This window comes from Micromonospora sp. WMMC250, from assembly GCF_027460215.1.
In the GTDB taxonomy this organism is placed as follows: domain Bacteria; phylum Actinomycetota; class Actinomycetes; order Mycobacteriales; family Micromonosporaceae; genus Micromonospora; species Micromonospora taraxaci.
Genome location: NZ_JAPZBJ010000002.1, coordinates 7435468 through 7493138, shown reverse-complemented (window position 1 = coordinate 7493138; position 57671 = coordinate 7435468). Strand labels below are relative to the sequence as shown.

The 57671-nt window shown below is 70.1% G+C and carries 21 protein-coding genes (2 of these 21 only partly in view); 16 read left to right on the top strand and 5 right to left on the bottom strand.

What is annotated here, in order from left to right; genetic code table 11:
* From O3438_RS33960 to O3438_RS33910, 11 genes are all read left to right on the top strand, one after another.
* Positions 1 to 514: the 3' end of an acyl-CoA dehydrogenase family protein gene (locus O3438_RS33960; RefSeq protein ID WP_269677938.1), read on the top strand. The gene continues 626 nt to the left of window position 1, outside the view; only the last 514 of its 1140 coding nucleotides appear in the window; the start codon falls outside the window, past its left edge; it ends in the stop codon at positions 512 to 514.
* Positions 511 to 1995 (top strand): amino acid adenylation domain-containing protein, encoded by a 1485-nt coding sequence (locus O3438_RS33955; RefSeq protein ID WP_269677937.1) that lies wholly within the window; start codon positions 511 to 513, stop codon positions 1993 to 1995. Before O3438_RS33960 ends, O3438_RS33955 begins: the two co-directional genes overlap by 4 nt.
* A 211-nt stretch (positions 1996 to 2206) precedes the next feature.
* Positions 2207 to 2491, top strand: a complete 285-nt coding sequence (locus O3438_RS33950) for a hypothetical protein (protein WP_269677936.1) — start codon at positions 2207 to 2209, stop codon at positions 2489 to 2491.
* 8 nt (positions 2492 to 2499) lie between these two features.
* On the top strand, positions 2500 to 3846 hold the full coding sequence (locus O3438_RS33945; RefSeq protein WP_269677935.1) for an NAD(P)/FAD-dependent oxidoreductase: 1347 nt from the start codon (positions 2500 to 2502) through the stop codon (positions 3844 to 3846).
* A gap of 186 nt (positions 3847 to 4032) precedes the next feature.
* The gene (locus O3438_RS33940) at positions 4033 to 19329 is read left to right on the top strand and encodes a type I polyketide synthase (protein ID WP_269683535.1); all 15297 of its coding nucleotides are present in this window, start codon (positions 4033 to 4035) and stop codon (positions 19327 to 19329) included.
* Between the two features lie 2 nt (positions 19330 to 19331).
* Positions 19332 to 35741, top strand: coding sequence for a type I polyketide synthase (locus O3438_RS33935; RefSeq protein ID WP_442929756.1), 16410 nt, complete (start codon positions 19332 to 19334; stop codon positions 35739 to 35741).
* An 18-nt stretch (positions 35742 to 35759) separates the two neighbouring features.
* Complete coding sequence (locus O3438_RS33930) at positions 35760 to 42359, top strand: SDR family NAD(P)-dependent oxidoreductase (protein WP_442929755.1); 6600 nt, start codon at positions 35760 to 35762, stop codon at positions 42357 to 42359.
* Positions 42356 to 45097 carry a type I polyketide synthase gene (locus tag O3438_RS33925; RefSeq protein ID WP_269683532.1) on the top strand — a complete coding sequence of 914 codons (2742 nt, stop codon included), beginning with the start codon at positions 42356 to 42358 and terminating at the stop codon, positions 45095 to 45097. Before O3438_RS33930 ends, O3438_RS33925 begins: the two co-directional genes overlap by 4 nt.
* A gap of 110 nt (positions 45098 to 45207) precedes the next feature.
* On the top strand, positions 45208 to 45444 hold the full coding sequence (locus O3438_RS33920; RefSeq protein ID WP_332367487.1) for a DUF5988 family protein: 237 nt from the start codon (positions 45208 to 45210) through the stop codon (positions 45442 to 45444).
* Between the two features lie 143 nt (positions 45445 to 45587).
* The gene (locus O3438_RS33915) at positions 45588 to 46361 is read left to right on the top strand and encodes a thioesterase II family protein (RefSeq protein ID WP_269683531.1); all 774 of its coding nucleotides are present in this window, start codon (positions 45588 to 45590) and stop codon (positions 46359 to 46361) included.
* Between the two features lie 74 nt (positions 46362 to 46435).
* Positions 46436 to 46861, top strand: coding sequence for an ArsR/SmtB family transcription factor (locus O3438_RS33910; RefSeq protein WP_269683852.1), 426 nt, complete (start codon positions 46436 to 46438; stop codon positions 46859 to 46861).
* 29 nt (positions 46862 to 46890) lie between these two features.
* On the opposite strand, the gene O3438_RS33905 is transcribed toward O3438_RS33910, so the two are convergent.
* Entirely contained in the window at positions 46891 to 48384 is a 1494-nt protein-coding gene (locus O3438_RS33905) for an MFS transporter (protein ID WP_269683530.1), read from the bottom strand.
* A gap of 668 nt (positions 48385 to 49052) precedes the next feature.
* Here O3438_RS33905 and O3438_RS33900 point away from each other — a divergent pair.
* On the top strand, positions 49053 to 50222 hold the full coding sequence (locus O3438_RS33900) for an alpha/beta hydrolase family protein (protein WP_269683529.1): 1170 nt from the start codon (positions 49053 to 49055) through the stop codon (positions 50220 to 50222).
* Positions 50223 to 50313: 91 nt separating this feature from the next.
* On the opposite strand, the gene O3438_RS33895 is transcribed toward O3438_RS33900, so the two are convergent.
* Entirely contained in the window at positions 50314 to 50985 is a 672-nt protein-coding gene (locus tag O3438_RS33895) for a 4'-phosphopantetheinyl transferase family protein (protein ID WP_269683528.1), read from the bottom strand.
* 903 nt (positions 50986 to 51888) lie between these two features.
* Between O3438_RS33895 and O3438_RS33890 the strand changes: the two genes are divergently transcribed.
* The 3 genes from O3438_RS33890 to O3438_RS33880 all read left to right on the top strand — a co-directional run bounded on the left by O3438_RS33890 (position 51889) and on the right by O3438_RS33880 (position 54279).
* Positions 51889 to 52254 carry an ArsR/SmtB family transcription factor gene (locus tag O3438_RS33890; RefSeq protein ID WP_269683527.1) on the top strand — a complete coding sequence of 122 codons (366 nt, stop codon included), beginning with the start codon at positions 51889 to 51891 and terminating at the stop codon, positions 52252 to 52254.
* The gene (locus O3438_RS33885; RefSeq protein ID WP_269683526.1) at positions 52254 to 52907 is read left to right on the top strand and encodes a cation diffusion facilitator family transporter; all 654 of its coding nucleotides are present in this window, start codon (positions 52254 to 52256) and stop codon (positions 52905 to 52907) included. Before O3438_RS33890 ends, O3438_RS33885 begins: the two co-directional genes overlap by 1 nt.
* A gap of 373 nt (positions 52908 to 53280) precedes the next feature.
* Positions 53281 to 54279 carry an IS481 family transposase gene (locus O3438_RS33880; protein ID WP_269683525.1) on the top strand — a complete coding sequence of 333 codons (999 nt, stop codon included), beginning with the start codon at positions 53281 to 53283 and terminating at the stop codon, positions 54277 to 54279.
* Positions 54280 to 54555: 276 nt separating this feature from the next.
* Here O3438_RS33880 and O3438_RS33875 read toward each other — a convergent pair whose 3' ends face one another.
* Positions 54556 to 55005 (bottom strand): helix-turn-helix domain-containing protein, encoded by a 450-nt coding sequence (locus O3438_RS33875; protein ID WP_269683524.1) that lies wholly within the window; start codon positions 55003 to 55005, stop codon positions 54556 to 54558.
* Between O3438_RS33875 and O3438_RS33870 the strand changes: the two genes are divergently transcribed.
* Positions 55004 to 55774, top strand: coding sequence for a methyltransferase domain-containing protein (locus tag O3438_RS33870; RefSeq protein WP_269683523.1), 771 nt, complete (start codon positions 55004 to 55006; stop codon positions 55772 to 55774). The genes O3438_RS33875 and O3438_RS33870 overlap by 2 nt on opposite strands.
* A 661-nt stretch (positions 55775 to 56435) precedes the next feature.
* Here O3438_RS33870 and O3438_RS33865 read toward each other — a convergent pair.
* Together O3438_RS33865 and O3438_RS33860 are read right to left on the bottom strand one after the other, a co-directional pair.
* The gene (locus O3438_RS33865) at positions 56436 to 57323 is read right to left on the bottom strand and encodes a sulfite exporter TauE/SafE family protein (RefSeq protein ID WP_269683522.1); all 888 of its coding nucleotides are present in this window, start codon (positions 57321 to 57323) and stop codon (positions 56436 to 56438) included.
* Positions 57320 to 57671 carry the 3' portion of a rhodanese-like domain-containing protein gene (locus tag O3438_RS33860; RefSeq protein WP_269683521.1) on the bottom strand. 248 nt of this gene lie beyond the right edge of the window, so only the last 352 of its 600 coding nucleotides appear in the window; the start codon falls outside the window, past its right edge — the gene reads right to left on this strand; it ends in the stop codon at positions 57320 to 57322. Before O3438_RS33860 ends, O3438_RS33865 begins: the two co-directional genes overlap by 4 nt.

Sequence of the window (57671 nt, the reverse complement as noted above, 5' to 3'; positions counted from 1 at the left end):
CTCACGGGTCGCGTTTCGTGAATGCCGGGTGCCGGTGGCGTATCGGCTCGGCAGCGAAGGACAAGGCAGCGTCATCTTCCAGCACTCGATGGCGTGGGAACGTGGGTGCCTGTTCGCCGCATATCTGGGGCTAATGGAGCGGCAACTGCAGCAATGCACCGAGCACGCCCGCAGGCGGCGTCAGTTTGGACGGGCGATCGGCGACTTCCAGGCGATCTCGCATCGCATCATCGGCATGCGGCAACGCCTGGAGAGCAGCCGACTGTTGCTGTACCGGGCCTGCTGGCTGCTGGACGGTGGCCGTGATCACACCACGGCCGTGGCCTTGGCCAAGATAGCGGTCTCCGAGGCTGCCGTCGCCAACAGCATCGACGCAGTGCAAATTTTCGGTGGAGCCGGCTATCTCACCGCCACTGGGGTCGAGCAGCAACTACGCGACAGCATCCCCGCCACCATCTTTTCCGGCACCAACGAGATCCAGCGCGAGATCATCGCCCGAGAGGCGCGGCTGTGAACCTACACCAGCTCGTCATCGACATGGCCGCTGCGGAACCCGACAACCTCGCCGTCACCGACGCCGGGCATGCCGTCACTTACCGCGAACTCGACCAGCACGCCAACACTCTCGCCGCCGTGCTGCGGCACAACGGTGTCGGCCACGGCGACCGGGTGGTGCTATGGGCGGAGAAATCAGTCACCACGGTCGCAGCCATGCAAGCCGTCCTGCGGCTTGGCGCAGCTTATGTTCCCGCTGAGACCAACACACCGATCGCGCGGGTAGCGGCTATGGCTCGAGACTGCGCCGCTTCCGCAGTCCTGACTACGCCGGACTTGTCCGGTCGGATCCGCACCGAACTCGAGCCCAGCACCGTCTGCCTAGATTTTACCGATACAGACTCTCGGGCACGGTCGTTCCATGAACCTGTCGCAGCCGACGACTTGGCGTACATCCTCTACACCTCAGGATCGACCGGCAGGCCCAAAGGCGTGTGCGTCAGCCACCGCAATGCCCGCGCCTTCGTCGATTGGGCGGCCAGTGAACTGCAGCCCCTGCCCGCGGACCGGTTCGCCAACCACGCCCCCTTGACCTTCGACCTTTCCGTGCTCGACCTGTACGCGGCATTCTCCGGCGGCGCGTGCGTATGCCTGATCCCGAGCCACCTGGCTTACGCACCCGCACAACTGGTTCAGCTCTTGCATGACCAACACATCAGCATCTGGTACTCGGTGCCGTCAGCGCTGGCCCTGATGATCCGTGAAGGTGGGCTACTCGACCGGCCCGCGCCGGCGACTTTGCGGGCGGTGTTGTTCGCCGGTGAGCCGTTTGCCATCACCCACGTGCGTCAACTGGCCGGCTGGACCTCGGCCCGGCTACTGAACCTGTACGGGCCGACCGAAACAAACGTGTGCACCTATCACGAACTTGCGGCCGCAGACCTGGACCGCGACCGGCCGGTTCCCATCGGCACCGCCGCCTGCGGAGACCGGGTATGGGCGCAAAACGAGAACGGCAGCGTCGCCGGGCCCGGCGACGAGGGCGAATTACTCGTCGAAGGACCCACCGTGATGCTCGGATACTGGGGCCGGCCACGCCATCAAGGGCCGTACTGCACCGGCGACCTGGTACGTGTGCTGCCTGACGGGGGATTCGACTTCGTGGGCCGGCGCGATCACATGGTGAAGGTACGCGGTCACCGCGTCGAGCTCGGTGACATCGAAGCGGCCCTAACCACCCACCCGGACGTCGCTGAAGCCGTCGCCGTCGTAACTGGAACCGGCGTGGACGCCCGGCTGACAGCATTCGTGCTGCCACACCCCGATCGGCAGCCGGGGACTCTGGCCCTCAGACAGCACTGCGCACAACAGTTGCCGCGCTACATGCTCGTCGACCATGTCCGAACCGTCACGGAACTGCCGCGCACCCGCAACGGCAAGATCGACCGATCGGCGCTGCTGGCCATCGCAGCCCCGTCCCACACAGCCCAGGGCACCTGATGCCGGTTGCGACGGCGCAGACATCCCGGTCCGGCCGTGACCCTCCGCCACCGGCAACATGACGCGCACCGGACGCCTTCCCTGCCACCGCGACCGTCGCGTCCAGGCCGCACCTTCGACCACACGCGGCGGCCGTAGCCACCGCTGGGGACCAAGACCCCGATCATCCGGGCGAATCGCACAACATCGACCTCCTGGGAGGACCCAGCACATGACGCATGACGACATCTCGGCCCAACTCATGGCCTTCATCCGAGAACGGTTCCTGGACGGAGACCAGAAAGGCGAACTGCAGCAGAACACACCACTGCTGGAGTGGGGCGTGCTGAACTCGATGAACACCGCCGTCCTGCTGACGTTCATCCGTGAGGAATTGGGCGCCTCCGTACCCGCCAAGTACGTCAACGCAGAGCACTTCAAAGACGTACGCAGCATCACCGCAATGGTGGTTGACCTTGCGGCCACCCAACAGATGACCAACGTGGGAACGGAGTGAGTGAGCGCATGGAGCCCGAGTTTGACGTCGTGATCATCGGAGGTGGGCCGGCGGGATCCACCGCCGCCGCCTACCTGGCCAAAGCCGGCCTGTCGGTCGCTGTGTTCGAAGGTGAAACCTTTCCCCGCGAGCACGTCGGAGAGTCACTGGTGCCGGCAACGACACGGGTGATGCTGGAGACCGGTGCGATGGCGAAGGTCGACCAGGCGGGTTTCCCGCGCAAGTACGGGGCGGCCTGGACCTCCGCCGACACCCGCACCATCGTCGCCAACGACTTCACCAAGCTCGCGCACGATTTCGGCGCAGCGGAAATTCTGTTCAGCGAGCGTGACCAGCCCGGCGTCGACCGCGACTACACCTACCACGTCGACCGCGGCCGGTTCGACCAGATCCTGCTCGAGCACGCGGAAAGCCTGGGCGCCACAGTGCGGCAAGGCACCCGGGTACTCAACGCCGACTTCGACGACCCGGACGGTGTCACCGTCACTTGCCGCAACGGATCGGACGAGTTCACCACCACCGCGCGGATGCTGGTCGACGCGTCCGGCCGGCAGACCATGCTCGGCCGGCAGATGCGGTTGAAGGTCCCCGACCCGGTGTTCAACCAATACGCGATCCACAGCTGGTTCGAGAACCTGGACCGCAAAGCGCTCACCAGCAACCCCGAAAAGATCGACTACATTTACATCCACTTCCTGCCCATCAAGGACACCTGGGTGTGGCAGATCCCGATCACCGACACGATCACCAGCGTCGGTGTGGTGACGCAGAAGCACCGGTTCGCCTCCGCGAACACCGACCGGGACAAGTTCTTCTGGGACTTCGTATCTAGTCGACCGGAACTCGCCGACGCCCTCAAACAGTCCACCCAGGTGCGCCCGCTGAAGGTCGAAGGCGACTACAGCTACGCGATGCGGCAGATCTGCGGTGACCGGTTCGTGCTCATCGGTGACGCCGCCCGCTTCGTCGACCCGATCTTCTCCAGCGGCGTCAGTGTCGCACTCACCAGCGCCCGATTCGCCAGCCGGGACATCATCGCCGCGTTCGAGGCCGGACAATTTACCCGGGACCGTTTCACGGCCTACGAACAGAAACTGCGCAACGGTGTGCGCAACTGGTACGAGTTCATTTCCGTTTACTACCGGCTCAACATCCTGTTCACCTCGTTCGTCCAGGACCCGCGCTACCGCCTTGACGTCGTCCGACTGTTGCAGGGCGACCTGTACGACGAGTCGGAGCCCGAAGTGCTGCGTGTCATGCGCGAGACCGTGACCGCGGTAGAGAACGACCCCACCCATCTGTGGCACCCCTACCTCGGCACCCTGCGCGCACCCACCGCAGCGCCGGCGTTCTGACCCACCGCCCCGTTCTTCCGGTTCTCGGGCCTGGTGTCGGTCGGCACCGCCCCGCCGTGCACCAGGCCCGAGCCTCCACCCAAGGACACCACGAACCGTCCCGTCACCACCCCGGACCGATGGCGTGGGCCAACGACGTGAGGCGCACCCACCCCGACCGTGCCGACCCGCATCCGGAGGCATCACATGGCCGCCACCTCATCCGCGTTCACCGCCGAGCCCATCGCCGTGGTCGGTGTGGGATGCCGCTACCCGGGCGGTGTGCGCGATCTCGACGCCTTCGGAGCGCAGCTGGCCGCCGGCGCCATCACCGGCCCGGTGCCGCCGCAGCGCTGGGGCCCTGAATTCTGGGACCCCGCCCGCACCCGTGCCGGCACCACCGCCAGCCACGTCGGCGCGTTCATCGACGACATCGACCGGTTCGACCCCGCACACTTCGGGATCGCCCCCCGCGAGGCCGGTTCGCTGGACCCCCAGCAGCGGCTGGTACTGGAGGTCGCCTGGGAGGCTATGTGTGACAGCGGACGGACCCGCGAGCAGTGGGCGGCCACCCGCACGGGCGTGTTCGTCGGCATCCTGGCCAACGACTACGCCCTTCTGCACAGCAAGACACTCGGTATCGCCGGCATCGGCCCCGGATACGCCCCGGGCACCGAGTTCAGCTTCGCAGCCGGCCGGCTAGCACACGCCTTCGATCTGCGCGGCCCGGCCGCCGCAGTGGACACCGCCTGCTCCTCGTCGCTGTTCGCCGTCCACCTGGCCTGCCAAAACCTGCGTGCCGGGGAATGCGACACCGCACTGGCCGGTGGGGTCAACCTGATGCTGGCACCGGAGCTGAGCGTGTTCATGAGCCGGGTGGGGGCGATCTCCCCCACCGGGCGCTGCCGCCCGTTCCACGCCGACGCCGACGGGGTCATCCGCGGTGACGGCTGCGGATTCGTCATCCTCAAACGGTTGAGCGACGCGGTCGCAAACCAGGACCACGTCTACGGTGTCATCCGCGGCTGGGCGGTCAACCAGGACGGGCGCAGCCTCGGCGTGACCGCCCCCAATGCCATGGCCCAGGTCGACCTGCACCAGGCCGCGCTGGCGCACGCGGGGCTGACCGCCGACGACGTCGACTTCGTCGAGGCGCACGGGACCGGCACCCCACTGGGTGACCAGATGGAATTGCTCGCCCTGGGCGAGGCCTACCAGCCGCGCTCAGCGGACACCCGGCCGCTACTGATCGGCTCCAGCAAGGCCGTCTTCGGACACACCGACGCCGCCGCCGGCATCACCGGTCTGCTCAAGGCCTTGTGGATCGTCAACGCCGGGCACGTTCCCGGTCAACCGGACCTCGATCGGATCACCACCGCCGTGGACTGGTCCGGCTCGCGCATCGCCGTGCCCACCGCCGGCACCGACCTACCGGCGCTGAACCGTCCGGTACGGGCCGGGGTCAGCTCTTTCGGGCTCAGCGGCACGAACGTACATGTCATTGTCGAATCGCCGGTCGATGCACCGGCAACCACCGCCGAGCCACCCTCCGCCGGCCCGTACGTGCTGCTGGCTTCCGCGTCGAACAAGGCCGGAGTGCCGCAGCAGCTCGCCGCGCTGCGTGAGCAGGTCTCCACCACCGGCCGGCTCGGTGACCTGCTCGCCTCGGCAGCAACCCGGCGCAGCCACGACAGCCACCGCTACGCTGTGGTCGCCGCCGACCGCGAAAGCCTGACGGCCGCTCTCGACGATTGGGAGCAACACGGCTTCACCGGCACCAGCGAGGCGGCCGACGTGCCGGCACCGGTGCTCGTCTACTCCGGGCAGGGCGGCCAATGGCCGGCCATGGCCGCAGACCTCTACGACCAGGTGCCAGTGGTGCGCGACACGCTGCAGGAGTGTGACGCCCTGATCCGCACCCATGCCTCCTGGTCGCTGGTCGACGAACTGCGCCGCCTGCCCGACTCCCGGCTGGACCGCACCGACATCGCCCAACCGGCCATCTTCGCCGTGCAGGTGGCACTGACCCGCTGGCTGACCGAACGGGGCATCCGGCCCGCCGCGGTGCTGGGGCACAGCGTCGGGGAGGTCGCCGCCGCCCACACCGCCGGCTGCCTGAGCCTCGCCGATGCTGTTCGCCTCATCGTGCACCGCGGCCGGATCCTGCAGGAAACCGCCGGCGCCGGCCGGATGCTCGCCGTGCACGCCGACCCCGCCACCGTCCAGGCCATCCTTGACGACCTCGACGGCGGCGCGGTCATCGGCGCGGTGAACGGCCCCGCAACTGTCATGGTGTCCGGTGGCCACGCCGGCATCGACGCCGCTCAGACCGCCCTGACGACCGCCGGGCTGCGCTCCAAACTGCTTGGCCTGGACTACGCGTTCCACAGTCCGGTGGTGGCGTCGTGCGGGCCGCGACTAGGCCGGGCGCTCACCGATTTACAGCCGGCCGCGCCGTCACTTCGCCTGCTGTCCGCGGTCGACCCGGAGGCCGACAACCCGCACTTGAACGCTGCCTACTGGCAACGCAACCTTACCGACCCTGTCCAGCTGTGGCCGGCCGTCGACCGGCTCCTACGCCAAGACCGGTACTGCCTGGTGGAGGTGGGCCCGCACCCGGTGCTGTCCCGCCCTCTGGCCGAAGCCGTCACCCGCCACCAGCGGCGTGGACCCGTGCTGCACACACTGCGCCGTGACACTCCGGGCGAACGAGCACTGTTGCAGACCCTAGCCCAATTACACGTCGCCGGCCTCCAGGTCGACTGGGAGCAGGTCACCGGCAGACCCCGCCGCTACCACCGGCTGCCGGCACCGTCGTGGGGCGGGGACCGCTACTGGCTGCCCGGGGTGCAACCAGGCCAGCAGAGCGCAGCCGCCACGGTGGCCACGGCGCCGGCAGCAATCCGGCTCAGCATGCTCGACGCTGCTGGCGAGGTCATCGGCGAGATGCTGGCCGCCCCATCGGACCCAACACCGAAGTCGCCGACCGGCGCCACCGCCGACGGCATGCTCGCCCAGGTGACCGCGGCTACACCGACCCCCGCCGCCATCACAGCCGCCCCGGCCCCCGCTGCCATCACGGCCAACCCGACCAGCGCCACACCCGGCGCAGACCTGGCAGACCGGGTCGAAGCAGTGAGTCGCACGGTGCTCGGCCTAAGCCGCGACGACCGCCTGCCGCGCCGCCGCGGACTGTTCGAGCAGGGCATGGACTCACTGACCGCGGTGGAGCTGCGGACCCGGCTGGAGGCCGAATTCGGCCTGCCCCTGCCGGCCACCATCGTGTTCGAGCACCCCACCGTCGACGCACTCGCCGCTCATCTCATCGACGTCGGAGCCGCCACCGACCAGCCCGCCCACCCAGCAGCCGACCCACCGCCCGCGGCGCAGCAGCCGGCGGCCGACGATTCCACCATCACCGCTGACGGCACCGAGCACCCCGAGACCGACGCCGACGCCGACGCCGTGGCAGTCGTCGGCCTGGCCTGCCGGCTGCCGGGAGCCGACACCCCGCAGGAGTTCTGGGAACTGCTGCGTGCGGGCCGCGACGCGATCGGCGAACTGCCGGCAGCACGGCGCGCCGACCCCATCTGGGCCGAGGCGGACACGCAGGTACCCACCCGCGGCGGGTTCCTCGGTGACGTAGCCGGCTTCGACGCCGAGTTCTTCCGCATCTCCCCGCGTGAAGCCCGGTCACTGGACCCGCAACAACGGCTGATGCTCGAGGTCGCCTGGGAGGCACTCGAGGACGCCGGGCACCCCGCCGCCGGGTTGGCCGGCCGGCCGGTCGGGGTGTACCTGGGCTTAAACACCGCCGACTACCAGCAACTACTCACCCGTGACATGCAGCAGGTCGACCACTTCTACGGCACCGGCACCTCCTTCGCCGCCACCGCCGGACGCATCTCCTACGTCCTGGGGCTGCGCGGACCGAGCATCGCGGTCGACACGGCCTGCTCGGCGTCGCTGACCGCCCTGCACCTTGCGTGCCAAGGGCTGCGCAACGGTGACTGCGAGGTCGCCGTCGTCGGCGGCGCCAACGTCATCGTCGCTCCCACCGTGTCCGTGTCCATGTCGGCCGCCGCAGCGCTCGCCCCCGACGGGCGGTGCAAGACCTTCGACGACGCCGCCGACGGATACGGGCGCGGCGAAGGCGCGGTGGCGTTCATCCTCAAACCGCTACACGCCGCCAACCGCGACGGCGACCGCGTCTACGCAGTGGTGCGCGGCACCGCCATCAACCAGGACGGCGCCAGCGGCGGCATGACCGTTCCCAACGCCGCCGCCCAGGTCGCCGTCATCCGGCAAGCGCTCAGCCGGGCCGGGTGGGCGCCGCACGAGGTGGACTACGTCGAAGCCCACGGCACCGGCACCCCGCTCGGCGACCCGATCGAGGTACGCGCCCTGGCCGAAGCCCTCGGCCCGGGCCGCAAGCCCGACACACCACTACTGATCGGATCCGCCAAGGCCAACCTGGGCCACCTCGAGGCAGCCGCCGGCGTCGCCGGTCTCCTCAAGGCCATCCTCGCGCTACACCACGGCCAGATCCCGCCCCACCCCCTGAACCGGCCGTCCACCCGAATCGACTGGGACCACCTTCCCGTCACCATCGCGACCACCAGCCAGGGGTGGCCACACTCGGACAGGCCCGCACGGGCCGGCGTCAGCGCCTTCGGGTTCAGCGGCAGCAACGCCCACGTCCTGATCGAACAGGCGACCGCGTCCACCGCGCAGCCGCCGACACCAGCTCGCCCGGCACCGCCCTACGTATTGCCGATCACCGCCGCCACACCGCAGGCCCTGGCCCGCGCAGCCGAGCTGATGGCCGTCCGCCTGTCCACCAGCGGCGACGACCTGGACGACATCGTATACACCGCCGCGCACCGGCGGTCCTGGCTCGAGCACCGGCTCGCCGCCGTCGGCAACACCGCCGCCGACCTGGCCGGTGCCCTGCACCAGGCGGCCCGCGGCGAGCCGCCAGCACACGTACGCATCGGGCATACCCCGGACGGCCACGCCCGCACCGTCGCGTTCTGGTACGGGCCCGAGCTTCCCCCGCGCCAGACCCGGCAGCAGCTGGCCGCTGCACCGGACTACAGCCGGGCGCTGGCCACCTGCGCCACCGCCCTGGCAGCCTTGACCGCAAGCACGCCCGACCTGCACGCCGACCCGCCCATCGAACTGCACGCCGCCTACCTGTTCTGTCACCAGGTGGCCGCGACCATGCTGTGGGCAGCCGTCGGAGTCGCGCCTCACGGCGTCGTCGGGCACGGCGCCGGGCAGATGGCGGCCGCCTGGGCAGCCGGTCAGCTGGGCATAGACGACGCGTTGCGGATGCTGCTGCAGCCCGGCGCCGACGTCGCGCTGCACGACGCACGTATCCCGCTGCTGTGCGCCGACACCGCCGAGCCGGCCGCCACCACCGGCCAACTCACCGCCCGCGCCACCGCCCACCCGGCAGGCAGCACCGAAGGCTGCGCCCAACGGATCAGCGCAGCACATCTCGACACCGTCGTCGACGCCGGCTTCGGACCGGCACCACTACCTGTCGACGCCCAGTGCGAAGTACGCGCCGACGACCCGCTGTACCACCTCGCGCTGACCGCGGCCGAGCTGGTCGTCAACGGTGCAGTCGTCACCGGAGGCGGCCTACCCCGCCGGCCGGTCAGCCTGCCCGGCTACCCGTGGCAACGCCGCCACCACTGGTACCGCGCCACGGCAACGGAAACCGGCCGGCCGCTGCTGCCGTCGGTGATCACGGCGGCGACTGCGCAGGCAGTGCGGCGGCGCGCCGACCAGCTGCGGGCCTTCGTGGCCGACAACTCCAACGTGTCGGTCGCTGACATCGCCGGGGCCCTGGCCGGCGCGGTGGCGCCCCACCGGCATCGGGCGGTGTTGCTGGCCCGCGACCGCAACGACCTGCTCGACGCGCTGGCCGCACTGTCGCACGGCGAACCTCGCACCGATGTCGTGGTCGCCGCGGCCCACGGCAGCCCGCAACCGGTGCTGCTGTTTCCCGGGCAGGGCTCGCAATGGGACGGCATGGCGGCTGAGCTGCTCGACACCTCACCGGTGTTCGCCGAGCACATCCGCGCCTGCGAGCAAGCTCTGAACCCGCACGTGGACTGGTCCCTGAACGACGTGCTGCGCGCAGTGCCAGGCGCTGCGTCGCTGGACCGGGTGGACGTGGTGCAACCAGCCCTGTTCGCGATGATGACCTCGCTCGCCGCGACGTGGCAGGCCCACGGAGTCATCCCCGCAGCCGTTGTCGGACACAGCCAAGGCGAAATCGCCGCTGCCTACATCGCCGGCGGACTGTCGTTGACCGACGCCGCCACGATCGTCGCCCTGCGCAGCCGGGCGCTGCGGTCACTGTCAGGCCGCGGCGGCATGGCTTCGCTAGGGCTGGACCCGAACCAGGCCCGGCAGCGCCTGGAACCGTTCGGGCAGCGGCTGTCCGTCGCGGCCGTCAACGGACCCGAATCAGTCGTGGTGTGCGGCGACCCCGACGCGCTCGATGAGCTCGTCTCCACCGGTACCGCCGACGGCCTGCACGTGCGACGCATCGCGGTCGACTACGCCTCCCACAGCCACCACGTCGACGACATCCGCGACGAACTGCTCACCGCTCTCGCCGGTATCCGGCCCCGCACCGGCCAGATCCCGTTCTACTCCACGGTCACCGGCCGGCTGACCGATACCGCCGATCTGCAGGCGGAGTACTGGTTCGACAACCTGCGTCGCACGGTGCAGTTCGCCCAGGTCACGCGGACGCTCCTCGATTCCGGACATCGCGTGTTCATCGAGGCCAGTCCCCACCCGGTACTCACCGTCGGCGTAGAGCAAACCATCGACCACACCGGCTGCGACGCGGTGGCCCTCGGCACCCTGCGTCGCGGTGACGGCGGCCCCGACCGGTTCACCGCCGCCGCCGCTGCCGCGTACGCGCACGGCGTCGACCTGCGCTGGCCCAGCCTGCAGCAGACGCCGTCGAACACGACGATCGTGCTGCCTGCCGAAGCGGCCGACGCCGACCTGGACCATCCCTCGGCGGCCGAGACTGCATTCTGGCAGGCCGTCGACAGCCACGACCCGAACGCCGTCGCCGACACACTCGGCGTCGGTGACGGCGACACCCGTACCGCCGTCGACCGGCTCCTGCCGGCACTGACCACGTGGCGCCGCCGTCACCAGGCCCGCACCACTGCGGACGGTTGGCGTTACCGGATCAGCTGGACGCCCATCACGACCACCACAGCAGCGTCCGGGACGTGGCTGCTGATCCGCCCCACCGGCGCGGACGCCGACGCGTGGCACGACGCCGCTACCACTGCGCTGGCCGCCCAGCACAATCAGGTACGGCACCTGAGCGTGGATCCCGGCAGCCTCGACCGGGCGGCCCTGACCGAGCAGCTCATCCGCGGCATCGACGGTCTTCCCCACGTCGACGGAGTGCTGTCCTTCCTGGCGCTCGACGAGGCGTCGTACCCGGCACACCCCGACGTCACAACCGGCATCGCCGGCACCCTGGCGCTGGTGCAGGCCCTTGGGGACGCCGGCATCACCGCCCGGCTGTGGTGCGCCACCACCGAGACGGCCACCGTCACGGCCGGCGACCGCGTCGACCATCCGCTGCAGGCGCAGGTGTGGGGACTGGGCCGGGTCGCCGGGCTGGAACACCCGGACCGCTGGGGCGGCCTGATCGACCTGCCCGCCCAGGCCACCGACACCGACGCCGACACGATGTGCGCTGCGCTGGCCGCACCTGCAGGCGAAGACGAGCTCGCGGTACGAGCCGGTCGTCTGTTCGCCCGACGGCTGCAGCGTGCCGCTCTGGCCGGCATCACACCACCGCGGTCCTGGACGCCGAGCGACACCGTCATGATCACCGGCGGAACCGGCGGCGTCGGCGCCCACCTAGCCAGGTGGATGGCCACGTTCGCCCCCATCCACCTGGTACTGACTAGCCGCAGCGGAGAACAGGCCCCCGGAGCCGGTGCCCTGCGCGACGAGTTGACCGCGCTCGGCGCCCGGGTCACCATCGCCGCCTGCGACGTCACTGACCGCGCCGCTCTGGCTGCCCTGCTCGACCGCGTCCAAGCCGACGGCACCGCCGTCCGCACCGTGGTGCACGCCGCCGGAGTCGGCGACTTCGGCCCACTGCACGCCGCCACACCGGCCGACCTGGCGCGTGTCCTGGCCGCCAAGACAGCTGGCGCCGCCCACCTCGACGCACTGTGCGGCGACAGCGTAGACACCTTCGTGCTCATCTCCTCCATCGCCGGTGTGTGGGGAAGCGCCGAGCACGGCGCCTACGCAGCCGGCAACGCCTACCTGGACGCCATGGCCGAGCACCGCCGCGCCCGTGGCCTGCCGGCAACCTCGGTGGCATGGGGCGCCTGGCAGGGAGGCGGGATGACCCAGGGCGAAGGCGTCGAGCGGCTGCGCCGCCACGGCGTACTGCAGATGTCCCCGCAGCAGGCAACCGCGGCGCTGCACCAGGTGCTCGATCACGACGAGACGACAGTCGTCATCACCGACATGCAGTGGGACCGATTCGCCCCGGCCTTCACTCTGCACCGACAGCGGCGGCTGCTCGACGACCTGCCCGACGTGCAGCGACTGTCCGCGCCCGACCACAGCGCCGATCACGCCGGTTCAGCCGACACCGCACTGGCGCGGCGCCTGGCTGAGCTCGACGCATCCGACCAGCATCGGATACTCGTGGATCTGGTCCGTACTCACGCCGCCGACGTACTCGGCCACCCCGACGCCGAGACGCTGCCGCCGGACAGAGCGTTCCGCGATCTGGGTTCGGACTCGGTCACCGCTGTCGAGCTGCGCAACCGGCTCAATCAGGTCACCGGCCTGCGGCTACCGGCCACTCTTACCTTCGACCATCCCACCTCTACCGCCGTCGCCAGCCTGCTGCGCTCCGAACTCGTCGGGTCACCTGTCACCGGCGCGGCGTCGGCCACCGACCCGGCAGATCCGACCGGTGACCCGGCCGACGACCCGATCGTGATCGTGGGCATGGCCTGCCGGCTTCCTGGTGGCGTCGACTCCCCGGAGTCGCTGTGGGAGCTCCTGACCACCGGTGGGGATGCCATCACCGCCTTCCCCACCGACCGAGGCTGGGACCTCGACACCCTCTACGACCCCAACCCCGACACCCCCGGCACCTCCTACACCCGGCAAGGCGGCTTCCTGCACGACGTCGCCGACTTCGACGCCAGCCTGTTCGGCATCTCCCCCCGCGAAGCCCTCGCCATGGACCCCCAGCAGCGGCTGCTGCTGGAAACCTCCTGGGAACTGTTCGAACGAGCCGGCCTCGACCCCCTGTCGCTGCGCGGCAGCAACACCGGCGTGTTCGTCGGCGCGGTATCCGCCGACTACGCCACCGGCATGCAACAGGTTCCGCAGGCCGTGGAAGGCTATGCGGTGACGGGTAGCGCGGCCAGCGTCGTGTCCGGCCGCTTGGCCTACACCTACGGCCTGGAAGGACCGGCGGTCACCGTCGACACCGCCTGCTCCTCCTCACTGGTCGCCATGCACCTGGCCGCCCAGGCCCTACGACACGGCGAATGCACCCTCGCACTGGCCGGCGGCGTGTCAGTGATGTCAAGCCCGAAAGCGTTCGTGGAATTTTCCCGGCAACGTGGCCTGGCCGCGGACGGGCGGTGCAAACCTTTCGCCGCCGCCGCGGACGGGTTCGGTCCCGCCGAAGGCGTCGCCGTCCTGCTGCTGGAACGGCTGTCCGACGCCCACCGCAACGGCCATCAGGTCGTCGCCGTGCTGCGCGGGTCGGCGATCAACCAGGACGGCGCCAGCAACGGCTTGACCGCCCCCAACGGCCCGTCGCAACAGCGGGTGATCGCCGCCGCCCTGACCCGCGCCGGCCTGGCGCCCGACCAGGTCGACGTGGTGGAAGCGCACGGCACCGGGACCACGCTGGGCGACCCGATCGAAGCGCAGGCCCTGCTAGCCGGCTACGGACAGAACCGCCCGGCGGACCGGCCTCTGTGGCTGGGTTCGGTCAAGTCGAACATCGGCCACACCCAGGCCGCAGCGGGCGCCGCAGGCGTGATCAAAACCATCCTGGCGATGCAGCACCGGACGATGCCCCAGACCCTGCACGTCGACGAGCCGTCCCCGCACGTGGACTGGACCGCCGGCGCGGTCCGGCTCCTGACCGAGCACCGCTCGTGGGACGCGGCGGGAGGACTGCGCCGCGCCGGCGTGTCCTCCTTCGGCATCAGCGGCACCAACGCCCACCTCATCCTCGAAGAACCCCCGGCCGCCCCGCCCACGCCGGACATCGCGGCCGACGACCAGAAACCCACCGACCGGCCCACAGAAAAAGGGCCGACCTTGCCGGTGTCGGCCTGGGTGGTCACCGCACGCACGGAGACGGCGCTGCGGGCACAAGCCGCCCGGCTGGCCGACTTCACCGCGGCACGGCCGGAGCTGGACACGGCGGGCGTAGGACTGTCGACGGTCACCACACGGGCCCACCTAGAGCACCGCGCGGTCGTCATCGCCGACCACCGCGACCAGCTGCAGACCGCCCTGCACCGGTTCGCCGCCGACGGCGACAGTCCCGACGTGGTGTACCGGACGGCACGCCCGGACGCCCGGCTGGCCGTCATGTTTCCCGGCCAGGGCGCGCAATGGGCCGGCATGGGCGCGGGGCTCTATCAGGCATCCAGGCTGTTTGCTGCCACGATCGACGAGATCTGCGCCCACCTGGACCCCCAGCTGGATCAGCCTTTGCGGCATGTGCTGTTCGCCGGTGACACCTCCCCGGACGTCGGCCTGCTAGATCAGACGCTGTACACCCAGACCGGGTTGTTCGCCGTCGAGGTGGCCACGTTCCGGCTGCTGCAGCAGCACGGCGTGCGCCCGGACTTCCTGCTCGGCCACTCGATCGGTGAGCTTGCAGCCGCACACGTGGCTGGGATGCTGTCACTACCGGACGCGTGTGCCCTCGTAGCGGCTCGCGCACAACTGATGCAGCAGCTGCCGCCAGGTGGGGCGATGGTGTCCCTGCAGGCCAACGAGGACGAGGTGACGGCGTTGCTGGCCGGGCTCGAGCAGCGGGTGTCCATCGCGGCGGTCAACGGGCCCGCCGCGACCGTGATCGCCGGCGACGAAGACGCCGTCCAACAGGCCGCTGAGGCCTGGCAGCAGCGCGGCGGCAAGGCCCGCCGGCTACGGGTGAGCCACGCGTTCCACTCGCCGCGCATCGATCCGATGCTGCAGCAGTTCCGGCGGGTCGCCGACCAGCTGTCGTTCAACGCGCCGCAGATACCCATTGTCTCCAACGTGACGGGCCGGCCGATCACCGCCGAGCAGGTCCGCAATCCCGGCTACTGGGTGCAGCATGCCCGCACCGCGGTGCGCTTCGCCGACGGTGTGAGCTGGCTGGCCGGACAAGGGGTAACGGCGTTCCTCGAGGCGGGCCCCGGCGGGGTGCTGTCCGGCATGGTCCAGGACAGCCTGCCCCAGTCCGGCGCAGGTCAGGTAACCGTGCCGACGTTGCGTCGCAACCGGGCCGAGCCACACACCACCGCCGCGGCCCTGGCGCACCTGTTCACGCACGGTGTGCCCGTCGACCTCACCCCGCTCTACGCCAGCGCGCAGTCGGTGACGTTACCGACTTACGCCTTTACCCGGGAACGGTTCTGGCTCGAACCGCTCGCGACCGGCGGCGACCCGAGCGGGGTCGGCCAGGGCGCCGTGGACCATCCGCTCATCGGAGCAGCCGTGAGCCTCGCCGACGAGGGAGTGGTGCTCACCGGCCGGCTGTCGCTGCACACCCAACCGTGGCTGGCCGATCACACGGTCTCCGGGATGGTGCTGCTGCCCGGAACCGCGTTTGTGGAACTCGCCGTCCGCGCCGGCGACGAGGTGGGCTGCGACCAGATCGAGGAGCTCACCCTGCACAGCCCGCTGCCGCTGCCAGAGCGGGGCGGTATCGCCTTGCAGGTACGAATCGGCGCCGCCGACGACGCCGGCCGCCGGCCGTTGACGATGTCCTCGCGCCCTGAGCACGACACCGACGGCCGGCAGTGGACCACACACGCCTCCGGCACCATCACCACTGGCCGACCCGAGCCGGCCGACCTGACCGCCTGGCCACCGCCAGGCGCGAGCGCGGTGAACATCGACGGGTACTACGAAAGCGCGGAGCACGCCGGCTACGACTACGGGCCCACGTTCCGGGGCCTACGCGCCGCCTGGCGACGCGGCGACGAAGTGTTCGCGCAGGTCGCTCTGCCGGAGCACGCCCGCGCCGAGGCGGCCCGGTTCGGGCTGCACCCCGCCCTGCTCGACGCCGCCACCCACGTGCTGGGACTGGGCGACTTCTTCGACACCGACACCCTGCGTCTGCCCTTCGCGTGGAACGCGGTGAGCCTGCACGCCGCCGGCGCCACCGAGCTGCGGGTGCGGCTGTCGCCGGCCGGCTCGGACACCGTCACCGTCGACGTCGCCGACAGCACCGGCCGGCCGGTGCTGCACGCCGACGCACTGGTGATGCGCCCGGTGTCAGTCGAGCAGCTGCACCGGGCACGCAACGCCCAACCCGGGACGCTCCTGCACCTGGACTGGATCGAGGCCGCTCCCCAGCGGCAGACGGCGCCGCGCCGGTGGGTCGTGCTCGGCGCCGACCCGCTGGGCATCGCCGGCATCTCGTACGGAAAACCCCCCGCCGAGGCGTACCTCGACTTGAAGCGTCTGCGCGACGCCGTCGACGGCGGCCAACCAGCCCCGGACATGCTCGTGGTCACCACCGCCGCGCTCGGCGACGGCAGCGGCGAGCAACCGCCGGCCCGTGTGCGGCAGGTGCTGACGCTGCTGCAGGACTATCTCGCCGACCCGCGGTTGGCCTCGACTCGTCTGGTATTGGCGACCCGCAATGCAGTGTCCACCAGCGGCAGCGACGCACCCAGCATGGCCGACGCCGGGGTATGGGGCCTGGTCCGCTCCGCGCAATCGGAACACCCTGACCGGGTGCTGCTGGTGGACTTCGACGGTCACGACATCTCGACGCGAGCGTTGCCCAAGGCAGTGGATTGCGGCGAACCGCAGGTGGCAGTGCGGCACGGCAGGATTCTGGCGCCCCGGCTGAACCCCAGGGGCACCGAGGAGCTGACCCCGCCGACCGACCTGCCGTGGCGGCTGACCGCCCAGGGCGACACCGTCGACGCCGTCACAGCAGTGCCCTGCCCAATGGTGGATGAGCCGTTGCAGGCCGGCCAGGTCCGGATTGCGGTACGCGCTGCCGGTGTGAACTTTCGCGACGCCCTGATCGCGTTGAACCTCTACCCCGGCGAGAGCATCCTGGGCAGTGAAGGCAGCGGCATCGTGGTCCAGACAGGACCGGGAGTCACCGTCTTCTCCCCCGGTGACGCGGTGATGGGGCTGATCCCGCACGCGTTCGGGCCACTCGCCGTCACCGACCACCGGCTTCTCGTGCCGGTCCCGCCGCACTGGTCGTTCGAGCAGGCCGCATCCGTGCCGGTGGCCTTCCTGACCGCTTTCTACGGCCTGTTCGACCTCGGTCAGCTCAAATCTGGTCAGTCAGTGCTGGTCCATGCCGCTGCCGGGGGCGTCGGCATGGCAGCCGTCCAACTGGCCCAGATGGCCGGCGCTGTCGTGTTCGGCACGGCCAGCGAACCTAAATGGGACACGCTGCGCTCGCTTGGGCTCGATGACGGACACATCGCTTCTTCCCGCACCACGGACTTCGCGCAGAAATTCGTGGACACAACCGACGGCCGTGGGGTGGACGTGGTGCTCAACTCCCTCGCTGGCCCGTTCGTCGACGCTTCCGCGCGGCTGCTCGTGCGCGGCGGCCAGTTCATCGAGATGGGCAAGACCGACCTACGAGATCCGCAGCAGCTCGCCAGCGACCACGCCGGTGTCACCTACCAGACGTTCGACCTGACCCAGGCGACCCCGGAGCGCATCGGGCAGATGCTCGCCGAAATCGTCGACCTGATCGAGCACGACCGGCTGCGGCCCCTGCCGGTCACCAACTGGGATATTCGGCAGGCCCGGCAGGCGTTCCGGCACATCAGCCAAGCGCGGCACACCGGCAAGATGGTGCTGACGGTGCCGGCTCAGCTCGACCGCGACGGCACCGTGCTGGTGACCGGCGGGACCGGGACGTTGGGCGCTCTGGTGGCCCGGCGGCTGGTCACCCACCACGGAGTACGGCACCTCGTACTGGCCAGCCGGCGCGGCATGGCAGCCGACGGGGCCGACACCTTGCTCGCTGAGCTGTCCGGTCTCGGCGCTCAGGTCAGCATCACCGCGTGTGACATCGCCGACCGCGACGCCGCCACCCGGCTGCTGAACGCCATCCCGGCAGAGCATCCGCTGACCGCAGTGGTGCACACCGCGGGGGTCCTGGCCGACGCCACCATCGCCTCGCTCACCGACCGGCACGTGCAAACCGTGTGGGCGCCTAAAGCAGCCGGCGCCCACAACCTGCACGAACTCACGGCGACGATGCCGCTCGCCGCGTTCGTAATGTTCTCCTCGGCGGCGGGCGTGCTCGGTAGCCCTGGACAGGGCAACTACGCCGCGGCCAACACCTTCCTGGACGCGCTGGCCACCCACCGCCGGGCCCACGGCCTGCCCGCGACCTCCATCGCCTGGGGACTATGGGCGCCGTCGAGCGCCATGACCGAGCACCTGGGCACCGGTGACCACGCGCGGATGAGCCGGTCCAGGCTTATCGGCCTAACCGCGGAGCAGGGCCTGCAGCTGTTCGACACCGCCTTGGCCCAGGCACCGGCCACCGTCGTGGCGGCCCACCTGGACACCACGACCCAGCGCCCAGACACCGGCACGGTGCCGGCCGTGCTGCGCGCTCTCGTACGCCTCCCAGCACGGCCGGCGGCGACCACAGCCACGGACGTCGGCAACCTCACCCGGCGGCTGTCCGCCGCCGCCGGACCCGAGCAGCGACGGATCCTGCTCGATCTCGTCCGGGTCAACGCCGCCGCAGTGCTGGGCCACGCCAACCCCGCCGGGATCGACGCCGAGCGCGGTTTCCTCGAGCTCGGCTTGGACTCGCTGACCGCGGTGGAACTGCGCAACCGGCTCACCTCGGTGACCGGCCTACGGCTGCCGGCAACGCTGGTGTTCGACTACCCGACACCAGCCGCCCTGGCCGACTACCTGCACGCCGAACTGGTCGCGCCCACCACCAGCGCCGGCAACGCCGCCGCCAACGGCAACGGCAACGGCAGCACCGGACACGGCGTGATAGACGCGGCAGAGGCGCAGATCCGCCAGAGCATCGCGTCCATCCCGCTGGCCCGGTTCCGTCAGGCCGGTCTGCTCGACGTACTGCTCCAACTTGCCGACCACAGCCAGCCGGACACCGAACCTGGCCGGGACGGCGATGTCATCGACGCGATGGACGTGGCCGAGCTGGTCTCTATGGCGCACGCCGACAACGGCCGCAACGACGAAGGGAACCCGCGATGACGGTGGACACCGAACAGGTCGTCGGAGCCCTGCGCGCTTCGCTCAAAGAGGCCGAGCGGCTGCGCCGGCAGAACCAGCAACTCGCGGCCGCCTTGAACGAGCCGATCGCCATCGTCGCGATGGCGTGCCGGTTTCCCGGCGGGGCCGACTCACCTGACGCCCTGTGGCAGCTGGTGGAGTCGCGCACCGATGCCGTCACCGCCTTCCCCACCGACCGCGGCTGGGACCTCGACTCCCTCTACGACCCCGACCCCGACACCCCCGGTACCTCCTACACCCGCCAGGGCGGCTTCCTGCACGACGTCGCCGACTTCGACGCCAGCCTGTTCGGCATCTCCCCCCGCGAAGCCCTCGCCATGGACCCCCAGCAGCGGCTGCTGCTGGAAACCTCCTGGGAACTGTTCGAACGAGCCGGCCTCGATCCGCGGGCTCTGCGCGGCACCCCGACCGGGGTGTTCCTCGGCGCGATTGCCACCGACTACGGCCGCAGCCAGCACGGCTCCGACGGTGTCGAAGGCTATGCGGTGACGGGTAGCGCGGCCAGCGTCGTGTCCGGCCGCCTGGCCTACACCTACGGCCTGGAAGGACCGGCGGTCACCGTCGACACCGCCTGCTCCTCCTCACTGGTCGCCATGCACCTGGCCGCCCAGGCCCTACGACACGGCGAATGCACCCTCGCACTGGCCGGCGGCGTGTCGATCATGTCCAGTCCCAAGGCATTCGTCGCGTTCAGCCGCCAGCGCGCGCTGTCGCCCGACGGGCGGTGCAAGGCCTTCGCCGCCACTGCGGACGGCACCGGCTGGGGTGAAGGCGTGGGCGTGCTGTTGCTGGAACGGCTGTCCGAAGCCCGCCGTAACGGCCACCGCGTACTGGCGGTGCTGCGCGGCTCGGCGGTGAACCAGGACGGCGCCAGTAGCGGCTTGACCGCCCCCAACGGCCCGTCACAGCAGCGGGTGATCCGTCAAGCCTTGGCCGCCGCCGGACTCTCCCCGCAGGACGTCGACGTCGTCGAGGCACACGGCACCGGGACCTCCCTCGGCGATCCCATCGAAGCGCAGGCGCTGCTAACCGCCTACGGCAAAGACCGCCGCGACGGCCAACCGCTGTGGCTGGGCTCGGTCAAGTCGAACATCGGGCACACCCAGGCCGCCGCCGGCGCCGCTGGCGTCATCAAAATGGTGATGGCCATTCAGCGTGGCCTGCTTCCGGCCACCCTGCACGCCGCCGAGCCGTCCCCGCACGTGGACTGGAACGCCGGCGCGGTCCGGCTCCTGACCGAGCCCCGCCCGTGGGGCCCGGCCGGACGACCGCGCCGCGCCGGCGTGTCCTCGTTCGGCATCAGCGGCACCAACGCCCACGTCATCATCGAATCACCTCCCGACCAGGGCGCCTCCCCGGCATCCCAGGACGCCGAACCCATCACTGATCACATCTCCGCCGATCAGATCTCCGCCCACGGCGGGCACACCACCGCAGCATCCGCAGGCACCCACAACGGCAGCCGCCGTGACGGCCCTTCGCCGGCCGCACGCCCCGGCGGATCATCGGTGCCGTGGGTGGTGTCGGCGCGATCCGCGGCAGGTTTGCGAGCACAGGCCGACCGGCTGGCCGCATTCGTCGCCGCCGACCCACTGCTGGACCCGGCCGCAGTAGGCCGGGCGCTGGTGACCACCCGCGCCGTGCTCGAACACCGCGCGGTCGTGCTGGGCGCCGACCGCGACGCACTGCTGGCTGGGCTGGCGAGAGTGGCCGCCGGCGAAGACGGTCCCGGCGTAGTGACCGCAACAGCCCGCGGGCAGGCCCGCGTGGTGTTCGTGTTCCCCGGCCAAGGCTCACAATGGGCGGGAATGGCCGCAGCGCTGCTGGACTCCTCACCGGTCTTCGCCCAGCACATGGCGGCCTGCGACAAGGCGCTGGCACCATGGATCGACTGGAACCTGCTCGACGTAGTACGCGGGATGCCCGGCGCCGCCAGCCTGGACCGCGTCGATGTGGTGCAGCCCGCACTGTTCGCGGTGATGGTATCGCTGGCCGAGCTGTGGAAGGCCCACGGCGTCACACCGGCCGCAGTGGTCGGGCACTCCCAAGGCGAGATCGCCGCCGCGCACATCGCCGGAGCACTGACCCTCGACGACGCCGCCAAAATCGTCGCCCTACGCAGCCGCGCCCTGGTGAGCGTATCCGGCCAGGGTGCGATGGCATCGATCTCGCTGGGCCGGCAATCGGCCACCGACCGGCTCGTCCGATGGGCCGGCCGGTTGACCATCGCTACGGTGAACAGCCCGGGATCGGTCGTCGTCTCCGGCGATCAGGACGCCATCGAGGAGTTGCTGGCCGAATGCGAGACCGACGGCGTCCGGTCGCGTCACGTACCGGTCGACTACGCCTCGCACTCCCCGCATGTCGAGCAGATCCGCGGACCGCTGCTGGACGCGTTGTCCGCCATCACCGCGAGCGCCTGCACCGTGCCGATGATGTCCACCGTTAGCGGCCATTGGCACGAGGGCACTTTGGCAGCCGGCTATTGGTACGACAACCTGCGCCAGCCGGTGCAGTTCGAGCAGGCGACGCGTGCGTTGCTGGCCGACGGCCACACGTTGTTCGTTGAGATCAGCCCGCATCCGGTGCTGACCGTAGCTATCCAGGAAACCATTGACGACGCTAATTCCGACGCTGCGACGGTGGCGTCGCTGCGCCGTGACGAGGGGAGCTTCGACCGGTTCGTGACCGGCCTGGCCGAAGCGTTCGGCAAAGGCGCGCCGGTGACCTGGCCGGCCGTCTTCGCCGATGCTGCGAACCCGCCGATACCGCTGCCCACCTACGCGTTCCAGCGGCAACGATTCTGGCTGCAACCTGCGGAAACGACCGGCGCCGACCCGATCAACCTCGGGCTGCGGTCGGTGAGTCACCCCATCCTGGCCGCTGCGACGGGACTGGCCGGGGATCAGCAACTGATGCTGACCGGCCGGGTGTCCCTGCAGTCGCACCCGTGGCTGGCCGACCACGCCGTGTCCGGGGTCGTGCTGCTGCCCGGCACCGCGCTCGTCGAGCTTGCCATCCGCGCCGGCGACGAGACCGGCTGTGATCAGCTGGAGGAACTGACCCTGCAGGTACCGCTCGTGGTGCCCGAGCACGGCGGCGTGGCCATACAGGTACGTGTCGGTGCGGCAAACGTCGACGGACGACGAACCGTCAGCGTGCACTCGCGCCACGACGACAGCGACCAACAGGATTGGACCGAGCACGCCGCCGGCACCCTGGCCACCATCACCGACGACGGCAGCCGCCCGGTGCCGGCCGACCTGACCGAGTGGCCACCGCCCGACGCCGCCGCCGTGCCGCTGGACGGGCATTACGACATGGTCGCCCAGGCCGGCTACGGCTACGGCTACGGACCTGCCTTCCAAGGCTTGCGCGCGGCCTGGCGGCGCGGCGACGAGGTGTTCGCCGACGTTGCCCTGCCGGCCGAGGCCCTCGACGACGCCGCCAGTTTCGGGCTGCATCCCGCGCTGCTCGACGCGGCCACCCATGCCCTTGCCTTCACCGATCTGTTCGACGCCGGCCGACTGCACCTGCCGTTCGCCTGGACCGGGGTGTCCCTACATGCCACCGGCGCCACCGCGGTCCGGGTACGGCTGGCCCCGACCGGTCCGGACACAGTCACAGTCACGCTGGCGGACACCGCAGGCGAGCTCGTCCTGCACGCCGGCTCGCTGGTGATGCGGGCGGTGTCCGCTGACCAGCTCGACCGCGTCCGCGCGGATCACGGCGCCACCCTGCAGGCGGTGCAATGGACATCTGTGCCGCGCCGTTACGACGAACCGGCGGCCGGGCAGTGGGCATTGCTCGCCCCCGTAGGCGCACCGCTGCACGCCGCCCTGCACGCCGCCGGTGTCACGGTCGAACAGCACACCGACCTGGCCGCGCTGGCCGCCGCAGCCACCACGGCTCCGCAGGTTGTCGTGCTGGACAGCACCGGCCCCACCACGGTCGACCAGCACACCGCCGCCCAAGCCGTGCACACCGCCACCGCCGACATACTTCGCACCGTTCAGGATTTCCTGGCCGAACCGCAGTGGGCCACCTCGCAACTGCTTATCGTCACCCGGCAAGCCGTCGCGGTAACCGATACGGACCAACTCGACCTGACCCACGCCACAGTGTGGGGACTGATCCGCTCCGCCCAGTCGGAACACCCCGGCCGGCTGCTGCTGGCCGACCTCGACCACACCGACGCCGCGCAAGGCCTGACCGCCGTACCCGTCGGCGGCGAGCCGGCCGTCGCGATCCGCGACGGTCGACTCTTGGCCCCGCGCCTGGTCCGCGCGCGCTCCGCCCCGTCCGACGGCGCCGCCGCACCGTGGAACGCGTCCGGAACCGTGCTGATCACCGGCGGCACCGGCACGCTCGGGGCACTCATCGCCCGGCACCTGATCACCACCCACGGCGTGCGCCATCTTCTCCTGATCAGCCGCCGTGGCCCTCACGCGGAGGGCGCTGCGGCGCTGCAAGCCGAGCTGACGCACCTGGGCGCCCACGTGCAGGTCGTCGCCTGCGACGCCGCCGACCCGCACGCCCTGACCCAGCTGCTGGCCGACATCCCCGGCGAGCACCCGCTGACCGCCACGATCCACGCCGCCGGCGTGCTCGCCGACGCCACCATCGAAACACTCACCGAGCAGCAGTTGCACGCCGTCCTGACCGCCAAGGTCGACGCGGCGCTGAACCTGCACAACCTGACCCGGCACACCGGCGCTCATCTCGTCCTGTTCTCCTCCGCCGCCGGCCTGCTGGGCAGCCCAGGCCAGGCGAACTACGCCGCCGCCAACACCTTCCTGGACGCCCTGGCCGGCCACCGGCGCGCCCAGGGTTTAGCGGCCACCTCCATAGCCTGGGGAATGTGGGCGCAAGACAGCGGCATGACCGCGCACCTGAACACCCAGGACCTGGCCCGGCTCAACCGTTCCGGCATGCTGGCGCTCACGTCCGAGCAGGGCGTGCGCCTGTTCGACGCCGCCGTGCACACCGCCCGGCCCACGGTGGTGGCCGCCCTCTGGGACACGACGCGTCTTCGCCATCACGCTGCCGCAGGCACGCTACCGGCGATCATGCGCGACCTGGCGCCTGCCACAAGCCGCCGCTCCGCCACCGGCACCGACGACACGCCGACGAGGGGCGACCTGGCCCGGACGCTGGCCGGCATGGCGCAGCCGGAGCAGCAGCGGTTGCTGCTCGACCTGGTGCGAAACCACGTCGCGACCGTCCTCGGCCACCCTAGCCCCGACGTCGTAGACACCGCCCAGGCGTTCAAGGACCTCGGTTTCGACTCCCTGACCGCCGTCGAACTGCGCAACCGGCTCACCGCCGCCACCGGACTGCGGCTGCCGGCCACCCTCGTCTTCGACCACCCCACCCCGACCGCCCTGGCCAGCTGGCTACGCACCGAACTCACCGACGCGCAGCCGACGGTGACCAGCACGGTCCCGGCTGGCCTGCATCCCGCCGACGAGCCGGTTGCGGTGGTGGGGTTGGCGTGTCGTTTTCCGGGTGGGGTGGATTCACCGGAGGCGTTGTGGGATCTGGTGGCCTCGGGCCGGGATGCGGTGTCGGTGTTCCCGACGGACCGGGGCTGGGATCTGGAGGGGTTGTACGACCCGGATCCGGATGCTGCTGGCAAGTCGTACACCCGTTTCGGGGGGTTCGTGTCCGAGGTGGGCGGGTTTGACGCTGGCCTGTTCGGTATCTCACCGCGTGAGGCACTGGCCATGGACCCGCAGCAGCGGCTGCTGCTGGAGGCCTGCTGGGAGCTGTTCGAACGCGCCGGGATCGACCCGTTGTCGTTGCGCGGGACCTCGGCAGGGGTGTTCGTCGGGTCGATGGGCTCGGAGTACGGACGCGACGCCGCCGCAGACGGTGGTGAGGGATTCACCCTGACCGGCAACGCGGCCAGCGTGATCTCCGGCCGGCTGGCCTACACGTTCGGGCTGGAAGGCCCGGCGGTGACCATCGACACGGCATGTTCGTCGTCGCTGGTCGCGACGCATCTGGCCACCCAGGCGCTGCGGCAGGGCGAATGCACCCTGGCAGTGGCCGGCGGGGTGTCAGTGATGACCTCACCGCGGGCGTTCGTCGAGTTCTCCCGGCAGCGGGGCCTGTCACCCGACGGGCGATGCAAACCGTTCGCGGCAGCAGCCGACGGCACCGGCTGGGGTGAAGGCGTGGGCGTGCTGCTGCTGGAACGGCTGTCCGACGCCCGCCGCAACGGCCACCGCGTACTCGCGGTGCTGCGCGGCTCAGCGGTCAACCAGGACGGCGCCAGCAACGGGCTCACCGCCCCCAACGGCCCGTCGCAGCAACGGGTGATCCGCCAAGCCCTGGCCAACGCCCGGCTCTCCCCGCACGACGTCGACGCCGTCGAGGCACACGGCACCGGAACCACACTGGGCGATCCCATCGAGGCGCAAGCCATCATCGCCACCTACGGCAAGGACCGGCCCACCGACCAGCCGTTGTGGCTGGGATCGGTCAAATCGAACATCGGGCACACCCAGGCCGCCGCCGGCGCCGCCGGAATCATCAAAATGGTCATGGCGATGCGGCACGGGCGACTACCCAGAACCTTGCACGTCGACGCGCCGTCACCGCACGTCGACTGGTCCGCCGCGACCGTGCAACTACTCACCGAAGACCAGCCCTGGCAACCCAGCCGACGACCCCGCAGAGCCGCCGTCTCCTCCTTCGGCATCAGCGGCACCAACGCCCACCTCATCCTCGAAGAACCCCCCACCACACCCGCCACGCGACCGGCGCCCACCGGCCGAGACGGTAACGGCGAACGTGACAACTCGGGCACCGCCGAACCCGATGACGTGACCGTCGGCCGGCAGCAGTCGGAGTCGAAGCCGACAGGTGGCGCCTCCGACGGCGCCGACACCGCGCACCGCGCCGACGCGTCCATCGTGGTGCCGTGGCTGGTGTCGGCCCGATCCGAGACCGGCCTGCACGCCCAAGCCCTGCGCCTCGCCGAATTCATCGCCGCCGAGCCGGATCTCGACCCCGCCGACGTGGGGCTGTCGCTGGCCACGACTCGCGCGCAGCTGGAACACCGGGCGGTCGTCCTGGCCGACAACCGCACCGAGCTGCTGACCGGACTGCGGCAACTCGCCGACGGCGAATCGGGACCTGGGGTGTCATCCGGCGTCGCCCGCGCCGATACCGCCGTCGCGATGATGTTCCCCGGGCAGGGGTCTCAGTTCGCTGGCATGGGCGCTCAGCTGCATCACAGCTTCCCCGCCTTCGCTGAGGCCCTCGACGAGGTGTGCGCCCACCTCGACCAGCACCTGGACACGCCCCTGCGGCACGTCCTGTTCGCCGAGGACGGCACCGCCGAGGCTGAGCTGCTCAACCAGACGCTGTACACCCAGACCGGCCTGTTCGCGGTCGAGGTGGCCCTGTACCGGCTGCTCGAGCAGTACGGGCTGCGCCCTGATTTCCTGGTCGGCCACTCCATCGGCGAGCTCACCGCCGCGCACGTGGGCGGGGTGTTGTCGCTGCCGGACGCATGCGCCCTGGTCGCCGCTCGCAGCCGGCTGATGCAGCAGCTGCCGGCCGGTGGGGCAATGGTGTCCCTGCACGCCACCCCGGGCGAGGTCACCGCCTTGCTGACCGGACTCGAGGGACGGGTATCGATCGCCGCGGTCAACGGTCCCACCGCCACCGTGATCGCCGGAGATGAGGACGCCGTGCTGGCCGTCGCCGACCGCTGGCACCACCAGGGCGGGCAGGCCCGGCGGCTGCGGGTCAGCCACGCCTTCCATTCCCCGCGGATCGATCCGATGCTGGAGCAGTTCCGGCAGGTCGCGCAGGCACTGTCCTACCACCCGCCGCAGGTGCCGATCATCTCGAACCTGACCGGGCAGCCCGTCAGCGCCGACCAGATTTGCGACCCCGACTACTGGGTGCAGCACGCCCGCCGCCCTGTCCGCTTTGCCGACAGCATCGCCTGGCTCGCCGGGCACGGGATCTCGGCGTTTCTGGAGGCCGGACCCGGCGGCGTGCTGACTGCCCTGGCCCAAGACACGCTGGACCACGATCAGCGCAACGCGGTCACCGTGGCGGTGCTGCGCCGCAACGTCACGGAACCGCACAGCGTCCTAACCGGCCTGGCCCAGCTGTTCCTGCACGGCGTCCGGATCGACTGGGCCGCGATGTTCCCCCGTGCTCGCACCGTGCCCCTGCCCCCGTACGCATTCCAGCGGCAAAGGTACTGGCTCGCCGCCGCCGGCCCGGCGGGAGGTCCGGAAACCTTCGGGCAGGCCGTGGTGGACCATCCGCTGCTCGGTGCTGCGCTGCGCCTGGCCGACGGTGACGGCGTGGTGCTTACCGGCAGGTTGTCGCTGCAGTCGCATCCATGGCTGGCCGAGCACACTGTCGCCGGAACGGTATTGCTGCCCGGCACCGCATTCATCGAACTGGCTGTGCGCGCCGGCGAGGAACTCGGTTGCCGGCGCATCGACGAACTGACCTTGCAGATGCCACTGGTGCTACCCGACCACGGCGGGATCGCCGTCCAGGTGCGCGTCGGATCCGCCGACGACAAGGGCCGCCGGGCGGTGAGCGTGCACAGCCGGCCAGACGGCGACTCCGGTGGCGGGGCGTGGACCGCACACGCCGCCGGCATCCTAGCTGCCACGGCCGTCAGCGCTGCGACCGCACCATCGGAACCGGTCGCGTGGCCGCCGGCACACGCAACCCCCATCGACGTCGACGGGGTGTACGAGCGTCTGGCCGCCCTCGGCGTCGACTACGGCCCCGCCTTCGTCGGCCTGCGCCGTGCGTGGCGCACTGACACCGCAACGTTCGCCGAGGTAGCCCTCCCACCGCAGATCACCGACCAGGCGAGCCGATACGCTGTGCATCCCGCGTTGATGGACGCGGCCCTGCACGCCGTCGCTCTGCCCCAGCAGGCAGACGCCGCCGCCGACGTCGAGACACCGGCACTGCCGTTCGCCTGGGCGGGCGTGACGGTGCACGCGGCAGCGGCCACCAGCCTGCGCGTGCGGATCACTGCCACCGGCGCCACCGGTATGGCGCTGGATCTGAGCGACCCCTCGGGACAGCCCGTGGCCACGGTCGAGTCCCTCGTCGTCCGCCCGATCAACGCGCGGCAGCTGGCCTCCGCCCGTTCCGGCAACTACGACTCATTGTTGCGCCCGGACTGGGTGCCCGTGTCCACGACCGCGTCTACCCGGCCGGACGCCGACTGGGCCTACATCGACGCCACCGAGGACGTCGCCAGGTTCCATTCCTCGGACGCCTTCGCCGACGTCCGTGCCCTCGGTGAGGCCATCGAGGCCGGCGCCGCGGCACCCGAAACGGTGCTTCTGCCGTACACCCCCAGTACGGTGCAAAGCACTGACCCGCCCGCCGCGGCCCGGGCCGCGGCGGGCGGGGTCCTCGTCGTGTTGCAGGACTGGCTGGCCGACGAGCGGTACGCCTCCGGTCGGCTGGTCGTGGTCACCCGCAACGCGGTCGTGGTGCCCAGCGCACCGACCGGCGCCCACGGACCCGTCGATTTGGCCGGCGCCGCCGTCTGGGGGCTTGTGCGTGCCGCCCAGTCCGAACATCCGGGCCGCATCGTCCTGGTCGATCTCAACGACGATGAGAACGCAGCCGCTGCGCTGCCGGCCGCCGTGGCCAGCGGGGAACCGCAGGTCGCGGTACGCGGCATGACGGTGTACGCCGCCCGCCTGACCCGCCTGGGCGGCCCGGCCCACCTGACCGCGCCCGAGCGTCTGGAGCCGGACGGCACTGTCCTGATCACCGGTGGGACCGGCGCGCTCGGCGCCCTGACCGCCCGTCACTTGGTCATCACGCACGGTGCCCGGCACCTGCTGCTGGCCAGCCGCAGCGGTCCCCAGGCCGCCGTCGTGCCGGACCTCACCGCAGAGATGTCCGCGTTGGGGGCCACCGTGACGGTGGCCGCCTGCGACACCGGGGACCGCGCCGCGCTGGCCGCGCTGCTGGCCACGATCCCGGCCGAGCATCCGCTGACCGCCGTCATCCACACCGCCGGCGTCGTCGACGACGCCACGATCACCGCGCTCGGAGCCGACCAGGTCGACCGGGTGTTCGGCCCCAAGGTCGATGCCGCCTGGCACCTGCACGAGCTCACCGCGGACCTGAATCTGTCCGCGTTCGTGCTGTACTCGTCTGCCGCAGGCACTTTGGGCGGCCCCGGACAAGGCAATTACAGCGCCGCGAACGCGTTTCTGGACGCCCTGGCCATCCACCGGCGGGCCACCGGCCTGCCAGGGCTGTCGCTGGCCTGGGGACTGTGGGCGGAACCCACGAGCGGCATCACCGCGCGTCTCGGCGACGTCGACAAGGCCCGTATGGCACGCGGCGGCCTGAATCCGATGACCAGCGAGGAAGCCTTCGCCCTCTTCGACGCCGCCCTGACCGCCGACGAACCGGTCGTCGCACCGATCCGGCTCAACCCCGCGGCGTTGCGTGCGGCGGCCACCGCCGGGACGCTGCCGTCGCTGCTGCGCGGGCTGGTCCGGGTCCCCGCCCTCCGTGCCACCGACCATGGCGCCACAGCGAACCTGGCGGCCCAGCTGACCAACCTGCCCGAAACCGAACAGGTACGGGCGCTGCTGGACATGATCCGCGGCCACGCCGCAACCGTGCTCGGCCACTCCGGCGCCCAGCAGGTGCCCGTCGACCGGGGCTTCCTCGAGGTTGGCTTTGACTCGCTGACCGCGCTGGAACTGCGCAACCGGATGAACGCGGTCACCGGGCTCACGCTGACCGCCACCGCCCTGTTCGACTACCCGACCCCGGCGGCGCTGGCCGGTCACATCCGCGACCAGCTCGCCGGCGTCAACCCCGCCCCAGCCACCACCGTCACGATCACCGCCGTCACCGATGAGCCGATCGCCATCATCGGCATGAGTTGCCGATACCCCGGCGGTGTCCGATCACCCGAACAGCTGTGGCGGCTCGTCCGTGACGGCGACGACGCGATCACGGCGTTCCCCACAGGCCGCGGCTGGGACATCGACGCGCTGTACGACCCCGACCCGGACCGCCCGGGCACCAGCTACACCCGCGAGGGCGGATTCCTGCACGACGCCGACGAATTCGATCCCGCCTTCTTCGGCATCAGTCCCCGCGAAGCCCTCGCCATGGACCCACAGCAGCGGCTGCTGCTACAGGCAACCTGGGAGGCCTTCGAGTACGCCGGCATCGACCCCACCACGGTGCGTGGCACACCGACCGGCGTGTTCGCCGGGCTGATGTACAACGACTACCTGACCCGGCTCCACCGGATTCCCGACGGCCTGGAGGGGTACCTCGGTACCGGAAGCGCCGCCAGCATCGCCTCCGGCCGCGTCGCCTACACATTCGGTCTTCAAGGCCCGGCGGTCACCGTGGACACCGCATGCTCCTCCTCGCTGGTTGCCATGCACCTGGCCGCGCAGGCGTTGCGGCAGGGCGAATGCAGCCTGGCGTTGGCCGGCGGCGTCACAGTCATGTCCACCCCGGCAACCTTTGTCGAGTTCAGCCGGCAACGTGGCCTGGCACCCAACGGCAGATGCAAGCCCTTCGCCGCCGCTGCGGACGGCACCGGCTGGGGCGAAGGACTGGGCCTGCTGCTGCTGGAACGCCTCTCCGACGCCCACCGCAACGGCCACCGCGTCCTCGCCGTCATTCGGGGCTCCGCCGTCAACCAGGACGGCGCCAGCAGCCAACTCACCGCCCCCAACGGCCCGTCGCAGCAGCGGGTCATCCGCCAAGCCCTCGCCAACGCCCGCCTTGCCCCGCAGGAAGTCGACGTCGTCGAGGCGCACGGGACTGGCACCACCCTCGGCGATCCCATCGAGGCGCAGGCACTGCTGGCCACCTACGGCAAGGACCGGCCCGCCGACCGCCCGGTATTCCTCGGCTCGATCAAGTCGAACATCGGGCACACCCAAGCCGCCGCCGGCGTCGCCGGGGTCATCAAGATGGTCATGGCCCTGCAGCACGGGCAGCTGCCGCAGACCCTGCACGTGGACCAGCCGTCGCCGCACGTGGATTGGTCGGCCGCAACGATGCGTCTGCTGACCGAAACACAGCCCTGGCCTTCGACCGGCGGACCGCGCCGCGCGGCCGTATCCTCGTTCGGGATCAGCGGCACCAACGCCCACCTCATCCTCGAAGCCCCCGCCACGCCCAAATCGGAAACCAGCCCGGAGGCACCGCCCCCGGCCCGCACAACGACTGCGGTGCTGCCGTACCCGCTGTCCGCCCGCTCACAGCAGGCGCTGCGCCGGCAGGCGGCACAGCTGCACGCTCACCTGGCCGGACACCCGGACCTCGACAGCGCCGACGTCAGCTATTCGCTGGCCGTCACCCGCGCGCACCTCGATCACCGCGCTGTCATCCTGGCCCGCACCCGCGAAGAGCTGCTGGCCGACCTGAACCGCCTTGCCGAAGGTGGCGTCAGCCCCACACTCGTGCAGCAGAAGCCGCTCCCGGACGCCCGCACCGTGTTCGTCTTCCCCGGCCAGGGCTCGCAGTGGCCAGGCATGGCCGCGCGACTGATGGACACCGCTCCCGTGTTCCGCGAGCACCTGGACCGGTGCGCCGACGCGCTGACGCCGTATGTCGACTGGAACTTGATCGATGTGCTGAGCGAGACCCCCGGGGCGCCACCGCTGGAGCGGGTGGACGTCGTGCAACCGGTGCTGTTCGCGGTGATGACCTCGCTGGCCGCGCTGTGGCGCTCACACGGCGTCGTCCCGGCGGCCGTGGTCGGCCATTCCCAAGGTGAGATCGCAGCCGCCTACGTCGCCGGGGTTCTGTCGCTGGACGACGCCGCCCGGGTGGTCGCGCTGCGCAGCGCCGCCCTGGCGACGCTACCCACCGGCGGGGGCATGATGTCGCTGCCGCTGCCCGCCGACCAGGCCACCGAAAAGATAGCGGCTTGGTCCGGGCAGATCGCGGTGGCCGCCGTCAACGGACCCGACGCCACGGTAGTCAGCGGCGACGAGCCGGCGCTGCGCGAACTGCTCGCCGTCTGCGAACGTGACGAGATCCGGGCACGGATGATCGCCGTCGACTACGCCTCTCATGGCCACCACGTCGAAGCATTGCGGGAGCGGCTGCTCGATGCGCTCGCCCCCATCACCCCCCGCACCGCCCGGATTCCGTTCTACTCCACCGTCACCGGCCACACCCTCGACACCGCCGGCCTAGACGCCGGCTACTGGTACAGCAACCTGCGCCAACCGGTCCAGTTCGAACAGGCCACCCGCGCGTTGCTGGCCGAAGGCCACGGCGTGTTCGTGGAGGTGAGCCCGCACCCAGTGCTGACCGTGGGCCTGCAGCAGACCATCGACGACGCCCCTGCCGGCGCGGTCGCGGTCGGGTCGCTTCGCCGCGACGACGGAGGCCTCGACCGGTTCTGGACCTCGCTGTCCCAGGCATACACCTGCGGCGTGCCGGTGGACTTCTCGGTTGCCTCCGCCGGCACCAGTCGCCGGGCAGTGCCGCTGCCGACCTACGCGTTCGCCCGCGAGTCGTTCTGGCTGCAGTCAGCGCGCACCAGCGGGAACCTGGCCGACGTGGGTCAGGGCTCCATTGACCACCCGCTGCTCGGGGCGGCGGTGCATCTGGCCGATCGCGACGAGATCGTGCTCACAGGCCGGCTGTCCCTGCACACCCACCCGTGGCTGGCCGACCACGCCGTCGCGCACGTTGTCCTGCTGCCCGGCACCGCCTTCGTGGAACTGGCCATCCGCGCGGGTGACGAAGCCGGCTGTGACCGGATCGAGGAACTCACCCTGGAACAACCGCTGACGCTGCCCGAACGAGGCGCCGTGGCCCTGCAGGTCCGGGTCGGGCCGCCCGACGACTCGGGCCGCCGCGCCCTGAGCGTGCATTCGCGCGCCGAGGACGACAGCGACCAGCCGGACTGGGTCCAGCATGCCAGCGGCAGCCTCGCCGGCAGCCACGAAACCGTCCCTCAGCAGTGGCAGCAATGGCCACCCACGGGCGCCACCGGCATCGACGTGAACGGGCACTACGACACCGCCGCGCAGGCCGGCTACCACTACGGACCCGCGTTCCAAGGACTTCGCGCGGCGTGGCGGCGAGGAGACGACATCTTCGCGGAGGTGGCCCTGTCCGGCGACGCCACTGACGAAACCACCCGATTCGGGCTGCACCCGGCTTTACTCGACGCGGCCACCCATGCGATGGCACTCATCGGCCGGCCCGGCACCGACGTGCGGCTACCGTTCGCCTGGCGTGGGGTGCGGTTGCACGCCGCGGCCGCGAACGCCCTGCGGGTGCGGCTGTCCCCGACCGGCCCGGACACCTTCGCCGTCGCCGTGGCCGACCCCACGGGCCAGCCCGTACTCAGCGCGGAAGCGTTGGCGGTACGCACCGTGCCAGCGGAGCAGCTGGACCGGCTGCGCGTCAGGCAGCCCGGCTCGCTGCTGCACGTCGAATGGAACACGGTCGTGCCCGGCCGGGAGCCGTCCACGCGCCGCTTCGCCACCGTCGGCGCCGACCACCCCGGCGTCGGTCCGGTACTGCACCAAGCGGGCGTTCCGGTGGACACCTACCCGAACTTGAGCGCGGTGGCCGCCGCCATCGACGCCGGGCAACCGGCACCGGACGTGCTCGTTCTGGCCTGCGCAGAACTTGACGTCGGCGATACCGCGGCCCAGGCACATGCTGGCGTGACCCGCCTGCTGCACGTGCTGCAGGCCTTCCTGGCCGACCAGCGGTGGGTCCGCACGCACCTGCTGGTCTTGACCAAGGCAGCGGTCTCTGCAGGCGGCGAAGATGTCACCGACCTGCCCCACACGCCCGTGTGGGGACTGGCCCGCTCCGCGCAGTCCGAACACCCGGGCCGCCTCACTCTGGTCGACCTCGACGGCCACGACGCCTCAGCGCAGGCCTTGGCGACCGTCCTGGACTGCGGCGAACCGCAGGTCGTAGTCCGTAACGGTCAGGTCCTGGCGCCACGCCTCGCCCGGACCAGCACCAACTCGCCCGGCACACCGCCGTTGTTGGGTGGGCAGGGCACGGTGCTGGTGACCGGCGGGACGGGGACGCTGGGTGCGTTGGTGGCCCGGCATCTGGTGAGCGCGTACGGGGTGCGTCGGCTGGTGCTGGCCAGCCGGCGCGGCATGGCGGCGCCCGGCGCGGACGCTTTGCTGGCCGAGCTAACCGGGCTGGGCGCACAGGCCTCGGTGGTGGCGTGTGATGTCGCTGATCGTGACGCCGCGGCGCGGCTGCTGACGCAGATCCCGGCGCAGCACCCGTTGACGGGAGTGGTGCACACCGCGGGTGTGCTGGCCGACGCGACGGTGGAGTCGTTGAGTCAGCAGCAGGTGGACACGGTGCTGGCGGCGAAGGTCGACGCGGCGCTGAACCTGCACGACTTGACCCGTGACATGCCGTTGGCGATGTTCGTGATGTTCTCCTCGGCGGCGGGGGTGCTGGGCGGCCCGGGACAGGGCAACTACGCCGCGGCGAACACGTTCCTGGACGCGCTGGCCGCGCATCGCCGGGCCCAGGGTCTGCCCGCAACGTCGATCGCATGGGGGTTGTGGACGCCGGCCAGCGCGATGACCGAGCATTTGGAGTCCTCAGACCTGGCCCGGATGAGCCGCTCCGGTCTGCTGGGGTTGAGCGCCGAGCAAGGGCTGGCGTTGTTCGACGCGGCGGTGAGCGCAGTGCAGCCGATGGTGGTGGCGGCCCGGCTCGACGGTGCGCGGCTGCGTCGCCAGGCCGAGGCCGGGGCGGTCCCGGTGATGCTGCGAGGGCTGGCCCGGGTGTCGTCGCGGCGCAGCGCGGCAGCCGTCGTGGCGGACACTGCCGGACTGGCGCGCCGGCTGGCTGGGGTTTCACCGGCCGAACAGCAGCGGATGCTGCTGGATGTGGTCCACACCCACGTGGCGACGGTGCTCGGCCATGCCAACCCCGACGGCATCGACGCCGGCCAGGCGTTCAAGGACCTCGGGTTCGACTCACTGACCGCGGTGGAACTACGCAACCGGCTGGCAGCGGTGACCGGGCTGCGACTACCCGCCACGCTGGTATTCGACTACCCGACACCAGACACCCTCGCCCACTACCTGCACACACAACTGCTCGAGGGAAACACCTCCGCACCCCCCGCCGACATCATGCTCACGGAACTGCGGCAGCTGGAGGACGCCGTCTCCACGGCAGCACTGGACGGCGAGGCGCGCACCGCCGTGGCCAAACGGCTGCAGACCCTGCTGTGGAAGCTCGACGACCACCCCGCTGCAGCCGATGCCGATACCGATACCGATACCGACAGCATCGGCGCCGCGGACGAAGGCCAGATGCTCGCCCTCATCGAAAAAGAACTCGGCCTCGGCTGAACTCTTCCGCCCCGACCAATCGCACTCTGGAGGCAACGCCAGATGGCTGACAACGACAAGATCCTCGCCTATTCCAAGCAGCTGCTGACCGAACTGCAGACCACCCGCCGACGGCTGAAGCTGGCCGAGGATCAGGTTTACGAGCCGGTTGCGGTGGTGGGGTTGGCGTGTCGTTTTCCGGGTGGGGTGGATTCACCGGAGGCGTTGTGGGATCTGGTGGCCTCGGGCCGGGATGCGGTGTCGGTGTTCCCGACGGACCGGGGCTGGGATCTGGAGGGGTTGTACGACCCGGATCCGGATGCTGCTGGCAAGTCGTACACCCGTTTCGGGGGGTTCGTGTCCGAGGTGGGCGGGTTTGACGCTGGCCTGTTCGGTATCTCACCGCGTGAGGCACTGGCCATGGACCCGCAGCAGCGGCTGCTGCTGGAGGCCTGCTGGGAGCTGTTCGAACGCGCCGGGATCGACCCGTTGTCGTTGCGCGGGACCTCGGCAGGGGTGTTCGTCGGGTCGATGGGCTCGGAGTACGGACGCGACGCCGCCGCAGACGGTGGTGAGGGATTCACCCTGACCGGCAACGCGGCCAGCGTGATCTCCGGCCGGCTGGCCTACACGTTCGGGCTGGAAGGCCCGGCGGTGACCATCGACACGGCATGTTCGTCGTCGCTGGTCGCGACGCATCTGGCCACCCAGGCGCTGCGGCAGGGCGAATGCACCCTGGCAGTGGCCGGCGGGGTGTCAGTGATGACCTCACCGCGGGCGTTCGTCGAGTTCTCCCGGCAGCGGGGCCTGTCACCCGACGGGCGATGCAAACCGTTCGCGGCAGCAGCCGACGGCACCGGCTGGGGTGAAGGCGTGGGCGTGCTGCTGCTGGAACGGCTGTCCGACGCCCGCCGCAACGGCCACCGCGTACTCGCGGTGCTGCGCGGCTCAGCGGTCAACCAGGACGGCGCCAGCAACGGGCTCACCGCCCCCAACGGCCCGTCGCAGCAACGGGTGATCCGCCAAGCCCTGGCCAACGCCCGGCTCTCCCCGCACGACGTCGACGCCGTCGAGGCACACGGCACCGGAACCACACTGGGCGATCCCATCGAGGCGCAAGCCATCATCGCCACCTACGGCAAGGACCGGCCCACCGACCAGCCGTTGTGGCTGGGATCGGTCAAATCGAACATCGGGCACACCCAGGCCGCCGCCGGCGCCGCCGGAATCATCAAAATGGTCATGGCGATGCGGCACGGGCGACTACCCAGAACCTTGCACGTCGACGCGCCGTCACCGCACGTCGACTGGTCCGCCGCGACCGTGCAACTACTCACCGAAGACCAGCCCTGGCAACCCAGCCGACGACCCCGCAGAGCCGCCGTCTCCTCCTTCGGCATCAGCGGCACCAACGCCCACCTCATCCTCGAAGAACCCCCCACCACACCCGCGACGGAGACCGACGCGGACCACCGCGACGGCGACGCACCAACGCACATCCCGCCGGTGGTGCCGTGGGTGGTGTCGGCGCGATCCGCGGCAGGTTTGCGAGCACAGGCCGACCGGCTGGCCGCATTCGTCGCCGCCGACCCACTGCTGGACCCGGCCGCAGTAGGCCGGGCGCTGGTGACCACCCGCGCCGTGCTCGAACACCGCGCGGTCGTGCTGGGCGCCGACCGCGACGCACTGCTGGCTGGGCTGGCGAGAGTGGCCGCCGGCGAAGACGGTCCCGGCGTAGTGACCGCAACAGCCCGCGGGCAGGCCCGCGTGGTGTTCGTGTTCCCCGGCCAAGGCTCACAATGGGCGGGAATGGCCGCAGCGCTGCTGGACTCCTCACCGGTCTTCGCCCAGCACATGGCGGCCTGCGACAAGGCGCTGGCACCATGGATCGACTGGAACCTGCTCGACGTAGTACGCGGGATGCCCGGCGCCGCCAGCCTGGACCGCGTCGATGTGGTGCAGCCCGCACTGTTCGCGGTGATGGTATCGCTGGCCGAGCTGTGGAAGGCCCACGGCGTCACACCGGCCGCAGTGGTCGGGCACTCCCAAGGCGAGATCGCCGCCGCGCACATCGCCGGAGCACTGACCCTCGACGACGCCGCCAAAATCGTCGCCCTACGCAGCGCTGCCATCGCCATCCATGCGACAGGCGGTGCCATGATGTCGCTGGCCCTACCGGCCGACGCCGCCACCAGCCTCGTCGATGCGTGGCAGGAACGCATCACCGTCGCCGCGATCAACAGCCCCCGCTCGGTCGTCGTCTCCGGCGACCAGCACGCGCTGGCCGAGTTGCAGGCCCACTGCGACAGCCACGGCATCCGCGCCCGGCCCATCGCCGTCGACTACGCCTCCCACTCGGCCGACGTGGAGCCCCTGCGTAACGCCTTGGTGCAGCAACTAGCGGACATCAGCCCGCTGCCGGCACGGGTCCTGTTCTACTCCGCCGTCACCGGCCAACCGCTCGACGCAGCCGAACTCGGCGCGCAGTACTGGTACCGCAACCTACGCGAGCCGGTCCAGTTCGAGCTGGCCAACCGCCGGCTGCTTGCCGACGGTCACACCGTGTTCCTGGAGGCCAGCCCTCACCCGGTTCTGAGCGTCGCGGTGCAGGACACCATCGACGACACGGGCTCCGCCGCGACCGTTATTGGATCACTACGACGCGACGACGGCGGTTTCGACCGCTTCCTGACCGGCCTAGCGACGGCGTTCGTGCACGGTGTGGCGGTGGACTGGTCTGCCGTACTCGCCGGCACCGCAGGTCCCGTCCTGCCGCTACCGACCTACCCGTTCCAGCATGAGCGGTTCTGGCTGCATGCCGGTCGCGGTGCAACCGATCCTGCCGGGCTGGGCCTGGCGGCCGCGGACCACCCACTGCTCGCCGCATCGATCGGGCTGGCCGCTGGCGACGGCGTAGTGCTGACCGGCCGGCTGTCGCTGCAGTCCCAGCCCTGGTTGGCAGACCACGCCGTGTCCGGGGTCGTGCTGCTGCCTGGTACCGCATTCGTGGAACTTGCCCTGCGCGCCGGTGACGAGGTGGGCTGCGACCGGATCGAGGAGCTCATGCTGGAGGTTCCGCTGCTACTTCCCGAGCGGGGCGGAGCAGCGGTGCAGGTACGGGTCGGCGCCGCCGACGAGTCCGGCCGCCGGCCGGTTAACGTGCATTCGTGTCCCGACGACGGCGACAGTGAATCGGAGTGGACGCAACACGCAAGCGGCGTCCTCAGTCAAGGCGGTGCGGCGCTCGCGGACGCTATGACCACGCACTTCGCCAGTTGGCCCCCGCCGGCAGCCACAGCAGTCGCGGTGGACGGTCACTACGACAACGTCGCCCGCGCCGGGTACACCTACGGCGCCACTTTCCAAGGCCTGCATGCGGCGTGGCGATCCGGGGACGACGTCTACGCCGAGGTCGCCGTGCCGAAGCAGGCGGCCGACGACGCCAAGCGGTTCGGGCTGCACCCGGCCCTGCTCGACGCCGCCCTGCACGGGATCGGTCTGGGAAACTTCTTCCACACCGCCGGGCAGGTCCGGTTGCCGTTCGCCTGGAACGGGGTGTCTCTGTTCGCCTCAGGGGCCACGGCCCTACGGGTGCGGCTGTCCCCGGCCGGCGGCGACGCCGTCACCGTCGACATCGCCGACACCGCCGGGCAGCCGGTCCTGCACGCCGAGTCGCTGGTCGTGCCGCCGGTCTCGGCCGAGCAGCTCGAGCAGGTACTGGGTACCCACCGTAGAGGCCTTTACCAGGTCGACTGGCTGGCCGTGCCGGCGGCTGCCCCCACATCAGGCTCGTGGACGGTCCTCGGAAACCGCGACGATCTACCGTCGGTGCTGACCGAGGCCGGTGTGACCGTTTATCCGCACCCCGATCTGGCATCGCTGACCGCCGCCGTCGACGCCGGAGCACCGACCCCCGAAACTGTCGTCTACATCGTCGAGCCGGACCCGGCCGGATCCACCGCAGCAACAAGCGTTCACGAGCACGTCAACCGAGCCCTGGCCCTGGTGCAGGCGTGGCTGGCTGACCCGCGGTGGGCCGCTAGCCGACTGCTGGTGGCGACCCATGGGGCGGTGTCGGTCGCTGACGAGGAAGTCCCGGGCCTGTCACAGGCGGGGGTGTGGGGTCTGCTGCGCTCCGCCCAGGCTGAGCACCCCGATCGGCTGATGCTGGCCGACCTCGACGGCGCCGACGCGTCGCTGCAGATCCTGCCGGTGGTGCCGGGCTGCGGTGAGCCGCAGGTGGCGGTGCGCCACGGCCGGATCCTGGCTCCACGGATGGCCCGCACGGGCTCCGACGTGCTGAGTCCGCCCACGGGCCGGCCCTGGCGCTTGGAGGTCGTCGGCGCCGGCACTATCGACGGCGTTACCCCGGTGGCGTGCCCGCAGATCGATGAGCCGCTGCAAAGCGGGCAGGTGCGGGTCGCGGTGCGGGCTGCGGGCGTGAACTTCCGTGATGCGCTGATGGCGTTGAACCTTTACCCGGGCGAGCCCGTTCTAGGCAGTGAAGCTGCGGCCGTGGTGGTACAGACCGGACCGGACGTCACCGGCTTGGCCGTCGGCGAGCGGGTGATGGGGTTGGTGCCGCACGCGTTCGGGCCGCTGGCCGTGACCGACCACCGGCTGCTGGTGCGCATTCCCGACGGCTGGTCGTTCGAGCAGGCGGCGGCCGTGCCCGTGGCCTTCCTGACCGCGTTTTACGGCTTGTTCGACTTGGCCGGTCTGCGCGCTGGTGAAACGGTGCTGGTCCATGCCGGCGCGGGCGGCGTCGGTATGGCCGCCGTGCAGCTGGCCCGGTACGCCGGCGCGCAGGTTCTCACAACCGCCAGCCCACCGAAGTGGCCGGCGCTGCATGAGCTCGGGATCGGCCACGCGCATGTCGCCTCTTCCCGCACACTCGACTTCGAGGAGCAGTTCCGTGCCACGACCGCAGGGCGGGGCGTGGATGTGGTGCTGAACTCGCTTGCCGGTCCGTTCGTCGACGCGTCCGCCCGGCTTCTGGCGCCGGGCGGGCGGTTCCTGGAGATGGGCAAGACTGACCTGCGCGACCCGGACGAGTTCGCCGGGCACCATCCGGCAGCCACCTACCAGGCGTTCGACTTGGCTCAGGCAGGCCCCGAGCGCATCGGGCAGATGCTCACCGAGATCGTCGAGCTTCTCGAGCACGGCCACCTCAATCCGTTGCCGGTGACCAGCTGGGACATCCGCCGGGCGCGGCACACGTTGCGGCACATCAGCCAGGCCCGCCATACCGGCAAGATCGTACTGACCGTCCCGCCGTTGTTGGGTGGGCAGGGCACGGTGCTGGTGACCGGCGGGACGGGGACGCTGGGTGCGTTGGTGGCCCGGCATCTGGTGAGCGCGTACGGGGTGCGTCGGCTGGTGCTGGCCAGCCGGCGCGGCATGGCGGCGCCCGGCGCGGACGCTTTGCTGGCCGAGCTAACCGGGCTGGGCGCACAGGCCTCGGTGGTGGCGTGTGATGTCGCTGATCGTGACGCCGCGGCGCGGCTGCTGACGCAGATCCCGGCGCAGCACCCGTTGACGGGAGTGGTGCACACCGCGGGTGTGCTGGCCGACGCGACGGTGGAGTCGTTGAGTCAGCAGCAGGTGGACACGGTGCTGGCGGCGAAGGTCGATGCGGCGCTGAACCTGCACGACTTGACCCGTGACATGCCGTTGGCGATGTTCGTGATGTTCTCCTCGGCGGCGGGGGTGCTGGGCGGCCCGGGACAGGGCAACTACGCCGCGGCGAACACGTTCCTGGACGCGCTGGCCGCGCATCGCCGGGCCCAGGGTCTGCCCGCAACGTCGATCGCATGGGGGTTGTGGACGCCGGCCAGCGCGATGACCGAGCATTTGGAGTCCTCAGACCTGGCCCGGATGAGCCGCTCCGGTCTGCTGGGGTTGAGCGCCGAGCAAGGGCTGGCGTTGTTCGACGCGGCGGTGAGCGCAGTGCAGCCGATGGTGGTGGCGGCCCGGCTCGACGGTGCGCGGCTGCGTCGCCAGGCCGAGGCCGGGGCGGTCCCGGTGATGCTGCGAGGGCTGGCCCGGGTGTCGTCGCGGCGCAGCGCGGCAGCCGTCGTGGCGGACACTGCCGGACTGGCGCGCCGGCTGGCTGGGGTTTCACCGGCCGAACAGCAGCGGATGCTGCTGGATGTGGTCCACACCCACGTGGCGACGGTGCTCGGCCATGCCAACCCCGACGGCATCGACGCCGGCCAGGCGTTCAAGGACCTCGGGTTCGACTCACTGACCGCGGTGGAACTACGCAACCGGCTGGCAGCGGTGACCGGGCTGCGACTACCCGCCACGCTGGTATTCGACTACCCGACACCAGACACCCTCGCCCACTACCTGCACACACAACTCGCCCCCAGCCACGGCAACGCCGCCGAACCGGAGCCCGGCGAACCCGACGACGCCGATATCCGCAGCATCCTGGCCGCCATCCCCCTGGCCCGGCTACGCCAGGCCGGCCTGCTTGACGCTCTGTTGCAGTTGGCGCCCAACCGGCACGCTGCGGCTGTCGCCGCGGACGAGCCGTCCACGGCGATCGCCACCATGGCTGCCGAAGACCTCGTACGGGCCGCGCTGGGCGAGACCAACGACGACCCGCAGCCGGCCACCGGGAACCGGCGATGACCGTACCCGCCGAGAAGCTCGTCGAGGCGCTCCGCGCGGCGATGCTCGAAGCCGACCGACTTCGCAGACACAACCAGCAGTTGACCGCAGCACAGCACGAACCCGTCGCGATCATTGCCATGGCATGCCGGCTGCCCGGCGGCGCTGACGGCCCGGACACGCTGTGGGACCTGGTCGCCGGCGGCGTCGACGCGGTGTCGCCCTACCCGAGCGACCGGGGCCGGCAGGCGGGGGCAGGCGACGAGCGGAGCACCCCCGGCACCGTCTACACCCGATACGGCGGCTTCCTGGACCACATCGCCGACTTCGACGCCGCGCTGTTCGGCATCTCCGCACCCGAGGCGGTCGCGATGGACCCGCAGCAGCGGCTGCTGCTGGAGGTCTGCTGGGAGCTGTTCGAACGCGCTGGGATCGATCCGATGTCACTGCGCGGCACCCCGGCGGGCGTCTACGTCGGATGCATGGGCTCCCAGTACACCACCATCGCAGTGCCGGCCGAGGACAACGAAGGCTTCACGGTCACCGGCAACGCGGGCAGCGTGGTCTCCGGCCGCCTGGCCTACACATTCGGGCTGGAAGGCCCGGCGGTGACCGTCGACACCGCATGCTCGTCCTCGCTGGTGGCCGTGCACCTTGCCACGCAGGCGTTGCGGCAGCAGGAGTGCGCCCTGGCGGTGGCCGGGGGTGTAGCCCTGATCCCCGACCCGCTGGTGCCCAGCAGCGGCATGCCACAACTCACCCTCGCCAGCGATGGACGGTGCAAGCCGTATTCCGCGGCCGCCGACGGGTTCGGCGCCGGCGAAGGCGCCGGTCTGCTGCTACTGGAGCGGCTGTCCGACGCCCGCCGCAACGGCCACCCCGTGCTGGCAGTCGTGCGAGGCTCCGCGGTCAACCAGGACGGCGCCAGCAACGGGCTCACCGCCCCCAACGGCCCGTCACAGCAACGGGTGATCCGACGAGCCCTCGCCGAGGCCGGACTGTCCCCGCACGACATCGACGTCGTGGAAGGGCACGGCTCCGGCACCAGTCTGGGCGACCCGATCGAGGCCCAAGCGCTGCTGGCCACCTACGGCAAGGACCGGCCCGCCGACCAGCCGTTGTGGCTGGGGTCGGTCAAGTCGAACATCGGCTACCCGCGGGCCGCCTCCGGCGTCGCAGGAATCATCAAGATGGTAATGGCGATGCGGCATGGCATGCTGCCCAAAACCCTGCATGTCGACCGGCCGTCGCCGCACGTGGACTGGTCGGCCGCAGCGGTGCGGCTGCTGACCGAGCCCCGCGCGTGGGAAGCGTACGAGCGGCCCCGCAGGGCCGCGGTGTCGTCTTTCGGGATCAGCGGGACCAATGCTCACCTCATCCTCGAAGACGCCCCCGGCGCAGAGCCGAGCGACGACACGACAATCGATGAATTCGCAGGCACGCCGCCGGTGGTGGTGCCGTGGATCGTGTCGGCCCGATCAGCTGCCGGGTTGCGCGCCCAGGCCGCGCGGCTACGTACATTCCTGCCTGCATCGATGCACCAACGACCAGCTGACGTCGGCTTCTCGCTGCTGCATACCCGCGCAAGACTGGAGCATCGCGCGGTCATACTCGGCCGCGATCGTCAGGAACTGCTCGCCGGGCTGGATGAACTGGCCGCCGGGCAGCCGGGGCCGGGCGTGATCAGCGGTGTAGCAACGGTCGGCACCCGGGTGGCGTTACTGTTCCCGGGCGAGTCGTCCGCGTTAGCTGGCATGGGCGAGGGCCTGTCCCGTGCATTCCCGGTATTCGCCGAGGCGCTCGAAGAGGTCGGCGCAACACTGGATCCCTACCTAGACCGTCCGTTGGCCCAGATCTTCGCCGCTGCCGGCCCGCGTGCCGCCGGGCAGAGTGCCGACACGTGGGCTGGCACGTTCGCGCTCGAGGTGGCCACATACCGGCTGGTGCACCACTTCGGGGTCCGGCCGTACGCCGTGCTGGGCCAGCGCGTCGGACAGGTGGCGGCCGCACACGTGGCCGGAGTGCTCAGCCTAGCCGATGCCTGTGCCCTCGTAGTGGCATTAGGACCTCCGCACGGCCCGCAGACAGCTGCGGCTGGCGATGGGCAGCCACCGCGCTCGCTGGCACAGCAGGTCGCGAACACCACGTTCCGGCCGCCGGACTTTCCGATCGTGTCACACCTGAGTGGTTCGCCCGCCACCGAGGCCGAGTTGCGCTGTCCGGACTTCTGGACCGCCGAGCCGGATCGGGCAGGGCTGGCCCGTGGCGCCACGTGGCTGGCCGGCCGCCGGGTGTCGGCCTACCTTGAGGCCGGTCCGGGTAGCGCTCTGGCTGATGCGGTCCGCCCGTATGCCATCGGGCAGTCGCCCGCGGCTGTTGTCGCCGCGGTGCTAGATCGGCAAGACCCCAAGGCGGAGACCGTGCTGACGGTGCTGGCGTCACTGTTCGCCCGTGGCGTGGCGGTGGACTGGTCACCGCTGTTCACCGGTTGCGGCGCACGAACGGTGCCGCTGCCGACGTACGCGTTCCAGCGGCACCGGTACTGGCCGCAGCCTGATGCACGCGCGCCACAAGCCGAAGCTGCCGAGCCGCACGGTTCACCGGCGGAACACGAGTTCTGGAAAGCGATCGACGCACAGGACGCATCGGCCCTGGCCGCCGTTGTCGGTTTGGACGACCGGCTCCGGTCGTCCCTGCAGGATCTGCTGCCCGTCATCGTCAACTGGCGGCGCCGGCATCACCCGGAAAGCGGCCGATGACCGACCCCGAAGCGGGCAAGGCCGCGAACAACACGAACCGAATCCATGGCGCATGCCACGACGACCGGGATCCGGTGTGCCGATCCAGCAACGACACAAGGAGGTGAAGGGTGAGCGCTGAACCGAGATCGATTGTCGATTCGCCGACTGTGGCCGTCGTCCTGGAAGGCGGCCCGGAGGACCTGCCGCCTTCCGAGCGGCAGCGACACATTCCGCAAACCGCAACGAAGGTGAAGATACCGCACCTCGGCGGACACGAGCATTTCGAGAGAGTCGAGGGGAACACGTCCGGACCCGGGGGGCCGATCGTGTTCCGGTGGACCATGCGGACCCGGGTCGCCGAGTAAAACGCCGCGCCCGGGCCAGCACGCCCGGGGACCGTCGCAGCGGTGGTCGTCGTCACGTCGCCTCGGTCACCGCTGCGGCCGCGGAACGTACATGCCCAACCCGGCCCCGCCGGCCGGGCCCTGTTACCACCTGGAAGGACGCCATGTCACAAACTGAAACCACGCGTTGGCTGCACCGCTTGAACAGCGCAGGACCCAACGCGGCACTGCTGGTGTGTCTGCCCCACGCGGGCGGCTCAGCGACGTTCTTCCAGCCTCTGGCGCGAGCCGTGTCGCCACTGCTCGATGTGGTCGGCGTGCAATACCCAGGCCGTCAGGAACGACGCAGCGAGCCACTCATCGACAACATCGACGACCTTGCCGAGCAACTCGCCGGCGTGCTGACCGGCTGGGCGGACCGGCCCATGACACTGTTCGGCCACAGCATGGGCGCCACGATCGCGTTCGAGGTCGCGGGAAAATTGCAGCACGAGCGGGCCGTGACCGTCACCGGACTGATTGCCTCCGGCCGGAGGGCACCTTCGACCCACCGCGACGACGAGACGGTGCACCTTCGCGACGACGCGGGGCTGTTGGCGGAGCTGCAGGCACTCAACGGAACCCACGCCAGCCTGCTCGCCGACCCCGAACTTCAGCAGATGATCCTCCCTGTGGCCCGCAACGACTACAAGGCGATCGAAACGTATCGCTACCGCCCTGCTAGCAAACTACGGTGTCCCATCACCGTCCTGGTCGGCGACAGCGACCCGAAAGTGTCACTGCAGGAGGCCCGGGCGTGGGCCGAGCACACCGACCGGCCATCCGATGTGCGTACCTTCGCGGGCGGCCACTTCTACCTCACCGAGCAGTTGGCGCAGGTATGCGCCGTCATCACCGCGACCGTCTCGGAGTTCAGCCGGACCTCCGCCGTCCGGTAACGCCTGCTGACAGTCGCCGGCCGCTGCGGCCCACGGCCGCCGTCCTCACTTCGCGGTACCATCACCACGTGACGATGAAGACCGCGGGACGCGCTGGCGTTGACCGACGAGCCGACCTGGCGCCGGCGGCAGCACTGTTCCGCGGTTTGGCCGATCCGACCCGTCTGGCGATCGCGCAACGTCTTGCCGTGGGTGAGGCCAGAGTTGTCGATCTCGTTGCCGAGCTGGCACTGGCACAGTCCACCGTGTCGGCGCACCTGAGCTGCCTGCGCGAATGTGGGCTGGTCGACTATCGACCGCAGGGCCGGGCCTCGGTGTACTTCCTCACTCACCGCGAACTGCTGGATGTATTCCTGGCGGCCGAGAGCCTGCTCGCCGCCGCCGGTGACGCAGTCGCGCTGTGCCCCGCTTACCGCAAGGCTCCGGAGCTCGCCGATCGACCTCGACGGGCGAGGCGGGCCGACCGTGACGGCACCGCCTCGCAATCGACAAGACTTTGAATGCTCAGTCAAGCAGTCCCCGCAGGAACTTACCGGGACGTGGTGGCGTCCGCAGCCGCCTGCTGCGCAGCCGGCTCGGCAGCCGTCGTGGGACGACCCGGCAGTAGCACCGCAGTGAGCACGGCGCTAAGCAGCGCGATCGCCGCGGTGGTCAGCAGCACCAGCGTCATACCGTGGAGGTAGGCATCTCTGGCACTGTCGGCGAGGGCGGTATCGCCGATCCGGGCAGCTACGGCCAAGGCGCCCGCGATCGAGTCCCGGGCCGCATCGGCGGCCGGTTCAGGCACGCCGGCGGGCACCTCGACCCGGTCGTCGTACGCTTGGGCGAGCAGACTGCCCAGCAGCGCGACACCCAGCGCGCCGCCAACCTGGCGCAGCGTCATCGTGATCGCGGTTCCGGCACCGGACCGCTCCGCTGGCAGCGCACCGAGCACCGCGTCCATCGCCGGGGACAGGGCGAGGCCGATGCCTACGCCGACGGCAGCGAGCCAGGCGGCAATGACGCTGTAGCCGGTGTCGAGGTCTGTCGTAGCGCCCCATGCGAGGCCACCGGTCAGGACGAGCAGACCCAACGCGACCGGCACCCGGTAGCCCCACCGCGCGGCCAGCCGCTCACCGGTGGGCGCACCGATGACCAGTCCACCGATCATCGGCAGCAGGCGTAGCCCGGTTTCGAACGCGTCGAAACCGACCACGAGCTGAAGGTACTGCGGTACGACGAACAACATGCCGAGCAGCCCGAAGGTGACCAGAACCCCGGCGATACTGCCCCACAGGAACTGCGGCTTGCCGAACAACCGCAAATCGATCATGGGCTCGGCGGTTCGTAGCTCCCACATCACGAACGCAGTGAGCGTGACGGCCGCGACCGCGAGCGCGCCGACGACCAGCGGGTCATCCCAGCCCCGGCCGGGACCTTCGATGATGCCGTACACCAACGTGACAAGCCCGGCCGTTGACAACAGTCCTCCAGCCACGTCCGGGCGCGGCGGATGCGGATCGCGAGATTCCGGCAGCAGCGCGGCGATCGCCAGCGCAGCGGCGATCGCCATCGGCACATTGATCAAAAAGATCGATCCCCACCAGAAGTTTTCCAGCAGGTAACCGCCGATCAGCGGCCCGAGTGGGATACCCACTCCGGTGCCGAGTACCACCAAGGCGACGGCCCGGCCACGCTCCTGCGCGCTGAACAACGCCGGCAGTACCGCGAACGCCACCGGAAGAATGATTGCGGCGCCGAGGCCCATGACCGCCCGGGCGGCAATCACCACCTCGGCCTCAGTGGCCCACGTCGCCGCGGCGGACGAGGCGGCGAACAGAACCAACCCGATCAACAGCAACCGCTTGCGGCCATACCGGTCACCCAGCGCCCCGCAGGTCAGCATCAGCCCTGCCAGCACCAGTACGTACGCGTTGACGATCCACTGCAGCACATCCGTGCCCGCCGATAACTCACCGGCGATCGTGGGCAGAGCCACGTTCAGGATCGTGATGTCGAAACCCAACGTCAGGGCGGCCAGCACGAGTGCCCCCAACGCCCACCATCGTCGCGGATTCTCCGACTGACTCATGTGCACCTTCCCGGGCTCGACTCAACGGCGAATGCCGCTCACACACTTCACAGGACCAATCATTGCGAAAGCACGTTATCATCGTCCTGTGACGATGAGAAGTGTATGCGACGCGCGTAGTCCCGCTACGGTTGCGCCACCCGCAGCCCGGGCGCTGACGGTTCGCGTGCGCACCGTCAGCGCAGTGGCAATCGCCCAGGGTCGTGGTGGGCGCCATCCGCAGATGCGACCCGATCGCCGAACTCGGACCGCGGCCTTCACGCACCACAGACGGCGTTCCGGGCAACGCGGGCGGAGCGGTTCACCCACCCGGGCGCCCGTCGCTGCAGCTGCGGAGATGGACAGCACACTGTCACGTGTCTAATCCCGGCCAGCACCTCCTGGATCGGCGCGCAAGCGCGTACCGCACCCCCGGCGACGCACCAACACACGACAACGACCAGCAGGAGCAGCCCGCTCCTGACCGGATCGACGCCCGCACCGCGTGCCGGGCATTCGCGCCGCAAGCGATACATGCTGCCGTGCGAAATCAGCACCGCCCGGGGCAAATAGCCGCTGCAGCATCCCTGCCGCCCCGATGCGACTCATCCGGATGACACCTCGACGAAGGAGTACTCGGCATGCTTGGCAGAATCACGTCACTGACCACATCGCTCGCCGCGTTGGTCGCCGCCATTCTCGTTGCTGGACCGGCCACGGCCTCCAGCCGGCAGGCGGCGACCGCTGCACCGGGGCCTGCCCGACCTGGCACTGTCGTGTCGGCGCGGCAGTTGCCGACCGCCCTCTGGCTACCCGGGACCCGGCACGCGCACCTCCTGCGCTACCTGTCCACCAGCTGGGACGGCAACCCCACGGTCGTCAGCGGTGCCGTGTTCCTGCCCGAGGGCCGACGGCCCATCGGTGGTTGGCCGATCATCAGTTGGGCGCACGGTACCGTCGGCGTGGCCGATGTCTGTGCGCCGTCGACAGCGGGCCGCTCCCCGCGCGACATCGGGTATCTGTCGGCGTGGCTAGCCGCCGGCTACGCCGTCGTCGCTACCGACTACGAGGGTCTGGGCACACCCGAACCTCACCCGTACATCAACGGCCCGTCGGCCGCTCATGCCACGATCGACATGGTTCGAGCCGCCCGGCAGGTGGACCGCTCGCTGAGCCGCTCGTGGGCGGTGGTGGGCCAGTCGCAGGGTGGTCATGCTGCTCTTTGGACTGCCGCCGTGCACGCCCGATACGCCCCCGAGCTGAATTTCCGCGGCGCAGTTTCCACCGCGCCGCCGACGCAGTTCCAGGCGACGGTCGCCGCCTTACCGCCTCTGCAGCCCGCCGCTGCGGCGATCCCCGTTCTGTTCATCATCGCTTCGGGGATCCGTGCGACGAACTCTGACGTGGATCTGCGCAACTATTTCACCGAGACAGGGCTGAGCCTGCTGCATATGGCCGAGACAAGCCACTGCCTCGACACTCTGGGAGCCGTCATCGCCGCGCGGGGACTGACCAACAACGACGTGCTGACGGACATGACCGCCCTGGCCCGTATGATCGCGCTGCAGGCCTCTCAGGAAATCCCGATCCAGCGCTACACCGCTCCCGTTTATATTGCCCAAGGTGCCGCGGACACCACCGTGATCCCCGCCATGACGCAAAGGACAGCACAGCAGCTCGCGGCCGCTGGCACCGACGTCACCTTCACTCTCTACCCGGGCGCCGACCACGACGGCGTGTTGCGGGCTGCATTGCCGGATCTGCTGACCTGGACGGCGGACCGCTTCGACCGGGCACCCGCACCTCACTGACAACGGCACCTCGCGCCGGCGAAATTCAACAACGCCTAAGGGTACCCGCAGCCGGGCAAGCCTTCCGCGGGAGTGAACCGCCGGAGCAGGGTCAATCGTCGCCGTTGTCCCGAACCATAACGACGGTGGCCACCATGCCGCGCTCGATCAGATATCGGCCGGTCAGCACCCGCAGCGGCGGGCCGCCGTCGATCCGGGCACCGTCGACGCCGAGCCGTCCGCGGAATGTAGCCGTTGCCGGGTTCACCTCCACCGTGGCTTGCTCGAAGCCGAGCTCCCGGCGGGTCAGCGTGTACCAGGCCTTGAAGATGGACTCTTTGGTGCTGTACAGCAGCCTGTCCCATTGGACGGCGGGGTTCGCGACAGCCAGCTCTCTCAGCGCTGACCGCTCACCGGCCAACAGAACCAGGCCGGCGACGCCCTCGGGCAGCGGCTGGTTGGGCTCCGCGTCGATGCCAAGCGATGCCAGTTCTCCAGCCTGGGCCACGGCCGCAGCTCGATAGCCGGCGCAGTGGGTGATGCTGCCGACCACCCCTGCCGGCCACTGGGGTTCGCCGCGGCCGCCGCGCAGGATCGGCCCCGGCGCGTAGCCGAGTTTGCTCAACGCGTCGCGGGCGCAGCGTCGCGCGGTGATGAACTCCCGCCGACGGGGTTCGAGGGCCCGCATGATCAGCGTCTCCTCGCCAGGAAACGGTGTTTCTCCTGGGATGTCGGTGAAGGTTTCTGCTGACATCACGCCGGCGGGTAGTAACCGTTCGATCATGCGATCTCCTCGACGCTTCGGCGCATCAGCATCGGGCCCCCGGCACCGAGGGGGCATAGCTGCAGTGGAACTTCGCGGCGGTGCGCACTCGAACGCTTGCAGCGACCGCTAGTCGCCAACCAGAAATGTAATGCACGATCGCGACGTCGGATACCGCGTCGTAGTTGCCGTCACTGGCGCCGGTGCTGGCCCTGGGGTCCGCAGGTGTGCAGGCGCATGTGGTCGACGTAGCCGGCCAGTCGGCGTCCGGCTCGAATGGTCATCGCGGGACCCATCTCAGGACGTCTAAATGGGCGGTGCGAACTGCTGCAGGATCAGCCCGGTGCCGTAGCCGGGACTGCAGCCGATTTGCCTAATTTGGGGTCGGCCGGCAGGGCGGCGCAGTCAAGGCGCCTCGTACCAGCGTTGCAGCCACCGCCGCAGCGTTGAACCGATCAGCGCTGTCTCAGCCTGACCTGATTCATGAGCACGCCGGTGCTCGCATTCGTCCGTCGGATGAATGTCGCGGTGCGCTTCCGCGTCGGCCCCGCGGTGCCGTGACGCTCGATCGTCCGGTCAGCAGCGCCCGGTCTGCGCGGCCGAGCCCAGCGGCGGCAATCGGCGGCGACCGTAGCGGTCGCCCACCTTGCTTGCGTTTCCTCAGTCCGGATGCAGAACTGACGGTGGCAGTCACGATCCACTGACGCCTCGTACCCACCGTCAGATCGGCCACCACGGTCGCAACGCCACTTCTAGGATGGCCACCTTGAGCAAGGGGGCCACGTCGGCGCCGAGGCGGGCACGTGCTGCACCAGCGTCGAGCGCCCGCATCGGATATTGTCCCCCAACCACCGTCGCCGACTGGATGGTATCGCTGTCATCCTCACTTGACGATCCATTCGCTCAGAACGGTATCATCGTGAAATGACGATAAGAAGTGGTGTGGTGTCCACAGGGCGTGCAGAGCGATTGGCCCCGGCGGCGGCGCTGTTCCGCGGGCTTGCCGATCCGACGCGGCTGGCGATCCTGCGCCGGCTGACCGACGGAGAGGCGCGCGTGGTTGACCTGACCGTTCATCTCGGGCTTGCGCAGTCGACCGTGTCAGCGCACCTGGCGTGCCTGCGTGACTGCGGCCTGGTGGTCGCGCGCCCAGAGGGGCGGCAGATGTTCTACGCGCTGGACCGGCCGGAACTGCTGGACCTGCTGCGCGCAGCCGAGCATCTCCTGGCAGCGACCGGCGCGGCGGTGGCGCTGTGCCCGACCTACGGCTGCACGACGGAGGAAGCCTGATGAGCACCGCACCACCGCTTGCGTTGAGCGAGGAGGAGACCGAGCGGCTGACCCGCCGCGGACTGCGGCTGGCGCAGTTCACTGTCGCCTATAACGTTGTTGAGGGCGTGGTCGCGATCACCGTGGGCCTGTTGGCCGGCTTGGTGTCGCTGGTCGGTTTCGGCCTGGACTCCGGCATCGAATCGGCCGCCTCGGTGCTAGTCGGATTGCGGCTGGCGGCACGACTACGCCACGGAGAGGCCGATGAGGCCAAGGAGCGCCGCACCCTCAAGGCCGTCGCGATCACGTTCTTCGTTCTTGCCGCCTACGTAGTGATTGAGGGCGTACGCAGCCTCATCGGTGGCGAGGAGCCGGACACCTCGATTGTCGGTCTGGTGCTGCTGGTCGCCTCGGTGGTGATTATGCCGTTGCTGGCGCGGGCCAAGAAGAGGGTCGCGATGCAACTCGGCGGGGACCAGCTAATTCTCGCCGACGCCGCCGAGACTAAGATCTGTGTGCTGCTGAGCATCTCCACCCTCGCCGGGCTCGGCCTGTACGCCGTCACCGGCGCAGCCTGGCTCGACCCAGTCGCCGGGTTCATCATCGCCGCGTTCGCCATCCACGAAGGCCGCGAAGCATGGGAAGGCGAACTCATAGAAGACGACGATGACTGAAGGCGCCACACCGGCCGTCCCAGCGGCGCACCGACCGGCACCCTCGGCCGAGCAACCAGCCATCAACCATCTGGCCGACCGGTGTGTCACGCTCGCCGGCGCCGCCGCGTTCGCCGGCCACGGACCTGACCCCCAAAGCGTTCGCTAAGGCGCACCTGCCGGGACCGCCGTGAACCTCCAAGTCCTGCACCTGCCACCGCCCCACCACGGCGGCGTGGCATTCAGCCTAGGAGCTCGCCTCCCGCCCTAGGTGTACTGCCCAGGGACGTTGGTTGAGATTGTGTGACGACACGATCTGATGTCGTAGGTAGGTGAAGGCCTCCGGTTGTGGAGTGGAGCTGTCTAGGAACCGCTCCGGCAACAGGAGGCCTTCGTGTCCCACGCTAACGCCGCTTTGACTCCTCGTGCACGTCTGCGCCTGGCGCGTCTGATCGTTGATGAGGGCTGGCCGGTCGCCCGGGCGGCTGACCGTTATGACGTGTCCTGGCCGACTGCGAAACGTTGGGCGGTGCGGTATGCCGAGCACGGGCCCGCCGCAATGGATGACCGGTCGTCGCGCCCGCACCACAGCCCCGCGAGGACAGCCCAGCCCGTGGTGCGCAAGATCGTGCACCTGCGGTGGAAACAACGCCTCGGGCCCGTGCAGATCGCCGGCCAGCTGACCATGCCAGCTTCAACCGTGCACGCCGTTCTGACCCGCTGCCGGATCAACCGGCTGACACACATCGACCGCGCCACCGGCGAGCCGATCCGCCGCTATGAACACGACCGGCCCGGCGCGATGCTGCACGTCGACGTGAAGAAGTACGGCAACATCCCCGATGGCGGCGGCTGGCGCTACGTCGGCCGAGCCCAGGGCGAACGCCATCGGCGAAGCACCGCGCACCGCACCGGCGCCCGCAACACCCACTACGACCCGCGCATCGGCACGGCGTTCGTGCACACCGTCATCGACGATCACTCCCGCGTCGCCTACGCCGAGATCCGCGACGACGAGACCGCCCTGACCGCGGTCGACGTACTCCACAACGCCGTCGCCTGGTTCGCCGAGCGAGGCATCACCACCGAACGCGTCCTGTCCGACAACGGCTCGGCCTACAAATCACACGCCTGGCGCGACGCCTGCCACCAACTCGGCATCCGCCCGAAGAAGACCCGCCCCTACCGACCCCAAACCAACGGCAAAGTCGAACGCTTCCACCGCACCATGACCGACGGCTGGGCGAAACGACGTTTCTACAGCTCAGAACACGCCCGCAGAGCAGCCCCACCCGCCTGGCTCCACCACTACAACCACCACCGACCCCACACCGCCACCAAAAGCCAACCACCCATCACCAGGTTGACCAACGTCCCTGGGCAGTACACCTAGGCGGTGCCGTGCCAGCGCAAACACCGGTACCGGTTGTCGGGCTGCGATGCGGCCGCGAGGGCCGGTCAGCCATCCGGCAGCGTCCTCGACGCGATAACGGTCGGCCCGGAGGTCCACTGTGACTCCGGTCGATCTTGGTGGGCGGGTTGACCGCCAGCTGCGGCGGGGTGCCAGCGAGTAGCCGTACCAGCCGGGCCCGACGCTCGATCAGTGGAGCGTCGAGCCTCGACTCTCCTTCCGCATCCAACTGCACCAGCGCTACGGCTAGATGAGGCCTTACACGGGCGGGTCGAGGCCGAAGCGTTCGGCCACCATCGCCTGAAAGTGCGGGCATCCGGTGATGTCGTCGTGCTCGCAGGCGAGTGCGCAGTCGATCAGTTCCAGCGATGCCTGGGCCTGCGCGATGCGCTTGGCCAGCTCGGCCCGGTGCCGCCGCAGGGTTGCTGTGCGCTGGGTTGGGTTTTGCGCGACGAACATCTGCCGGATGTCGTCTAGGGCGATCCCGGCCTCCTTCGCGCGCAGGATGACCGCGATCTGGTAAAGGTGGTCCGGGCCGTAGCGGCGACGGCCGGCCACCGCACGCGACGGTGATAACAGCCCTACGGACTCCCAGTGGCGCAACACATGCGGGGCGAGACCGAAGCGGCGAGCGGTCTCGCCGATGCTCATCGAGCCAGGATTGGCGGTTGACGTCACGTCGACATTAAGTAGCAGCGTGGTGCGCATGTCAACGAGCCCTCATCCCGCCCGGCAGACCGACATCGCATCGATGATCCGGCTGCTCGACGTCGCCGACGCACTGCCCGGTGCCGCTGCGCTGCGTGCCCGCACCTTCGATCTGCTCGCACTGCCAACGGACGCTGCGGTCGTTGACGTCGGATGCGGTACTGGCCGTGCGGTTGCCGAACTCGGCGAACGAGGTGCGCGGCCCATCGGTGTGGACCTCAGTGAGAACATGATCGCGTTGGCCCGGCGGCGCTGGTCCGAGGTCGACTTCCGCATCGGCGACGCGTGCGCGCTGCCGGTGCCGGACGCCGCTGTGGCCGGGTACCGGGCGGACAAGGTCTTCCACAACCTGGCTGACCCGGCCAGGGCGCTCGCCGACGCGCGGCGGGTCCTCACGCCAGGCGGCCGTATCGTCCTGACGGGACAGGACTGGGATACCTTCGTCATTGACGCGGATGACCCGGCGCTGACCCGAACGATCGTGCATGCCCGCGCCGACATGGTCACGAACCCTCGGGTGGCTCGCCGTTACCGCAACCTGATGCTGGAGGTTGGCTTTGTCGATACCGCGGTTGAGGTGCACACCGGTGTGTTCACCGACGCGATGATGCTGCCGCTGCTCAACGGGTTTGCCGACGCCGCGCACGCGACCGGAGCGATCACCCGCGAGCAGCACGGGGCGTGGACCGCCGATCAGGCTCGACGAGCGCAAGAAGGCAGGCTGTTTCTCGCGATCCCGCTGTTCATCGCCTCAGCACGCCGCCGCTGACGCACCCGTCAGCCATCCATACGTGCCAGTCGATTGGCGATGGCCACCGCGGCGCTGGTCATCGCGCTCAACACGTTCCTGCTCTGGCAGGTCACGCCCGGCTTGAAATAACCGCAACGCTCCTCGCGTCCCAGTTGACCGTTTGTGGCCAGCTTCCAACTCGCCCAACACCAGCCTCGGTCAGTACTTGGTGGGCCAACCCAACGCCAGGCTCAGCAATTCCCTCCAGAGAAGATCCAGACGGCTGCTCGGCGGGTGGCAGCCACTGCCGCTTGACCGATTCGCCTGCGTCAACACGGGCAGCACCCTCACCAGGCCGTCCGCCACCGCCGCGACAGGCGACTAGCCGTCCCTCACGCCTAGCAGCACACGTTCCCGAGGCCGAACCACGGCGAGATCAAACGGTGACGACCGACCCGACGGCAGTGCCTACTTCAGACTGCAAGTCATGACTACGGGTCCGGCTGGCAGACGACCACGAGCGGGCCCTGTTCGTCGAACATCTGCGGTGGAACGGGCAGCGCGTGCCGCGCTCGCAGGGCGGCGGAGCAGGCAGCTCGGCGATCAGGACCTCATGCAGACACTCACTTCCAGCCACGCCAGAAGGGCTGCCTCGATAAGCCGCGTTACCCCTTCGCCGCGTCTTAACCGGGAGCCACCGTCATCGCTCGGCGCCAGCGAGCACCCGAGACTCGCTGTGCCGCTTCCGCCAGCCACGACATAGGAGCGTCGCGGCCGCAGCCACGACGCCGGCCGCGCCGGCGGGTGCCCACAGCAGCGGATTCGTCCGCAGGTCCACCGGGAGTTGCTGGGCGAGCACGAACACGCCCATCACCATCACGAACCAGCCGAAGGCCTTGCGCAGCGCGTCGGCGGGGATCCGGCCGGCGAGTCGTCCGCCTGCCAGACTGCCGACGACGGCGGCGGCGGTGACTGCGGCGGCCAGCCCCCAGTCGATACTGACGCTCGATAGATAGCCCGCCAGTCCGGCGAAGGACTTCATCGCGATGACGACCAGGGAGGTGCCGACCGCGATCGGCATAGGCAGTCCGCCGAGCAGCGCCAGGGCGGGGACGACGAGGAATCCACCGCCGGCCCCGATCAGGCCGGTGACCAGGCCTACGACGACACCGTCGACGACGACTCGCGCCACCGGCAGCTCTCGGGGTACGGGCCTGCCCCCAACGTCCCGTCGGCTGCGGATCATCGCGACAGCAGTGGCTAGCATCACCAGCGCGAACCCGGTCAGCAGCACTCCGGCGGGGACGAACGTTGCAAGCCGGCCGCCGGCGTACGCGCCGGTCATCCCGGCGGCGCCGAAGATCAGCCCGGTGCGCCAGCGCACGCGGTTCGCGCGGGCGTGTGGCAGCACGGCGACGGCGCTTGTCACGCCAACGACCAGCAGCGACGTGGCGATGGCCTCCTTGGCGGGCAGGTCGGCGACGTAGACCAGCAGCGGCACGGCGAGGATCGACCCGCCGCCGCCGAGCAGGCCGAGAGTGACCCCGATGAGCACGGCCCCGGCGATGGTCAGGACGAGACCGGTCACGACCGGCTCGCCGTCGGGGTACCGCGGCGCAGCTGCCCGACGACGCTGTCGATGTCACAGCTGGCGCCGCGGTTATAAGGCAGCTTGCTCAGGAGGATGCCCATCGCGCACGTGTTGGTGATGGCGGCGAACGTCAGCCCAGCACCGATGAACCCGGCCACCCACTTCGCGCCGGGCACAACGAGCGAGGCGAGGATGCTGAGGAGCACGATCGATCCCGCGGCAAGGCGGACCTGCCGCTCTAGTTCCCAACGCGGCCGGCCCCGATTCACGGGCGCGCCCGCGCCCTGCCAGGCGACGATCCCCCCGGTGAGCACCTTGAGGTCCGACAGCCCGGCCTGGGCGAGA

Bases quoted from the DNA above. Each gene is read 5' to 3' on its own strand.
- O3438_RS33895 (WP_269683528.1), bottom strand. From the start codon at position 50,985: ATGATCGAACGGTTACTACCCGCCGGCGTGATGTCAGCAGAAACCTTC.
- O3438_RS33900 (WP_269683529.1), top strand. From the start codon at position 49,053: ATGCTTGGCAGAATCACGTCACTGACCACATCGCTCGCCGCGTTGGTC.
- O3438_RS33950 (WP_269677936.1), top strand. From the start codon at position 2,207: ATGACGCATGACGACATCTCGGCCCAACTCATGGCCTTCATCCGAGAA.
- O3438_RS33940 (WP_269683535.1), top strand. From the start codon at position 4,033: ATGGCCGCCACCTCATCCGCGTTCACCGCCGAGCCCATCGCCGTGGTC.
- O3438_RS33870 (WP_269683523.1), top strand. From the start codon at position 55,004: ATGTCAACGAGCCCTCATCCCGCCCGGCAGACCGACATCGCATCGATG.
- O3438_RS33915 (WP_269683531.1), top strand. From the start codon at position 45,588: ATGTCACAAACTGAAACCACGCGTTGGCTGCACCGCTTGAACAGCGCA.
- O3438_RS33910 (WP_269683852.1), top strand. From the start codon at position 46,436: ATGAAGACCGCGGGACGCGCTGGCGTTGACCGACGAGCCGACCTGGCG.
- O3438_RS33925 (WP_269683532.1), top strand. From the start codon at position 42,356: ATGACCGTACCCGCCGAGAAGCTCGTCGAGGCGCTCCGCGCGGCGATG.
- O3438_RS33885 (WP_269683526.1), top strand. From the start codon at position 52,254: ATGAGCACCGCACCACCGCTTGCGTTGAGCGAGGAGGAGACCGAGCGG.
- O3438_RS33890 (WP_269683527.1), top strand. From the start codon at position 51,889: ATGACGATAAGAAGTGGTGTGGTGTCCACAGGGCGTGCAGAGCGATTG.
- O3438_RS33945 (WP_269677935.1), top strand. From the start codon at position 2,500: ATGGAGCCCGAGTTTGACGTCGTGATCATCGGAGGTGGGCCGGCGGGA.
- O3438_RS33875 (WP_269683524.1), bottom strand. From the start codon at position 55,005: ATGCGCACCACGCTGCTACTTAATGTCGACGTGACGTCAACCGCCAAT.